The 55,959-nt window shown below is 65.1% G+C and carries 55 protein-coding genes and 1 tRNA gene (2 of these 56 cut by a window edge); 29 read left to right on the top strand and 27 right to left on the bottom strand.

The annotated features are described in order from the left end of the window. Positions 1–1,172, top strand: the 3' portion of a protein-coding gene (locus ACVWYP_RS05570; RefSeq protein ID WP_304498022.1) for a heparinase II/III family protein. The gene continues 580 nt to the left of window position 1, outside the view; only the last 1,172 of its 1,752 coding nucleotides appear in the window; its start codon lies off the left edge, out of view; the stop codon is at positions 1,170–1,172. Between the two features lie 214 nt (positions 1,173–1,386). Beyond that, complete coding sequence (purH, locus tag ACVWYP_RS05565; protein WP_304498021.1) at positions 1,387–2,979, top strand: bifunctional phosphoribosylaminoimidazolecarboxamide formyltransferase/IMP cyclohydrolase; 1,593 nt, start codon at positions 1,387–1,389, stop codon at positions 2,977–2,979. A 136-nt stretch (positions 2,980–3,115) separates the two neighbouring features. Here the strand turns inward: purH and ACVWYP_RS05560 are convergent, their stop codons facing one another. Next, positions 3,116–4,495, bottom strand: a complete 1,380-nt coding sequence (locus ACVWYP_RS05560; protein ID WP_304500444.1) for an MFS transporter — start codon at positions 4,493–4,495, stop codon at positions 3,116–3,118. Positions 4,496–4,621: 126 nt separating this feature from the next. On the opposite strand from ACVWYP_RS05560, the gene ggt reads away from it, so the two are divergent. The 4 genes from ggt (at position 4,622) to ACVWYP_RS05540 (ending at position 10,075) form a co-directional block, all read left to right on the top strand. Beyond that, positions 4,622–6,367 (top strand): gamma-glutamyltransferase, encoded by a 1,746-nt coding sequence (gene ggt / locus ACVWYP_RS05555; protein ID WP_304498020.1) that lies wholly within the window; start codon positions 4,622–4,624, stop codon positions 6,365–6,367. A gap of 325 nt (positions 6,368–6,692) precedes the next feature. Then, a complete protein-coding gene (locus ACVWYP_RS05550) occupies positions 6,693–7,991 on the top strand; it encodes an MFS transporter (protein WP_028342046.1) in 1,299 nt (432 codons plus the stop codon). A gap of 178 nt (positions 7,992–8,169) precedes the next feature. Then, a complete protein-coding gene (locus tag ACVWYP_RS05545) occupies positions 8,170–9,045 on the top strand; it encodes an SDR family oxidoreductase (protein ID WP_304498019.1) in 876 nt (291 codons plus the stop codon). Positions 9,046–9,135: 90 nt separating this feature from the next. Continuing rightward, a protein-coding gene (locus ACVWYP_RS05540; protein WP_370143840.1) for an IS630 family transposase occupies positions 9,136–10,075 on the top strand; the annotation gives its coding sequence in 2 pieces (ribosomal slippage) (positions 9,136–9,471 and positions 9,473–10,075; 939 coding nt in all). A 17-nt stretch (positions 10,076–10,092) separates the two neighbouring features. On the opposite strand, the gene ACVWYP_RS05535 is transcribed toward ACVWYP_RS05540, so the two are convergent. Then, the gene (locus ACVWYP_RS05535; RefSeq protein ID WP_304498018.1) at positions 10,093–10,428 is read right to left on the bottom strand and encodes a GIY-YIG nuclease family protein; all 336 of its coding nucleotides are present in this window, start codon (positions 10,426–10,428) and stop codon (positions 10,093–10,095) included. A 114-nt stretch (positions 10,429–10,542) separates the two neighbouring features. Further along, positions 10,543–11,208, bottom strand: coding sequence for a glutathione S-transferase family protein (locus ACVWYP_RS05530; RefSeq protein WP_304498017.1), 666 nt, complete (start codon positions 11,206–11,208; stop codon positions 10,543–10,545). Between the two features lie 119 nt (positions 11,209–11,327). On the opposite strand from ACVWYP_RS05530, the gene ACVWYP_RS05525 reads away from it, so the two are divergent. The 4 genes from ACVWYP_RS05525 to panE all read left to right on the top strand — a co-directional run bounded on the left by ACVWYP_RS05525 (position 11,328) and on the right by panE (position 15,257). Next, positions 11,328–11,915: a DUF2239 family protein gene (locus ACVWYP_RS05525; RefSeq protein ID WP_304498016.1), complete on the top strand. Its 588-nt coding sequence runs from the start codon at positions 11,328–11,330 to the stop codon at positions 11,913–11,915. A gap of 291 nt (positions 11,916–12,206) precedes the next feature. Further along, the gene (locus tag ACVWYP_RS05520; RefSeq protein WP_304500443.1) at positions 12,207–13,505 is read left to right on the top strand and encodes an MATE family efflux transporter; all 1,299 of its coding nucleotides are present in this window, start codon (positions 12,207–12,209) and stop codon (positions 13,503–13,505) included. A 110-nt stretch (positions 13,506–13,615) separates the two neighbouring features. Then, a complete protein-coding gene (locus ACVWYP_RS05515) occupies positions 13,616–14,221 on the top strand; it encodes a 2-hydroxychromene-2-carboxylate isomerase (RefSeq protein ID WP_038382800.1) in 606 nt (201 codons plus the stop codon). Positions 14,222–14,336: 115 nt separating this feature from the next. Further along, entirely contained in the window at positions 14,337–15,257 is a 921-nt protein-coding gene (gene panE / locus ACVWYP_RS05510; RefSeq protein ID WP_304498015.1) for a 2-dehydropantoate 2-reductase, read from the top strand. Between the two features lie 147 nt (positions 15,258–15,404). On the opposite strand, the gene ACVWYP_RS05505 is transcribed toward panE, so the two are convergent. From ACVWYP_RS05505 to ACVWYP_RS05485, 5 genes are all read right to left on the bottom strand, one after another. Next, the gene (locus tag ACVWYP_RS05505) at positions 15,405–15,986 is read right to left on the bottom strand and encodes a c-type cytochrome (RefSeq protein ID WP_304498014.1); all 582 of its coding nucleotides are present in this window, start codon (positions 15,984–15,986) and stop codon (positions 15,405–15,407) included. A 195-nt stretch (positions 15,987–16,181) separates the two neighbouring features. After that, on the bottom strand, positions 16,182–17,459 hold the full coding sequence (locus tag ACVWYP_RS05500; RefSeq protein ID WP_304498013.1) for a PQQ-dependent sugar dehydrogenase: 1,278 nt from the start codon (positions 17,457–17,459) through the stop codon (positions 16,182–16,184). A gap of 268 nt (positions 17,460–17,727) precedes the next feature. After that, positions 17,728–18,360: a DUF2865 domain-containing protein gene (locus tag ACVWYP_RS05495; RefSeq protein WP_304498012.1), complete on the bottom strand. Its 633-nt coding sequence runs from the start codon at positions 18,358–18,360 to the stop codon at positions 17,728–17,730. Positions 18,361–18,663: 303 nt separating this feature from the next. Next, positions 18,664–18,738 (bottom strand) — tRNA-Gly (locus ACVWYP_RS05490). Between the two features lie 160 nt (positions 18,739–18,898). After that, the gene (locus ACVWYP_RS05485; protein ID WP_304498011.1) at positions 18,899–19,390 is read right to left on the bottom strand and encodes an SRPBCC family protein; all 492 of its coding nucleotides are present in this window, start codon (positions 19,388–19,390) and stop codon (positions 18,899–18,901) included. Between the two features lie 221 nt (positions 19,391–19,611). Between ACVWYP_RS05485 and trxA the strand changes: the two genes are divergently transcribed. Both trxA and ACVWYP_RS05475 read left to right on the top strand, forming a co-directional pair. Then, a complete protein-coding gene (trxA, locus tag ACVWYP_RS05480; protein ID WP_026192069.1) occupies positions 19,612–20,532 on the top strand; it encodes a thioredoxin in 921 nt (306 codons plus the stop codon). 30 nt (positions 20,533–20,562) lie between these two features. Then, on the top strand, positions 20,563–21,237 hold the full coding sequence (locus ACVWYP_RS05475; RefSeq protein WP_304498010.1) for an LON peptidase substrate-binding domain-containing protein: 675 nt from the start codon (positions 20,563–20,565) through the stop codon (positions 21,235–21,237). Positions 21,238–21,306: 69 nt separating this feature from the next. Here ACVWYP_RS05475 and ACVWYP_RS05470 read toward each other — a convergent pair whose 3' ends face one another. The 6 genes from ACVWYP_RS05470 to ACVWYP_RS05445 form a co-directional block, all read right to left on the bottom strand. Then, complete coding sequence (locus tag ACVWYP_RS05470; protein WP_304498009.1) at positions 21,307–21,861, bottom strand: cytochrome b/b6 domain-containing protein; 555 nt, start codon at positions 21,859–21,861, stop codon at positions 21,307–21,309. Positions 21,862–21,871: 10 nt separating this feature from the next. Continuing rightward, positions 21,872–22,162: a PepSY domain-containing protein gene (locus ACVWYP_RS05465; protein ID WP_026192068.1), complete on the bottom strand. Its 291-nt coding sequence runs from the start codon at positions 22,160–22,162 to the stop codon at positions 21,872–21,874. Between the two features lie 228 nt (positions 22,163–22,390). Then, a complete protein-coding gene (locus ACVWYP_RS05460) occupies positions 22,391–24,925 on the bottom strand; it encodes a bifunctional diguanylate cyclase/phosphodiesterase (RefSeq protein WP_304498008.1) in 2,535 nt (844 codons plus the stop codon). Between the two features lie 161 nt (positions 24,926–25,086). After that, a complete protein-coding gene (locus tag ACVWYP_RS05455; protein WP_304498007.1) occupies positions 25,087–25,509 on the bottom strand; it encodes a PaaI family thioesterase in 423 nt (140 codons plus the stop codon). Further along, positions 25,506–26,312: a crotonase/enoyl-CoA hydratase family protein gene (locus ACVWYP_RS05450; RefSeq protein ID WP_304498006.1), complete on the bottom strand. Its 807-nt coding sequence runs from the start codon at positions 26,310–26,312 to the stop codon at positions 25,506–25,508. Before ACVWYP_RS05450 ends, ACVWYP_RS05455 begins: the two co-directional genes overlap by 4 nt. Positions 26,313–26,323: 11 nt before the next feature. Continuing rightward, complete coding sequence (locus ACVWYP_RS05445; RefSeq protein WP_304498005.1) at positions 26,324–26,674, bottom strand: hypothetical protein; 351 nt, start codon at positions 26,672–26,674, stop codon at positions 26,324–26,326. A 94-nt stretch (positions 26,675–26,768) separates the two neighbouring features. On the opposite strand from ACVWYP_RS05445, the gene ACVWYP_RS05440 reads away from it, so the two are divergent. Both ACVWYP_RS05440 and ACVWYP_RS05435 read left to right on the top strand, forming a co-directional pair. Further along, on the top strand, positions 26,769–27,305 hold the full coding sequence (locus ACVWYP_RS05440) for a TetR/AcrR family transcriptional regulator (protein ID WP_304498004.1): 537 nt from the start codon (positions 26,769–26,771) through the stop codon (positions 27,303–27,305). A 46-nt stretch (positions 27,306–27,351) separates the two neighbouring features. Further along, positions 27,352–27,549, top strand: a complete 198-nt coding sequence (locus ACVWYP_RS05435; protein ID WP_029080935.1) for a Trm112 family protein — start codon at positions 27,352–27,354, stop codon at positions 27,547–27,549. A 110-nt stretch (positions 27,550–27,659) separates the two neighbouring features. Here the strand turns inward: ACVWYP_RS05435 and ACVWYP_RS05430 are convergent, their stop codons facing one another. After that, positions 27,660–28,880: a ubiquinone biosynthesis hydroxylase gene (locus ACVWYP_RS05430; protein WP_304498003.1), complete on the bottom strand. Its 1,221-nt coding sequence runs from the start codon at positions 28,878–28,880 to the stop codon at positions 27,660–27,662. 117 nt (positions 28,881–28,997) lie between these two features. On the opposite strand from ACVWYP_RS05430, the gene tesB reads away from it, so the two are divergent. Then, complete coding sequence (gene tesB, locus ACVWYP_RS05425; RefSeq protein ID WP_016841424.1) at positions 28,998–29,861, top strand: acyl-CoA thioesterase II; 864 nt, start codon at positions 28,998–29,000, stop codon at positions 29,859–29,861. A gap of 43 nt (positions 29,862–29,904) precedes the next feature. On the opposite strand, the gene ACVWYP_RS05420 is transcribed toward tesB, so the two are convergent. After that, on the bottom strand, positions 29,905–30,795 hold the full coding sequence (locus ACVWYP_RS05420) for a DUF4339 domain-containing protein (protein ID WP_304498002.1): 891 nt from the start codon (positions 30,793–30,795) through the stop codon (positions 29,905–29,907). A gap of 330 nt (positions 30,796–31,125) precedes the next feature. Here ACVWYP_RS05420 and ACVWYP_RS05415 point away from each other — a divergent pair, with 330 nt between their 5' ends. From ACVWYP_RS05415 to ACVWYP_RS05395, 5 genes are all read left to right on the top strand, one after another. Next, on the top strand, positions 31,126–31,464 hold the full coding sequence (locus ACVWYP_RS05415) for a P-II family nitrogen regulator (protein ID WP_016841426.1): 339 nt from the start codon (positions 31,126–31,128) through the stop codon (positions 31,462–31,464). 110 nt (positions 31,465–31,574) lie between these two features. Beyond that, on the top strand, positions 31,575–32,867 hold the full coding sequence (locus ACVWYP_RS05410) for an ammonium transporter (protein ID WP_439711136.1): 1,293 nt from the start codon (positions 31,575–31,577) through the stop codon (positions 32,865–32,867). A gap of 149 nt (positions 32,868–33,016) precedes the next feature. Next, complete coding sequence (locus ACVWYP_RS05405) at positions 33,017–33,331, top strand: ArsR/SmtB family transcription factor (RefSeq protein ID WP_016841428.1); 315 nt, start codon at positions 33,017–33,019, stop codon at positions 33,329–33,331. Next, entirely contained in the window at positions 33,328–33,681 is a 354-nt protein-coding gene (locus ACVWYP_RS05400; protein ID WP_304498001.1) for an SRPBCC family protein, read from the top strand. The genes ACVWYP_RS05405 and ACVWYP_RS05400 overlap by 4 nt, the downstream gene beginning before the upstream one ends. A 55-nt stretch (positions 33,682–33,736) precedes the next feature. Next, on the top strand, positions 33,737–34,339 hold the full coding sequence (locus tag ACVWYP_RS05395) for an ATP-dependent Clp protease proteolytic subunit (protein ID WP_038382777.1): 603 nt from the start codon (positions 33,737–33,739) through the stop codon (positions 34,337–34,339). A 207-nt stretch (positions 34,340–34,546) separates the two neighbouring features. Here the strand turns inward: ACVWYP_RS05395 and ACVWYP_RS05390 are convergent, their stop codons facing one another. From ACVWYP_RS05390 to ACVWYP_RS05365, 6 genes are read right to left on the bottom strand one after another with little or no spacing between them, the layout of a single operon-like run. Beyond that, on the bottom strand, positions 34,547–36,349 hold the full coding sequence (locus tag ACVWYP_RS05390) for an alpha/beta fold hydrolase (protein ID WP_453945767.1): 1,803 nt from the start codon (positions 36,347–36,349) through the stop codon (positions 34,547–34,549). Next, a complete protein-coding gene (locus ACVWYP_RS05385) occupies positions 36,346–38,856 on the bottom strand; it encodes a glycoside hydrolase family 2 protein (protein WP_304497998.1) in 2,511 nt (836 codons plus the stop codon). Before ACVWYP_RS05385 ends, ACVWYP_RS05390 begins: the two co-directional genes overlap by 4 nt. Positions 38,857–38,902: 46 nt before the next feature. Next, complete coding sequence (locus ACVWYP_RS05380; protein WP_304497997.1) at positions 38,903–39,904, bottom strand: DUF1839 family protein; 1,002 nt, start codon at positions 39,902–39,904, stop codon at positions 38,903–38,905. Between the two features lie 15 nt (positions 39,905–39,919). Beyond that, complete coding sequence (locus tag ACVWYP_RS05375; protein ID WP_304497996.1) at positions 39,920–40,843, bottom strand: amino acid--[acyl-carrier-protein] ligase; 924 nt, start codon at positions 40,841–40,843, stop codon at positions 39,920–39,922. Between the two features lies 1 nt (position 40,844). Next, complete coding sequence (locus tag ACVWYP_RS05370; protein WP_304497995.1) at positions 40,845–42,047, bottom strand: acyl-CoA dehydrogenase family protein; 1,203 nt, start codon at positions 42,045–42,047, stop codon at positions 40,845–40,847. Positions 42,048–42,051: 4 nt separating this feature from the next. Beyond that, positions 42,052–42,297 (bottom strand): acyl carrier protein, encoded by a 246-nt coding sequence (locus tag ACVWYP_RS05365; protein WP_304497994.1) that lies wholly within the window; start codon positions 42,295–42,297, stop codon positions 42,052–42,054. Between the two features lie 684 nt (positions 42,298–42,981). Here ACVWYP_RS05365 and ACVWYP_RS05360 point away from each other — a divergent pair. The 3 genes from ACVWYP_RS05360 to ACVWYP_RS05350 all read left to right on the top strand — a co-directional run bounded on the left by ACVWYP_RS05360 (position 42,982) and on the right by ACVWYP_RS05350 (position 45,444). Further along, complete coding sequence (locus ACVWYP_RS05360; RefSeq protein ID WP_026192063.1) at positions 42,982–43,320, top strand: P-II family nitrogen regulator; 339 nt, start codon at positions 42,982–42,984, stop codon at positions 43,318–43,320. Positions 43,321–43,360: 40 nt separating this feature from the next. Continuing rightward, on the top strand, positions 43,361–44,809 hold the full coding sequence (locus ACVWYP_RS05355; protein ID WP_028342017.1) for an ammonium transporter: 1,449 nt from the start codon (positions 43,361–43,363) through the stop codon (positions 44,807–44,809). A gap of 230 nt (positions 44,810–45,039) precedes the next feature. Continuing rightward, on the top strand, positions 45,040–45,444 hold the full coding sequence (locus tag ACVWYP_RS05350) for a GFA family protein (RefSeq protein ID WP_304497993.1): 405 nt from the start codon (positions 45,040–45,042) through the stop codon (positions 45,442–45,444). Positions 45,445–45,712: 268 nt separating this feature from the next. Here the strand turns inward: ACVWYP_RS05350 and ACVWYP_RS05345 are convergent, their stop codons facing one another. Then, positions 45,713–45,886, bottom strand: a complete 174-nt coding sequence (locus tag ACVWYP_RS05345) for a hypothetical protein (RefSeq protein ID WP_456684318.1) — start codon at positions 45,884–45,886, stop codon at positions 45,713–45,715. After that, positions 45,810–46,127: an NUDIX domain-containing protein gene (locus ACVWYP_RS05340; protein ID WP_456684299.1), complete on the bottom strand. Its 318-nt coding sequence runs from the start codon at positions 46,125–46,127 to the stop codon at positions 45,810–45,812. Before ACVWYP_RS05340 ends, ACVWYP_RS05345 begins: the two co-directional genes overlap by 77 nt. A 240-nt stretch (positions 46,128–46,367) precedes the next feature. Here ACVWYP_RS05340 and ACVWYP_RS05335 point away from each other — a divergent pair, with 240 nt between their 5' ends. The 4 genes from ACVWYP_RS05335 to ACVWYP_RS05320 all read left to right on the top strand — a co-directional run bounded on the left by ACVWYP_RS05335 (position 46,368) and on the right by ACVWYP_RS05320 (position 51,984). Continuing rightward, positions 46,368–47,594: an aminotransferase class I/II-fold pyridoxal phosphate-dependent enzyme gene (locus ACVWYP_RS05335; protein WP_304497991.1), complete on the top strand. Its 1,227-nt coding sequence runs from the start codon at positions 46,368–46,370 to the stop codon at positions 47,592–47,594. 16 nt (positions 47,595–47,610) lie between these two features. Continuing rightward, positions 47,611–50,091, top strand: coding sequence for a DNA translocase FtsK (locus tag ACVWYP_RS05330; protein ID WP_304497990.1), 2,481 nt, complete (start codon positions 47,611–47,613; stop codon positions 50,089–50,091). A 100-nt stretch (positions 50,092–50,191) separates the two neighbouring features. After that, entirely contained in the window at positions 50,192–51,010 is an 819-nt protein-coding gene (locus ACVWYP_RS05325) for an outer membrane lipoprotein carrier protein LolA (protein WP_028342013.1), read from the top strand. 158 nt (positions 51,011–51,168) lie between these two features. After that, positions 51,169–51,984 (top strand): exodeoxyribonuclease III, encoded by an 816-nt coding sequence (locus ACVWYP_RS05320; protein WP_028342012.1) that lies wholly within the window; start codon positions 51,169–51,171, stop codon positions 51,982–51,984. Between the two features lie 157 nt (positions 51,985–52,141). Here the strand turns inward: ACVWYP_RS05320 and ACVWYP_RS05315 are convergent, their stop codons facing one another. Next, positions 52,142–52,582 (bottom strand): cyclic nucleotide-binding domain-containing protein, encoded by a 441-nt coding sequence (locus ACVWYP_RS05315; protein ID WP_304497989.1) that lies wholly within the window; start codon positions 52,580–52,582, stop codon positions 52,142–52,144. 57 nt (positions 52,583–52,639) lie between these two features. Further along, positions 52,640–53,326 (bottom strand): response regulator transcription factor, encoded by a 687-nt coding sequence (locus tag ACVWYP_RS05310; protein ID WP_016841446.1) that lies wholly within the window; start codon positions 53,324–53,326, stop codon positions 52,640–52,642. A 242-nt stretch (positions 53,327–53,568) separates the two neighbouring features. On the opposite strand from ACVWYP_RS05310, the gene ACVWYP_RS05305 reads away from it, so the two are divergent. Continuing rightward, positions 53,569–54,108, top strand: coding sequence for a L,D-transpeptidase family protein (locus tag ACVWYP_RS05305; protein ID WP_304497988.1), 540 nt, complete (start codon positions 53,569–53,571; stop codon positions 54,106–54,108). 103 nt (positions 54,109–54,211) lie between these two features. Continuing rightward, entirely contained in the window at positions 54,212–54,997 is a 786-nt protein-coding gene (locus tag ACVWYP_RS05300; RefSeq protein WP_304497987.1) for a 2-keto-4-pentenoate hydratase, read from the top strand. A 308-nt stretch (positions 54,998–55,305) separates the two neighbouring features. Here ACVWYP_RS05300 and ACVWYP_RS05295 read toward each other — a convergent pair whose 3' ends face one another. Then, positions 55,306–55,959, bottom strand: partial view of a YggS family pyridoxal phosphate-dependent enzyme gene (locus tag ACVWYP_RS05295; RefSeq protein WP_304497986.1) — the 3' portion only. Its footprint extends 63 nt past the window's final position; only the last 654 of its 717 coding nucleotides appear in the window; its start codon lies beyond the right edge, outside the window — the gene reads right to left on this strand; its stop codon occupies positions 55,306–55,308.

Below are 55,959 nucleotides of genomic sequence, written 5' to 3'. Positions count from 1 at the left end.
CGTTGTGCTACGCCTCGCTCTGTCTCGCCAACCAGGCGCGCAACATCAAATCGGCGACGCGCAAACTGTCCGACGAATTGCAGCGCCAGATCCTGCCCGATGGCGGCCACATCTCGCGCAATCCCGGCGCGCTGGTCGAGTTGCTCAGCGATCTCCTGCCGCTGCGGCAGACCTTCGCCGCACGCAACATCGCGCCGCCGCCGGCGCTGCTCAACGCCATCGACCGCATGATGCCGATGCTGCGCTTCTTCCGTCACGGCGACGGCAGCTTCGCGCTGTTCAACGGCATGAGCACCGCGCCGTCCGATCTCGTCGCGACGCTGCTCGCCTATGACGACACCCGCGGCGTGCCGATGGCGAGCATGCCGCATACCGGCTTCCAGCGGCTCGATGCCGGCAACACCGCGTTGATCATCGACACCGGCCCGCCGCCGCCGGCCAGCGTCAGCCAGGACGCGCATGCCGGCTGCCTGTCGTTCGAGCTGTCCTCCGGGGTCAGCCGCATCGTCGTCAATTGCGGCATGCCGAGCACCGGCCGCGACAATTGGCGACCGTTCGCGCGCTCCACCGCGGCGCATTCGACGCTGACCTATCGCGACGCCTCGTCGTGCCAGTTTGTCGAGCTGTCGGCGATGAAGCGGCTGCTGCGCGGCGCGCCGATCACCAGCGGCCCGAGCAATGTCGAGAGCTACCGCGAAGCCGTTCCCGACGGCGACGTGCTCACCGCCTCGCATGACGGCTATCTCTCGCGCTTCGGCGTGATCCACCGCCGCGTGCTGATGGTCGCGCAGGACGGCACGCGGCTCGAGGGCGAGGATTCGCTGTCGCCGGCGCCGGGCGGCCGCATCAAGGGCAGCGAGGCCGATTTCGCGCTGCGCTTCCATTTGCATCCCTCGGTGAAGGCGAGCCGGCTGTCGGATGCCCGCGGCGTGATGCTGGTGCTGCCCAACCGCGACGTCTGGACCTTCGAGGCGATGGACGACAAGGTCGATCTCGAGGACAGCGTGTTCCTGGCCGGCAATGACGGGCCGCGCCGCACCTCCCAGATCGTGATCCGGCAGGACGCGAGGCAGGCCGGCACCATCCGCTGGAGCTTCGTGCGCTCCTCGACCTCGGCCTCCGCCACCACCGCGCGCCGCAACGCCCGCCGCGAGCCGGAACTGCCGCTGTAGGAACGCGACTGACCCTCGCCCCGTCACCCTGAGGAGCCGCGAAGCGGCGTCTCGAAGGGTCGACGGCCACCAGCCGGGCCGTGCATCCTTCGAGACGCGCTGCGCGCTCCTCAGGATGACGGTGATAGATTCCCGGGAATCGGCCTCGGAGACCGGTTTCGTACCGCACAAAACCATGCTACCCGGCTGCCTTAACAGCCAGGGATTTTCCGATATGACCGAGCAGCTTCGCCGCGTGACCCGCGCTCTGTTGTCCGTTTCCGACAAGACCGGACTGATCGATTTCGCCAAGGCGCTGGCCGACCATGGCGTCGAGCTGGTCTCGACCGGCGGCACCGCCAAGGCGATCGCAGCGGCCGGGCTGAAGGTCAGGGACGTCTCCGAACTCACTGGCTTCCCCGAGATGATGGATGGCCGGGTCAAGACGCTGCATCCGAAGGTGCATGGCGGCCTGCTCGCGATCCGCGACAACAAGGAACATGCGGCCGCGATGGCCTCGCACGGCATCGCGCCGATCGATCTTCTGGTCGTCAACCTCTATCCGTTCGAGGCCACGGTCGACAAAGGCGCCGGCTTCGAGGAGTGCATCGAGAACATCGACATCGGCGGTCCCGCGATGATCCGCGCAGCGGCCAAGAACCATGACGACGTCGCCGTGGTGGTCGAGGCGAACGACTATGCTGCTGTGCTCGACGAGCTCGCCGCGCACAAGGGCGCGACCTCGCTTCAGTTGCGCCGCCGGCTCGCCGCCAAGGCCTATGCACGCACCGCGGCCTATGACGCCGCGATCTCGAACTGGTTTGCCGTGCAGCTCGACACCAAGGCGCCGGACTTCCGCGCCTTCGGCGGCCGGCTGATCCAGTCGCTGCGCTATGGCGAGAACCCGCACCAGACCGCGGCGTTCTATGCCACGCCGGAGAAGCGGCCGGGCGTTGCGACCGCACGCCAGCTGCAGGGCAAGGAACTGTCCTACAACAACATCAACGACACCGACGCGGCCTATGAATGCGTCGGCGAATTCGATCCGCAGCGCACCGCGGCCTGCGTGATCGTCAAGCACGCCAATCCCTGCGGCGTTGCCGAGGGCCCCGATCTCGCGACCGCCTATGCCCGTGCGCTGGCCTGCGACTCCACCTCGGCCTATGGCGGCATCATCGCGGTCAACCGCACGCTCGATGCGGACGCGGCGCGCGCCATCATCGGCATCTTCACCGAGGTGATCATCGCGCCCGACGCGACCGAGGAGGCGATCTCGATCATCGCCGGCCGGCGCAATCTGCGCCTGCTGCTCGCCGGCGGCCTGCCGAACGCGCGCGCAGTCGGCCTCACCGCCAAGACCGTCGCCGGCGGCCTCCTGGTGCAGAGCCGCGACAATGCGGTGGTCGAGGACATGAACCTGAAGGTCGCGACCAAGCGCGCGCCGACCGACGCCGAGCTGCGCGATCTCAAATTCGCCTTCCGCGTCGCCAAGCACGTCAAGTCGAACACCATCATCTACGCCAAGGACCTCGCCACCGTCGGCATCGGCGCCGGCCAGATGAGCCGGGTCGATTCCGCGCGCATCGCCGCGCGCAAGGCGCTGGATGCGGCGGCCGAGCTGAAGCTCGCCGAGCCGCTGACCAAGGGTTCGGTGGTCGCCTCCGACGCCTTCTTCCCGTTCGCCGACGGCATGCTGGCCTGCATCGAGGCCGGCGCCACCGCGGTGATCCAGCCCGGCGGCTCGATGCGCGACGACGAGGTGATCAAGGCCGCCGATGAGCACGGCATCGCCATGGTATTCACCGGCGTGCGGCATTTCCGGCATTGATGCTAACCATCGTCGTCCCGGCGAAGGCCGGGACCCATACCGCGTGATCTATCGAAGGCGCGCTGGGGTTAGTTGTCCCTCGCCAACCATGGCCGGTGGTTATGGGTCCCGGCCTTCGCCGGGACGACGGCGGTGATTACTCCCGCACCTTCGCCAATAGCGCCAGTCCCGCCACGAAGAACGCCACCAGCACCGCCATGCCGGCCTTCTGGCTTGCGGTCGCCGCGGTGATCGCGCCGATCAGGAGCGGGCCGATGAACGACGTCACCTTGCCGGTGAGCGCGAACAAGCCAAAATACTGCGCGATGCGATCCTTCGGCGCGAGGCGGATCAGAAGCGAGCGCGAGGCGGCCTGCAGCGGCGCACCGGTGGCGCCGATCAGGCAGCCCAGCACGATGTAGGCGCGCTCGGCGGCGCCCGCGAACAACGGACCGCCAGGCACTGGCGGCGCGACCTGGATGAACAGGACGGAATCCTTGTTCACGGTGAGGATCACGACGATCGCGAACAGCAGGATCACGAGGCTCCCGGTGATCACGCGCTTCGGCCCGAACGCATCATCGAGCTTGCCCCCGATCCAGCCGCCGAACGTGCCGGCGACCGCGAGGATGATGCCGAAGGTGCCGATCCGGATCGTGTCCCAGCCGAACGTGCCGGCGGCATACATGCCGCCGAACGCGAACAGCGAGACCAGCCCGTCGGTGTAGATCATGTTCGCCAGCAGGAAGCGCGCCAGTGACTTCTGCTTCGGCAGGCTCGTCAACGATTCCCTGAGCTCGCGCAGGCCTTCGCCGAGCGCCGCGCGCATCGGGCGCTTCGTCGGATAGTCCGGCGTGAACAGGAACATCGGCGTCACGAAGATGATGAACCAAAGCCCGGTCAGCGGCCCGGTAATGCGGTCGCCTTCATGCATGGCAGGATCGAGACCGAACAGCGGCGTGAAGCCGAACAGCGTCTTGCCGGTCTCGGCATTGGCGGCAAGAAAGCCGAGCACGAGAACAAGACTCAGGATGCCGCCGACATAGCCGGTGGCCCAGCCGGTGCCTGATAGTCGCCCGATCCGGTCCGGCGGCACCAGGGTCGGCATCATCGCATTGTTGAACACGGTCGCGAACTCGACGCCGACGCTCGCGATCGCATAGGCGAGCAGCAGCATGGGGATGATGTCGGGATTGCCGGGCTTGCCGATCCACATCGCGCTGGCCCCGATCACGAGCAGCGCACCGAAGCCCGCGATCCACGGCTTGCGGCGGCCGCTGGCATCGGCGATCGCCCCCAGCACCGGCGACAGCAGCGCGATCGCAAGTCCGGCAGCCGCGGTGGCAAAACCCCACAGCGCCTGGCCGCTCGCGGCATCAGGCGCGACGAAGCTCGCGAAATAAGGCGCGAACACGAAGGTCGTGATCAGCGTGAAATAAGGCTGCGCGGCCCAGTCGAAGAAGATCCAGCTGATGACGGCTGAGCGGCCAGGATAAACCTTGGTGGAGGCCTTCGCGTCACCGGCGCCCGTCTGCATTGTTGCCGTCATCGCGAAAGTTATTCCCCAACTCGAACCACAGGCAGGCTTTTGCCGCTCCAATCCGCTCCCATATAGCATGAGCCGGTTTGACTGATACGGCGATGAACAGGGCAGGACATTTCGATGGCGCTGACGGCAACGATGTCGCGACGGCTGTTCGCCGCTCTCCTGGTGATTGGTATCGCGACGCCGGCCCTCGGCCAGGTCCAGCGCCGCTTCTATGAACCTTCAGCCGCGGACACGATTCGCAGCATTCGCGCAGAAAACGGCATGGTGGTGGCGCAGGAGAAGCTGGCTGCGCAAGTTGGCGCCGACATCCTGCGACAGGGCGGCAATGCGGTCGACGCTGCGGTCGCCACCGGCTTTGCGATGGCGGTGACCTATCCGCGCGCCGGCAATATAGGCGGCGGCGGTTTCATGGTGATCCATCTCGCCGGCCGCAATGAGGATGTCGCGATCGACTATCGCGAGACTGCGCCGCAGGCCGCGACCCGCGACATGTTCCTGAACGCCGACGGCAAGCCCGATCCCGACAAGTCGCGCAACTCCGCGCTCGCGATCGGCGCGCCCGGCACGGTCGCGGGCCTCGCGCTGGCGCTGGAGAAATACGGCTCCGGCAAGTTCACGCTGGCGCAGATCCTCAAGCCCGCGATCGACCTCGCGCGCGACGGCTTCATCGTCACCGACGACACATCCGACACCCTGAACGACATGTATCGCCGCATGTCGCGCTGGCCGAATTCGGCCAAGACGTTCTCGCACGCCGACGGCACGCCGCTGCGCGAGGGCGACCGGCTGATCCAGGGCGATCTCGCCGGCGTATTGACTGATATTGCCGAACAAGGCCCGCGCGGCTTCTACCAAGGCGCCGTCGCCGAGAAGCTTGTCAGCGGCATCAGGAATGCCGGCGGCATCTTCACCCTCGAGGATCTGAAATCCTACCAGCCGGTGATCCGCACGCCGATCCGCGGCAGCTATCGCGGCTACGACATCGTGTCGATGCCGCAACCCTCCTCCGGCGGCGTCGTGCTGCTCGAGATCCTCAACATCCTCGAAGGCTTTCCGATGTCCGACATGAAGCAGGGCTCGGCCGCCTCGCTGCATGTGATGATCGAGGCGATGAAGCGGGCCTATGCCGATCGCGCGCGCTATCTCGGCGATCCCGCTTTCGTCGACGCGCCGACGCAGCTCTTGATCGACAAGGACTATGCCGCCAAACAGCGAGCCACCATCGACATCGCCCGCGCCACGCCCTGGACCGATGTGCGCAACGCGAAGCAACCGCGCGAGGGCGACAACACCACGCATTATTCGGTCGTCGACGCCGGCGGCAACGCCGTCAGCAACACCTATACGCTGAACTTCCCCTACGGCGTCGGCCTCGTCGCCGACGGCACCGGCGTGCTGCTGAACAACGAACTCGACGATTTCACCGCCGCGCCCGGCGCCTCCAATGCTTTCGGCCTGGTCGGCTTCGAGGCCAATCTGCCGGGGCCCGGCAAGCGCCCGCTGTCGTCGATGTCGCCGACCATCGTGCTGAAAGACGGCAAGCCGGTGCTGGTGACGGGCTCGCCCGGCGGCAGCCGCATCATCTCCGCCGTGACGCAGATCATCGTCGACGTGATCGACTACAAGATGGACGTCGCGGCCGCGGTCGCCGCGCCCCGCATGCACCATCAATGGCTGCCCGACGAGGTCCGGATCGAGCGCGGTTTTCCCGACGCGGTGCTGACCGAGCTGAAAGCCAAGGGCCACAAACTGGTCGAGCCGCTCGGCTACTCCTCCGCGAACTCGATCCTCGTTACGACCAACGGTCTGCTCGGCGCGCCCGATCCGCGCACGCGCGGCTCCGAGGCCGCGGGATACTAAAGCATGATGGGATCGGTTGAGCCGGAGTGGCGGTGGAGGCTCACCTCTCCCTTGGGAGAGGTCGGCGCGTAGCGCCGGGTGAGGGGTTCCGCTCTCTCGTTGGAGCCGCAGCCCCTCACCCGATTTGCTGCGCAAATCGACCTCTCCCCGTCGGGGAGAGGTGAGCGTGCTTGGGGCCAATCCGATTCAATCTAACTTCATCCCATTCTAAGGGCCGCGCAAACCCGCCTTTGCCCCACCTGCAACATCGCGATAGATTGGCGGTCCGCGTAATTCCGGCCGCGGATCGCAAAGAGCCGGTGAAAGATTTCTCCGGGGAACGCGCATGAGCACGGCCGAATCCAAACCGATGGAAGTTGCAGAGATCGAGGATACCAGCCTCCTCGCCTTCTATCGCGACATGAACCTGCAGGAGCGGCGCACGTTCTGGGCCTGCGCGTCGGGCTGGACGCTCGACGGCATGGATTTCATGATCTATCCGCTGGTGATCGGCACCATCATCACGCTGTGGAAGGTCGACCCCGGCACCGCAGGCCTTGCGGGCACGGTGACGCTGCTGGCGTCCGCCGTCGGCGGCTGGCTCGGCGGCTATCTGTCCGACCGGATCGGGCGGGTGAAGACGCTGCAGCTCACCATCGTCTGGTTCTCGTTTTTCTCGCTGGTCTGCGCATTGGTGCAGAATTTCGATCAGCTTCTGATCGCCCGCGCGCTGCTCGGCCTCGGCTTCGGCGGCGAATGGGCGGCCGGCGCGGTGCTGATCGGCGAGGCGATCCGGCCGCAATATCGCGGACGCGCGGTCGGCTCGGTGCAGTCGGGCTGGGCGGTCGGCTGGGGCCTCGCGGTGCTGGCGCAGGCGATCCTGTTCTCGGTGCTGCCGGCGGAGAACGCCTGGCGCTGGATGTTCGTGATCGGCGCGCTGCCGGCACTGCTGGTGTTCTATCTGCGCCGCTACGTCACCGAGCCGGAAATCTCCGCCGCGACCATGGCGCAGGCGCAGGCCTCCGGCAGCGGCCCCGCCAAGTTGTGGGAGATCTTCCACGGACCGATCCTGAAGACCACGCTGCTGGCGTCGCTGGTCGGCACCGGCATGCAGGGCGGTTATTACGCCATCACCTTCTGGGTGCCGCGCTTCCTCACCACCGAGCGCAAGCTCTCCGTGGTCGGCTCGACCGGCTATCTCGCGACGCTGATCATCGGCTCGTTCATCGGCTATCTGGTCGGTGCCTGGCTCGCCGACCGGATCGGCCGGCGCAATCTGTTCCTGATCTTCTCGATCGGCGCGATCGCAGTGGTGCTGCTCTACACCCAGCTGCCGCTGTCTAACGAGGTGCTGTGGGTGCTGGGCTTCCCGCTCGGCTTCTTTGCCTCGGGCTATTTCTCCGGCATGGGCGCGTTCCTGACCGAACTGTATCCGACCCGGCTGCGTGGCTCCGGCCAGGGCTTTTGCTACAATTTCGGCCGCGGCATCGGCGCGCTGTTCCCGTTCCTGGTCGGCGCGCTGTCGACCACGACCACGCTCGCCAACGCGATCGCGATCTTCGCGGTGGCGGCCTACGGCGTGTTCTTCCTCGCCGCCTACGCGCTGCCGGAAACGCGCGGGCGTGTGCTGCATGCGGATGGGTAGGCGGTGAGGTAGGGCTGTGGCTGCGCCGCTTGCTCGGTCGTCCCCTCCCCCCTTGCGGGGGAGGGCTAGGGAGAGGGGTAGCCGCGAAGGCAGTGTGTGTGGCTTACCCCTCTCCCCAACCCTCCCCCGCAAGGGGGGAGGGAGCCCTGATAGTGTGCGTCCCTAACAGGAGGCTGCCATGACATCCCTTAAAGGCAAGACGCTGTTCATCTCGGGCGCGAGCCGCGGCATCGGGCTGGCGATCGCGTTGCGCGCCGCGCGTGACGGCGCCAATGTCGCGATCGCGGCGAAGACCGCGGAGCCGCATCCGAAGCTGAAGGGCACGATCTACACCGCCGCCGACGAAGTCCGCGCCGCCGGCGGCAAGGCGCTGCCGGTGCTCTGCGACATCAGGGACGAGGCGCAGGTGATGGCGGCGATCGAGCAAACCGTCGCCGAGTTCGGCGGCATCGACGTCTGCGTCAACAATGCCAGCGCCATCAGCCTGACCAATTCGCAGGCAACCGACATGAAGCGGTTCGACCTGATGATTGGTATCAACACCCGCGGCACCTTCATGGTGTCGAAATACTGCATCCCGCACCTGAAGAAGGCGGAGAATCCGCACATCCTGATGCTGTCGCCGCCGCTCGACATGAAGACGAAATGGTTCGAGCACTCGACCGCCTACACGATGGCGAAGTTCGGCATGAGCATGTGCGTGCTTGGACTGGCGGGCGAATTGAAATCGGCCGGCATTGCCGTCAACGCGCTGTGGCCGCGCACCACGATCGCGACCGCCGCGGTCGGCAACCTGCTCGGCGGCGATGCCATGATGCGCGCGAGCCGCACGCCCGAGATCATGGGCGATGCGGCCTACGCGATCATCACCCGGCCGTCGCGCGAATTCACCGGGCATTTCTGCATCGACGACAAGGTGCTCTACGCCAATGGCATGCGCGACTTCGAGCGCTACCGCGTCGATCCCTCGGTGCCGTTGATGTCGGACTTCTTCGTGCCCGACGACGACGTGCCGCCGCCCGGCGTCACCGTGCAGCCGCTACCGTCACACTAAAGCGGGATGGGTTTAGGTTGAATCGATTTGGGATTCCCAAATCAGTGTGTTTCTGATTCACCATGCTGGCTGGATAGGAGGCCGGCATGGATGGGCAAGCCTTATTCCCTGGATCTCCGTAACCGTGTCGTAGCCGCGATTGAGGGCGGGATGTCCCGCAATCGGGCCGCCAAGCAGTTTGGGGTGGCGATCAGCACTGCCATCGGCTGGATGCAGCGTGTCGATGAGACCGGCAGCGTTGAGCCTGGCCAGATGGGCGGTCACAAGCCGAAGGCGGTTTCGGGAGACCACGCAGTCTGGCTGTCGCAGCGGATCAGGGACGGCGATTTCACCATACGTGGTCTCGTTGCCGAGCTCGCCCGTCGCGGCCTGAAGGTCGATTACCACTCGGTGTGGGACTTCGTCCATGCCGAGAAGCTCAGCTTCAAAAAAAAGCGTGGCGGCTGGCGAACGCGATCGACCCGAGGTCGCGAGGCGACGAGCCCAGTGGACAAAGTATCAAGATCGCGTCGAAGCTGAGCGGCTGGTCTTCATCGACGAGACCTGGACCAGGACCGATATGGCGCCCTTGCGGGGATGGGCGCCGCGCGGACACAGACTTCACGCCAAGGTTCCTCACGGCCGCTGGAAGACCATGACCTTCCTGGCGGCCTTGCGCCATGACCGGATCGATGCGCCATGGTTCATCGAAGGGCCGATCGATGGCGTGAGCTTTCGCACCTATGTCGAGAAGGTTCTGCTGCCCGTCCTTCGACCCGGCGATATCGTCATCTTGGACAACCTCGGCAGCCACAGGAGCAAGGTAGTTCGCCAGCTCATCCGCTCGGTCGGCGCCAAGCTCTTCTTCCTGCCAAAATACTCGCCCGATCTGAACCCGATTGAACAGGTCTTTGCCAAGCTCAAACACCTGCTTCGCAACGCCGCCGCGCGAACCGTCGACGCAGTCTGCGCCGCTATCGGCCACGCGCTCGACGCCTTCACCTCCGAGGAATGTGCCAACTACCTCAAAAATTCAGGCTATCGAACTTAATGCCATCACGCTTTAGGCTACACCGCGAACGCATTCAGCTCTGCGCGCCAATGCTGCACGCGCTCCTTCAGCAGCGTATCGCGCACATAGGCAAGCTCCTCGTCCTCGATCCGCTCCAGCGTTTCGAGCGAGAGATGATCCGCGCCGTGGGCCGTCCAGGCGCGCTGCAGCTCCGCGTTGCGATGGCTGCCCATCCGCAGCGTGAACCAGATGCGGTTCTCGATCTTGTCGAGATCGAGCGCCTGCCCGACCCAGACTTCGCCGGTCGCGCGGCAGCGGATCGCGAACACGCCGGCGACAGCAGCGCGTTTCTTGTAGTCGGCGATGGCTTGCTTGCGGTCCTCGATCTTCACGGCGGCTCCAATGGTCCAGGCACGCTATTTATACCCGGGCATTATTGACAAAGCAATATTACCCGGATAAAAAATAGCAGCATCGAAACCCGAGCCGCTGTTATGACCGCGAATTTACCGGCCGACTTGATACGGACCGCCCTTCTCCAGCGCTCGTGCATAGGCCGGGCGGGCGTGGATGCGCTCGAGGAATGCGACGCACCTGGGATGGCCGTCCTCGAGCCCGCCGCGCGCCGCGGCAGCCTCCAGCGGGAAGCTCATCTGGATGTCGGCGCCGGAAAACTCGCTGCCGGCGAACCATTCGCTCTTGCCGAGCTCGCCTTCCCAATAGGCCATGTGCTGCTTGAGCTGCGGATTGACCAGCGTCGACAGCGCCGTGTTCGACACCTTGCGCACCAGGGGCCGCAGCAGCGCCGGCGCGCGCTTCGGCATCAGCGTGAACAGGAGCTTCAGCAGCAGCGGCGTCATCGCCGAACCCTCGGCGTAGTGCAGCCAATAGGTGTAGCGCAGCCGCTCCGGCGTATCGGCCGGCGGGATCAGGCGCCCGTTGCCGTAGGTCGCGATGATGTATTCGAGGATCGCGCCGGATTCCGCGATCGTGTGGCCGTTGTCGGTGACGACGGGCGACTTGCCGAGCGGATGGATCGCGCGCAGCTCCTTCGGCGCCCGCATGTCGGGCTGCCGCTGATAGCGCACGATCTCGTAGGGCACACCCAATTCCTCGAGCAGCCACAGCACGCGCTGCGAGCGGGAATTGTTGAGGTGATGAACCGTCAGCATGGGCATCCTCTGAAATGGACGGCGTTTGGCGCCAGCCGGCAACACGAAAATCGAGATCCACGCGCCGTGATTGCTAATGATTACCCGGGCAATAGGTCGCGCAATCGGAGAGGTCTACCATGAATCCTGCCTATGTCGCCTTCGAAGGCGAGCACCGCATCGGGGCCGGCGACCTCCCGGAGGTTGCGCGCACCGCCAAGCAACACCTCGACCAGCGCAAGGACGCCGCGATCCTGGTGTTCAACGGCCGCACCTCGGCGCTGGTCGATATCGATTTTCGCGGCTCGGTCGACGACGTGCTGGGCCGCCTGCCGAAGCTCGCGCCTCCGCCCGACGGGGAGCCGGCGGCGCCGACCGCGCCGCGCGGGCCCGGTCGACCGAAGCTTGGCGTCGTCGCGCGCGAGATCACGCTGTTGCCACGGCATTGGGACTGGCTCGCGCAGCAGAAGGGCGGCGCATCGGTTGCGATCCGCAAGCTGATCGACGAGGCGCGGCGCTCAAGCGGCGACAAGGACCGCACGCGCAGCGCGCAGGACGCCGCCTATCGCTTCATGACTGTCATGGCCGGCAACCGGCCGAACTATGAGGATGCGATCCGCGCCCTGTTCGCCCACGACCGGCGCCGCTTTGCGACGCTGATCGCGGACTGGCCAGCCGATATCCGCGATCACGCGATCCGGCTCGCCTATAGCGATCAAGCGGACTGACGCGCTTTGAATAGTCTGGATGAGCAACCTCGAACGGGATGTCGTCCCTGCGAAAGCAGGGACCCATAACCACTGAAGAGCATTGCAGCGCGTCGAACTAGCCGCGTGCCCTTAGCAAGGCCGCGGAGTATGGGTCCCTGCTCCCGTGCGCAATTGCGCACTAGGCAGGGACGACAGCGTACGTGCTGCCTGACCTACTCACCAAACCGCACAAGCTCGGTACCACTTTGGAATTTTAACGTGTCCAACCCTCCCGCCCTGCGCAAAGCCTTCCTCGCCTTCCTCGCGCCGATGCTGCTCAGCAACGTGCTGCAGTCGCTGTTCGGCACCATCAACGGCGTCTATCTCGGCCAGATGATCGGCGTCGACGCGCTCGCCGCCGTCTCGGTGTTCTTTCCGGTGATGTTCTTCTTCATTTCCTTCGTGATTGGCCTCAGCGCCGGTGCCTCGGTTATGATCGGCCAGGCCTGGGGCGCCGGCGAGCCCGACCGGGTGAAAGCGGTCGCCGGCACCACCATGACCGTGACGCTGCTGCTGGCGCTCGCGATCGCAATCCTCGGCGGCCTGTTCGCCCGGCCGCTCTTGATCGCGCTCGCGACGCCATCCGACGTCCTCGACGCCGCGGTGGCTTATGCTCGTATCATGATGATCACGATGCCCATAACGTTCGCATTCCTGCTGCTGACGGCGATGATGCGCGGCGTCGGCGACACCGTGACGCCGCTGGTTGCGCTGACGGTCTCGACCGCCATCGGCCTGGTGGTGACGCCGGCACTGATCCGCGGCTGGCTCGGCCTGCCAATGCTCGGGGTCGCCAGCGCTGCGGTCGCCTCCGCGGTCTCGGGCGTGGTCACGCTGCTGTGGCTGCATGTCCATATGCTGCGGCACCGCCATGCGCTGGCCTTCGACGCTGCGTTCCTGCGCGCGATGCGGCCGAACGGCGCGCTGCTGCGCATCGTGCTGCGGCTCGGCATTCCGACCGCGATCGGCATGGTGGTGGTCTCGCTCGCCGAGCTGGTGCTGCTTGGCCTCGTCAACGGTTTCGGCTCGGACGCCACCGCGGCCTATGGCGCGGTCAACCAGGTAATCGGCTATGTGCAGTTTCCGGCGATCTCGATCGCAATATCGGTGTCGATCTTCGGCGCGCAGGCGATCGGCCGCGGCGATTCCGCCCGGATCGGCGCCATCGTCAGGACCGGAATCGAGATGAACTTGGTATTGACCGGCGGGCTGGTCGCGCTCGGCTATCTCTTCGCGCGGCCGCTGATGGGCTTCTTCATCGTCGACAGTGCCGTGCTCGCGCTGGCGCAGCAGCTGTTGTACATCGTGCTGTGGAGCATGGTGCTGTTCGGCATGGCGACGGTGTTTTCGGGCGCGATGCGCGCCGGCGGCACGGTGTGGATGCCGCTGTTGCTCTCGACCCTGGCGATCGCGGTGGTCGAGGTGCCGGTCGCGATCCTGCTCAGCCGCGCCCTCGGCCTCAGCGGCATCTGGATCACCTATCCCGTCACCTTCGCAACCATGTTCGTGCTGCAGATGGCCTATTACGCCTTGGTATGGCGCAAGCAGACCATCAAGCGGCTGATTTGACATCGCGCGCCGCGGCTCACATGATGATTATCATATTCTACTGATGGCGCCTGCGACAGCAGGTCCATGCTAAACAAGTCCAAACGAGACAAGCCGAGGGAGAGACTGCCGTGAGCCAAAATCCGCAATTCCTGTTCGATTTCGGCAGCCCCAACGCTTTCCTTAGCCATGAAGCGATCCCGGCGATCGAAAAGCGCACCGGCGTCAAGTTCGAATATGTCCCGATCCTGCTCGGCGGCATCTTCAAGGCCACCAACAACAAGTCGCCGGCCGAGACGCTGGCGGGCGTCAAGAACAAGCCGGAGTTTCAGAAGATCGAGACCGAGCGCTTTCTCAAGCGCTTCAACGTCAAGCCCTACACCTGGAACCCGTTTTTCCCGGTCAATACGCTGAACCTGATGCGCGCGGCGGTCGCCGCCCAGTTCGAGGGTGTATTCGAGAAGTATATCGAGGCCGCCTTCCACCACATGTGGGTCGAGCCGAAGAAAATGGACGATCCTGAGGTCGCCGGCAAAGCCATCGCCTCCTCCGGCCTCGACGCCGCAAAACTGTTCGCCCGCGCGCAGGACGCGGATGTGAAGGCCAAGCTAATCGAATATACCTCATCCGCCGTCGAGCGCGGCGCGTTCGGCTCGCCGACCTTCTTCGTCGGCAACGAGATCTTCTTCGGCAAGGAGCAGCTGCGCGAAGTCGAGGAAATGGTATCGGGAAAGTGAGATGAGCGAATGGCCAATAGCGGGTAGCGAATAGTCGAACAGCATCCTTATCTATTCGCCACTCCCATTCGCCATTCGCCCGCGGGCAGCGAACAACAAAGAAGGACAAATTCCCATGCGCGTTCTCGTGGTCGGCGCCGGTGCGATCGGCGGTTATTTCGGTGGCCGGATGCTTCAGGCCGGCCGCGACGTCACCTTCCTGGTGCGCCCGCGCCGCGCTTCCGAACTCGCCTCCGCCGGGCTCGTGATCAAGAGCCCGAACGGCGACGTCACGCTCAACAACCCGCCGACCGTGCAGGCCGACAAGCTGTCGGACAAGTTCGACGTCGTGCTGTTGAGCTGCAAGGCGTTCGATCTCGAAGATGCGATCAAGTCCTTTGCGCCCGCCGTCGGCGACAAGACCGCGATCATCCCGCTGCTCAACGGCATGCTGCATCTCGATGCGCTCGACAAGACGTTCGGCGCTCGGCATGTGCTCGGCGGTCTGTGCGCGATCGCCGCGACGTTGAACGAGAAACGCGAGGTGGTGCAGCTGCAGCCGATGCAGTCGCTCGGCTTCGGCGAGCGCGCCGGCGGCCTGTCGGACCGGGTGCGCGCGATCGCCGAGACCTTCTCCGCGATCAACGGCGCCAACGCCAGCGAGCACGTAATGCAGGACATGTGGGAGAAGTGGGTGTTCCTGGCGTCGCTCGCCGCCTCCACCAGTCTGATGCGGACCTCGGTCGGCAACATCCTGGCCGCGCCCGGCGGCAAGGATTTCCTGCTCGGCATCCTCGACGAATGCAGCGCGATCGCCGCCGACGCCGGCCATGCCCCGGGCGGCCCATTCTTCCAGCGCACCCGCGGGCTCCTGACCACCGAGGGCTCGCCGATGACCGCATCGATGTTCCGCGACATCAAGGCGGGGCTGCCGGTCGAGGCCGATCACGTGATCGGCGACCTGATCCTGCGCGCCGACGCCGCCAAGATCCCGGTGCCGAAGCTGCGCACGGCCTACACGCATCTCAAGGCGTATGAGAAGCAGCGGAGCGCTTAACACACAACCAGTGTCGTCCCTGCGAACGCAGGGACCCATACGCCGCGGCCATTCGATTTGAGGCGGTCGCGGTTGATACCTTCTCTACACAATTGAAGCCGGTGGTTATGGGTCCCTGCTTTCGCAGGGACGACACCTACCTTGTAGCTACAAATGCGCCAGATAATGCGCGAGCGCAGTGATCTCTTCGTCGCTCAGTGGATAGGCGACATCGGCCATCGCGGCCTGTGCCCCACCGGAGCGCAGGCCCGACTTGTAATCGTGCAGCGCCTTGACGAGATATTCCTCGCGCTGGCCGGCGATGCGGGCCACCGCCTTGGTACCGGCAAACGTATCGCCATGGCATGAGGCGCAGCGGCGGCCGGCGGCGGCCTGCTTGCCCTTTTCGGACAAGTCCGGATTGTCGTCCTTGCCGCCCTTGAACGGCGTCAGCGACGCGAAATAGGCGCCGAGATTTCGGATGTCGTCGTTGTTGAGCTGCTCGACGATCGGCTGCATCTGCTCGTTCTTGCGCGCGCCGGCGCGGAAGAACACCAGCTGCCATTGAACGTACTGGTCGAGCTGGCCGGCCAGCGAGGGAATGTTCTCGGTCTGCGAGATGCCGTTGTCGCCGTGGCAGGCGGCGCAGACTTCGGCCTTCGCCTTGCCGGCGGCGACATCGGCGGCATTGGCAAGAGGAGCCATCGCGATCGCCGAGGCGAGCAGAACTCCGAGGGTCACAACGCGCATTACCAGTTTTCTCCGTGTGTCATTGCCGGGCTCGACCCGGAAATCCATCTGGCTTGAAAAAGGGTTTCTTGGTTTGGATGGATGCCCGGATCAAGTCCGGGCATGACGAGTCCGTTCCTTTGCAGGCGTGCCCGAACCACGCGAATGAGGCTGCGGTCACCTCACGGCCACCGCAGCCTCATATTGCTTCAATCGTTACTTCTTGCTGTAGCTGATGCGATAGATCGCACCGGCCCAGTCGTCGGCGACGAGGATCGAGCCATCCTTGTCGAGCAGGATGTCGGCGGGACGGCCGAGATAGCCCTGGTCACCCTCGATCCAGCCGGAAGCGAAGATGTCCTGCTTGGCGTTCTTACCGTCGGGGCTCGCGGTGATCCGCACGATGCGGCCGCCCTGGTACTTGTGCCGGTTCCAGGAGCCGTGCTCGGCGATCAGGATGCTGTTCTTGTACTCGGCCGGGAATTGACTGCCGGTATAGAACTTCATGCCGAGCGGAGCCACATGCGCACCGAGATTGTAGACCGGCGGGGTGAACTCCGAGCACTTGTGACCCATCGCGAACTTGGTGTCCGGCAGGTTGCCCTGGTGGCAATAGGGATAGCCGAAGTGCTCGCCGATCTTCGAGATCATGTTGAGCTTGTCGCTCGGCAGATCGTCGCTGATCCAGTCGCGGGCGTTCTCGGTGAACCAGTATTTGCCGGTGCGCGGATCGACGTCGCCGCCGACCGAGTTGCGCACGCCAAGCGCCCAGATCTCCGCGTTGCCGGTCTTCGGATCGACGCGGCGGATCTGCGACACCGAGGTCGGCGGAATGCCGATGTTGAAGGGCGGTCCGAACGGAATGTAGAACCAGCCGTCCTTGTCGACGGCGATGTATTTCCAGCCATGCGCCGCGTAGGACGGCATGTCGTCATACACCACCTTGCCGCTGCCGAGATTGTCGAGATTGGCCTCGGCGTTGTCGTACTTGATCAGCTTGTCGACCGCGATGACGTAGAGCGCGCCGTCGCGGAAGGCGAGGCCGGTCGGCATGTTGAGGCCCTTGAGGATGGTCTTGACCTCTTTCTTGCCGTTGTTGTCCTTGATCGCGTAGACGTTGCCGAGCCCGAACGAGCCGACGAACAGCGTGCCCTTGTCGCCCCAGGCCATCTGCCGCGCGGCGAGCACGTTCGAGGCATAGACCTCGATCTTGAAGCCCGGCGGCAGCTTGATCTTCTTCATCATCGCCGCGAGCTCGGAATCGGACGCGCCGGTCGGCGGACCGGACGGCGGGGCAAGGCCCTTCTGCGCCTCGGTCTCGTCGCCGAGGAACCAGTCATCCGGCGGATGGGTCCAGAATTCCTTGGTGCCGGACTCGTACTTCTTCAGCGCACGATTCTTGTCTGTCTGTTGCTGCGCATTGGCGAAGGTCGTCCCCGCCAGCAGCGCAATCGCCGCGAACGCAAGTATTGATCGATTGAAAGCGGATTTCATCGCGTCACTCCCCTACGCAAGCCGTTGCAGCTTGCCTGTTATTGATTTTGAACGCCCTGAGAGATGATGGTGGCGGTCTGTGAGGTAGGTCAGACGGCAAAATGGTAGCACATCCATCGACGCTGAAAAGCGCGTGGAGCGGTGTGCGCTGCGTCAAAACTAGTTGAGACGAGATTTGAGACGAAATTTTCCTGAGCAGCCTGCCTGATAACAAGGCATTCTGCACCGCAGCGTGATATTCGAATGAAGCTAACGCTCGCGATCGCCGCTATCGCGACGACAGCCGCGCCAGACCGAGCGCCTGCGCCCTGGCCTTCGACAGCGGCCTGAACAACACGCTGCGTCGCTGCCCGTTCGTGATCGCCGCGATCTTGAAGCCGTCATCGGCGGCGATGATGTCGCCGGTCCGAAGCGTCATGTCGTCCTCGATCGCGATCGGCGACAGGCCGGTCGACGCGCCGGCGCTGCACGAGCATTGCGGCACCATCTCGCGCTGGAAGCGGAATGCATTTGCAAGCGTCTTGTAGGTCTCGCCCGCTTCGGTTCTGGCGCTGTCGATATCGGAGCCGGAGTACAGCTTCACCTCGGCGGCGGGACAGGCCGCCTCGCATGCCTTGACGTCCGCCGTCTCGCTCACGCGCGGCAGCGGAAAGAAGCGGCCATCGCAGGTCCTGACGCAGAAGTTTTGCCGGCCGCCCGACCGCGTCGTGATGTAGACCCGCGCTCGGGGCCGTTCGGCCGCCTCGAAGTCAGGCGCCGACCCAAAGCCAAAGCCAGGCGTAGGAGAGAAGCTGGGCGCCGGGGCATACGCCGAGTCGCTCGGCAATTGCTGCGCCGATGCGCCCGAACATGTCCAGGCGCCGACGAGCACGACCAGCGCAGCAACGTTTGCGCGAGCCAAGCGGCGCTTCAACCCAGGAGCTGGCTTCCAACTGATCGACATCGTTCACGCGCTTGCCGCGCCGGCAAAACCGGCCGCAACCATTCCAACGCCAACACAACCACAGATTTCTATCAGTTTTGAGAATGCATCGTTTGTCGGTAAACAAAAGCCGGAAACCGCCGCGGCGGGCCGCGGCATCTTGACCTCGCAATCGCGGCTTGGAGATGCGGCCTGTAGCCGGACAGCAAAAAGCCCGCGCCAACGGCGCGGGCCTCATCAGCGGGCCTTCATCAGACTGTCAGCTCGGTCAGCGAGATATTTTGGAGCGGGCGAAGGGGCTCGAACCCTCGACCCCGACCTTGGCAAGGTCGTGCTCTACCACTGAGCTACACCCGCATCCGAAATGGCGGCGATCACTCGCCGGCAACGGCAGACCTATGCCAAAAGCTGTCTGTGAATGCAACACAAGAGCGCGATCCGAGCCCCACGAAATCGCCCGGTTTCCCTAAAAATTGACCCCGAATCGGTCGAAACCGGCCGTGCCGCCGATTTCTTTTTAGATTTCCGCCGGAACCTGCCTCAGGGCCATCTCATCCCGGAGCGATTCGAGCCAGGTCTCGAACCAGCCGGTCAGCGTCTGGGTCAGCTCGACGCGGCGGGTCGGGTCGCAATCGAACACGGCGGACCATTCGATAAAGGCCCGGTCGCCGTCGATCACCGGGGTTACCCGCAGGGTCGCGCTGAAATCCGTCACCGGCAGGGTCGGGGTGTCGACAAATTCATAGGTCTGGAAGCGCTCGACGTCGGACTGCGCAAGCAGCCGCTGCCGGATCCGCCGCTCCCGGTACAGCACATTGCGCACGGCCCCGACGCTATCGCCGGATTTGCCGTCCTCGATCTCGCTCGTCCCCGCGCCATGGACCCAGACCGGGTAATTGTTGAAATCGCGGATGATTTTCCAGACCTCGCGGGCCGGCTGCTCGAACACCGTGCTGTAATAGGCCTTTGCCACGGGCGCTCCCCTGCTGCCATGAAGGATCGCCATCATCGGCCGTTCCGCGGCACCAACCCACCCGATCTCCGATGGAACGGGACAGGCGGCCAAGCGATTGAATTTTGCTGGCTGACTGCCATTTACGGAGCATGATCCCGGAAACCGGTTCCCCCTTTTCCGGGATCATGCTCTAGCTGACAGAACGGCTGAACGTGCCGTTCCGGGCGTGCTAGAACGCCCCCGGATTTCCGACCTCAGAAGCAGGCGAGGACAACGTGACGATAATGGAGCAGGGCGGCCCCACGCCCGAGGCAGCGCCCGATCTGATCAAGGAGACGACGACCCAGACCTTCGTCAAGGACGTCATCGAGGAATCGCGCCGTCAGCCGGTCATGATCGACTTCTGGGCGCCGTGGTGCGGTCCCTGCCGCCAGCTCACGCCGATCCTGGAGAAGGCGGTTCGTAACGCCAAGGGCCGGGTCAAGCTGGTCAAGATGAACATCGACGAGCATCCGCAGATTCCCGGCCAGATGGGCATCCAGTCGATCCCGGCCGTGATCGCCTTCGTGGGCGGCCAGCCCGCCGACGGCTTCATGGGCGCGGTGCCGGAGAGCCAGGTCAACGCCTTCATCGAGAAGATCACCAAGGGCGTGCCGGCCGCCGGCGAGCCCAATCTCACCGAGATCCTGGCCGAGGCCGACGCCGTGCTTGCCGAGGGCGACGCCGCCCAGGCCGCACAGATCTATGCCGAGGTGCTGGCGCACGACGCCACCAACATCGCGGCCCTCGCCGGCCTCGCCAAGTGCTACGTCACGTCGGGTGCGATGGAGCAAGCCAAGCAGACGCTGGCGATGGTTCCGGAATCCAAGCGCAACGACGCCGCGGTGAAGGCGGTGCAGGCGGCGATCGATCTCGCCGAACAGGCTGAAGCGGTCGGCCCGGTCGCGGAGCTGGAACAGAAAGTCGCCGCAAACCCGCTCGATCATCAGGCCCGATTCGATCTCGCCACCGCGCTCAACGCGATGGGCAAGCGCACGGAAGCGACCGAGCAATTGCTCGCCATCGTCAGGCGTGACCGCAAGTGGAACGACGACGGCGCGCGCAAGCAGCTGGTGCAGTTCTTCGAGGCGTGGGGCGGCACCGATGAGGCAACCGTCGAGGGGCGCAAGCGGTTGTCGACCATCCTGTTCTCGTAAAGCACGCCCGTCACAGCAGCGGGACCGCAGATGCCGATCAATGCCGAATATCGCGGGCCCGGCGAACTCCCGGAGGTGATCCCGGTGTTCCCGCTGCCCGGCGCGTTGCTGCTGCCGCGCGGCCAGATGCCGCTCAACATCTTCGAGCCGCGATATCTCGCGATGATCGACGACGCGCTGCGCGACGGCCACCGCCTGATCGGCATGATCCAGCCCGACGTGGCGCATTCGCAGAAAGAGGCGCAGCCGGCCCTGTTCCGGATCGGCTGCGTCGGCCGCATCACCCAGCTCGCCGAATCCGGCGACGGCCGCTACATTCTCGAACTGACCGGCGTCGCGCGCTTCAAGGTGGTCGAGGAGTTGACCGTGCAGACGCCGTACCGGCAGTGCAAGGTCGACTTCTTCTCCTTCGTCGGCGACTTCACGGCGCGCAAGGGCGAGGAGGCCGTCGACCGCAAGGCGCTGCTCGAAGTGCTGGCCGATTTCCTGGAAGCCAACAATCTGAAGGTCGACTGGGAAGGTATCGAGTCCGCGCCCAACGAGGCGCTGGTCAATGCGCTGGCGATGATGTCGCCCTATGGTCCGGCCGAGAAGCAGGCGATGCTCGAGGCGCCGGACCTGAAGACCCGCGCCGAGATCCTGATCGCGGTCACCGAGATGGACCTCGCCAAGAAGCGCACCTCTGGCGACCCGCCGGTGCAGTAAGGCGCTTTCGAGCGAAGCGGCCGCCGGCTCGCGTGAAGAAAAGCGTCAAACCAAAAAGTTTCCCGCCCATCAGCGATTGCGCAGTTGCTTGCGGCCGGTGAACATTGCGCGCACCAGATTCTGACGCTGCAGCAAGCCGACCACGATGACGCCGAGCACGTGCAGGGCGACCAGGATGATGACCGCATCCGAGGCATAGGCGTGGGTGTCCTCGACCCACCAGACACCGAAGAAGGTCACGGTGACCTCCATCGCGCCCGTGATCGTCGAGATTGCAAGCAGGAACAGCAGCGCCACCAGCATCACGGTGCCCGCGGGGTTGAGCCCGATATAGCGCCCGGTGATGCCGCGGCGGAGATTCCAGATGTAGCGCGGCGCCGCGCGCAGGCGGATGCCGAGCCTGCCGAAACGCGCGTAGCGCGTGCCGGCAAAGCCCCAGATCAGCCGGAACGCCAGCAGCCCGATCACCGAATAACCCGCCAGCCGGTGCAGCCGGTCATAGGTGCTGGGCGTCACCCAGGCGACCAGGACGAGGATGGCGAGCGCCCAGTGCCACAGCCGTAGCGGCAGGTCCCAGACCTGCACGCTGGTCGCACCGCGGGCGCCCGGCGCCGCCTTCGTCATCGCGCCTGCTTCACTTCGCGATGGTGTGCTTCAGGCTGAGATCTTCCGGGCTGTAGAACAGCTCGTAGAGCTTGCCTTCCTTGACGCCGTACACCTCGTAGCAGGAGCCCTCGACCTTCGACCGGCGCACCTCGTAGCCGAGCGCCTTGGCCTTGGCTTCGGCTTCGCTTGCCGGCTTCCACGACGCCTTGTCGAGCTTGGTGCAATTCTTGTAGCCGTCGGCGAACGCCGCCGATCCGGTCAGCCCAAGAACGCTCCCAAGGACGCATGCTGCAAGTGCAGCGCTCAAAATCACTCTCACGCGTATCTCCCCTCCGTTGACAATCATGCCCACAACGCCTTCGCGCAGGGCACATGCGTGAAGAATGCTGAGGCGATTGCCAAGTCAAGGAAGCGCCGCGGAGGCTGGCTTTAGAGGAATTCTAACGGTCGCGAAAACCGCTTTGCGCTCCACGCGCAGTTTGGTTTTGACGGCGTGCTGCGGCCTTACGCCTCATGCGTATCGGGGCCGCCCGGCGCAGCCCGTCGATCAGGACGCGGCACCCGCCATTGCGAGACGAACCGTAGGCCGTTCGGCCGCTGCCGGGGTTCGCCCGCCGATCATCTGTGCGACCTTCTCGCTCTGCACCGGCGGGCTGAAATGGAAGCCCTGCACTTCCACGCAGGCGTCGGCGCGGAGGATGTCGAGCTGCTCCCTGGTTTCGACGCCTTCGGCCGTCGTGGTCTTGCCGAGGCTGACGGCAAAGCGAACGATCGCGCGCGCGATCCGGCGCGACTCGTCGGATGCGCCGGAGAGCTCGGAGACGAAGCTGCGGTCGATCTTGACCTTGTCGAACGGAAACTTCTGCAAGAAGCTCAGCGACGAGTAGCCGGTGCCGAAATCGTCGAGCGCGATCCGCACCCCGAGATCGTGCAGTTGGCTGAGCGCGGTAAACACCGCTTCGCTATCCTGAATGATGGCCGTTTCGGTGACCTCGAGCTCGAGGCGCTCCGGCGAAATTCCGGCACTCGCCAGCGCGTGCACGATCACCGGGACCAACTCCGGACTCCTGAACTGCACAGGCGACAGGTTGATCGCGATCTTGAGGTCGTCGGGCCATTTGGCGGCTTCCGCACACGCGGTGCGCAGCACCCATTCCCCGAGCGGCACGATCAGGCCGGTCTCCTCCGCCAGCGGAATGAACTGCGCCGGAGATACCATGCCGCGTTGCGGATGGTGCCAGCGGAGCAGCGCCTCGAAGCCGCAGGTCTCCCCGCTCGCGACATGGATGAACGGCTGATAGTGCAGCTCGAACTCGCCATTGGCGAGCGCACTGCGCATGTCGCGCTCGAGGCTGCGCCGGGCCTGCAGCAGCCGATCGAGCTCCGGCTCGAAGAAGCGGAACGAGCCGCGCCCGCCGCTCTTGGCCGAGTAAAGCGCGAGATCGGCGCTGCGCAGCACCTCGTCCGAATCGGTGCCGTCGCGCGGTGCGATCGCAATGCCGATGCTGGTCGTGGTGGTCACCCGGTGATCACCGAGATCTATCGGCTCGCTCAGCGCCTTCCTGATCTTCTCGGCGAGCAGGCCTGCTTCCGTGACCGGATCGCCGACATAGTCGATCACCGCGAACTCGTCGCCGCCGAGCCGCGCAACCAGCGTCGTATCGCTGACGCACCTGCGCAAGCGCGCGGCCACCGACTTCAGCAGCGCATCGCCCGCCGGATGCCCGAGCGTGTCGTTGACGTCCTTGAAGCGGTCGAGATCGAGCATCAGCACCGCAAGGCTCGGTCCGCCGCACCGGGCACCGGACAGCGCGCGCTCCATCCACTCCTTGAGCAGCACGCGATTCGGCAGATCGGTCAGCGCGTCGTGCTGCGCCATATAGGTGATCTTGGCCTCCGAGCGCCGCTGCTCGGTGACGTCGCGATGCGTCGCCACCCAGCCGCCGCCGGGCATCGGCTGCCGCGTCACGCAGATCAGGCGGCCGTCGGCGAGCTCGTCGACCCGGCTGCTGATCTCGCCGGCCGGGAGCGCGTTCAATGTCGCGAGCACCTGCGTCGCGGCGCTGTCGCTGGTCTCGCCCTTGAGAATGCCGTTGGCGATGCGATGCCTGATGATCTCGCGATGGGCCGTGCCGGGCAGCAGCAATTCCGGCGGCAGCCGGTACATCTTGGCGTAGCGATCATTGCAAACGACGAGGCGCTTCTCCGCATCGAACATGCAGAGGCCCTCGCCCATGTGGTTGATCGCGGTATCCAGCCGGAACCTCTGCTCCTCCAGCTCCTTCTGCGACGCCTCGACCTGCTGTCGCGCCGACGAAAGCTGGCTGATGATCTCCTCGAAGCGGCGGGTGCGAAGCGCCAGCCGGCGATCCGCGAGCACGCCGACCAGGCTCATCCCGAGCACCGACAGCGCCACGCCGGCGATCACGATGGCGAGGAAGGCAGGCGAGAGCGACAGGGCCGCCGGAGCCTGCAACGGATCCGGGACGATCTCGACCGCGCCCATCGCGGTGAAATGATGCGACACGATCGCAAGCGTCAGCAGCAGCGCCGCGACGAGCGACATCCAGCGGTCCTGACGGCGGACCGCGATCGCCAGCGCAGCGTAGCCGAACAGCATGCCGAGCACGACGGAGGCCGCCACGAGATCGAGCGACCAGACCACGTGGCCCGGTACTTCCAGCGCCCACATCCCGAGATAGTGCATGCTGGCGATGCCGGCTCCGATCACGGCGCCGCCGACCGGCGCGCGCCAGCGGCTGGAGTCGCTGGCGGCAAGGCCAAGGCCGCCGGATGTCAGCATCATCGCCGCGGCGAGCGACAGCGCGGTGAGGACGATGCCGTATCCGGTCGGGATTCCCGGCTCATAGGCCAGCATGGCGATGAAATGCGTTGCCCAGATGCCGTAACCGATGGCGGCTCCCGCGATCGCAATCCAGATCAGCCGCGTCCTCGCCTGCGATGCAATTGCACGATGAAAAATATTGACGGCCACAATGCTGGCGACGAAGCAGACCAGTCCGGCGAGCAGAACGAGCCGCCAGTCATGCTCACCTGAAAGGCACGTAAAAACACGAAACATGCGTCGGTCCATGGTTGTCCGTACGCACAGGCTAGGCTGATTGAATTGTCTTCTCGATAATATTCTGCAACTTTCAGTGGCATGGTTATCCGCGCGTAAGCCGATTCCGCACCGAAATTGATGGCTCCATAAATTTCACAGTCATGCGCGATCCGCGCGGCTTAGCCTGCCAGCGGAACGAGTACGGTTTCACCTGTTGCAACCAGCGAGGTCTCACCCTGCTCGTTCTCCGCAAAAAGTTCCGCGCGCGCGAAGACCTGCCTGCGTCCGGCACGCAATGTGGTGCCTTTCGCGATGAAGCAGCGGCCCAGCGCGGGCTTCAGGCAATTCATCGAGAAATGCGATGCGGTGACGGAACCCACGATAGACGCCGCGGCAAAGCCGCAGGCGGTGTCAAGCAGCGCCGCGATCACACCGGCGTGCAAGTGTCCCGCATATTGGGTGAGATCGTCGCGCCACGGCATCCGTAGTTCCACCGTGCCGGTTCCGGCGGAGACAACCTCGAAGCCGGCAAGCCGATTGAAGGCGGCCGACGCATTGGTCGCAACGAGACGTTCGAGATCGAAGCCCGGGCCAGTCGTCATGTAAAACTCCATTGCGGAGGCCGCCGCTCGAGATTCGCCCTGACGGCCTCGATGTGATTGGGCGAGCCGAGCAGAAGCGCCTGTTCGGCGGTTTCGGCTGCAAGTCCGGTCGCCGCATCGCGATCGGCTGCACGATTCAGCAACCGCTTGGCGGCGCGGATCGCATCCGGGCTGCGGTCCGCGATCGCGCGCGCCGTCTCCAGCGCGGCCTCGCGCGGCTGTTCGACGATCCGGGTGGCGAAGCCGTGACCAAGCGCGTCCTCCGCGGAGAAGACGCGCGCGGTATAGGTGAGTTCACGGACCACGTCCTCGCGCGCGAGATGACCCATCAGCTGCGTGCCGGCCATGTCGGGCACCAAGCCCCATTTGGCTTCGATGATCGCAAGGCGCGTGCGGTGTGCGAGGTATCTGATGTCGGCGCCGAGCATCAGCTGAAAGCCGCCGCCGAAGGCGATGCCGTGGACGGCGGCGATGACCGGCACCGGCAGCTCGCGCCAGAGCCACACCAGATGCTGCGCAAAGTTGGCAATGCCGTGGGTCCGCTGGCCGAGATCGGCAAAGGGCAGGATGGATTCACCCTCCGTCGTTGCGACCAGACGCTCCATGTCGAGGCCGGCGCAGAAGGCCTGCCCTTCGCCAGAGAGCACCACAGCGCGGAGCTTGCGGTTGTCCGCGAGCCGCGCACCGATTTCGGCGATCGCGGCGAACATCGCCGGATCGAGCGCATTGAGCTTGTCCGGGCGGTTGAGCCTGACGTCCGCGACGCCACCGGCGATGCTGAGGCTGATGCGATCGGTCCTCATGATCGGCCTCGCTAGTAGCCGGCGGCGGCGAGCGCCACCACGGCGCTCATCGCCATCCAGCCGAAGTGGCGGCCGCGGGTCGCCACCGCGTTGGCGAGCGCCGCGACGCCGAACACGACGCCGAGCGTCGCCACGATCCAGTGCCGCGCGGCATCGGAGGCCATCGCGGGCGCGGCGATCAGCAGCACGCCGCCGCCGATCCAGGCGACGGTGCCGGCCTGATAGACCAGGCGAAGCAAGAGCCGCAGCCGCGGCGGCTCGACGGTGGCGCGCGCGAATATCCTGGTCTCGCCGAGCACGCCATGGATCAGGCTGACCAGGATGGCGACGACGCCGGCGCCCTGCAGCAGAAGATCACGCATTGCGATACCTCCATACACTACTGTATGGATATGATACCGGCCGCTGGCGCCTGTCAATACACTTGTGTATGGTGGGCGGCGCGGATGGGGAACCATGACGGAACAGCTCTCGGTCAAGAACTGGCTCGATCAGGGCCTGAAGACGCTGGCGCGACGCGGCTTCACGGCGCTCAAGGCCGAGCCGCTGGCCAAGGCCATGGGCGTCTCGCGGGGCAGCTTCTACTGGCATTTCGCCGACATCGGCGCCTATCGCGCGGCGATCCTGACCCATTGGCGCGAGGTCGCGGCCGAGCAGGTGATCGCCGAGCTTGAGACCATTCCCGAAGGCGGCGACGCGCTGGCGCTGTTGCTGCGCCGCGCCTTCTCGGCGCGGCTGGCGCTGGAACGCGCGGTGCGCAGCTGGGCCACCGCCGATGCCGTGGCGCGCGCCGCCGTGCTCGAGGTCGACCAGCGCCGGATCGGCTATATCGAAACCCTGCTCCGTCAGGCCGGAGTCGACGACGACGTGGCGCGCGGCCGCGCGCAGATCTTCTACTGGGCGTTCATCGGCTACGCGCTGTCCGAGCAGGCGCTGCCGAAGCCGCGTCAGCAGGCCGCGATCGACGAGCTGCTGCGGATGGCCAAGCGCTGACAGCTGACATTTGGATGTGCTAGATCACGGCGAGCCGGAGACTCCCATGAATTCCACGACCGATCATCTCGATAGCACCGCCGACCCAAAACTGCTCGAAATCCTGGTGTGCCCGATCACCAAGGGGCCGCTGGAGTTCGACGCCGCGCGGCAGGAGCTGATCTCGCGCTCGGCCAAGCTCGCCTATCCGATCCGCGACGGCATCCCGATCATGCTGCCGGAAGAGGCGAGGAAGATCGATTGATGTCAGCGTAGCCCGGATGAAGCGCAGCGCAATCCGGGGAAGTCTCACCGCTGAAAGGCCGGTCCCGGATTTCGCTTCGCTTCATCCGGGCTACGGAACCTCCACAACCGCTACAGCGCCTCGCCCTTCAGCAGCCGCGGCACCTCGCCTGACAGTCCCGCCGCCTGGCGGATGAACATCTCCTTCAACGGCGGCGCGCGATCGACGAGCCCGAGGCCAATGTCGCGCACGGTGCGCAGCAGCGTCGATTCGTTGGAGAACAGGAAGTTCAGCGAGTTGGTGGCGACGCCCATCGCCATCGTGTCGAAGCGCCGCCAGCGCTGGTAGCGCTCGAGCACGTCGGCCTGGCCGAGGTCCATGCCGAGCCGCGCCGCATCGACCACGACCTCCGCGAGCGCAGCGACATCCTTCAGGCCCATATTGAGCCCCTGCCCCGCGATCGGATGGATCACATGCGCGGCGTCGCCGATCAACGCCAGCCGTTCGGCGATGAACGAGCGCGCGACGAAATAGCCGAGCGGAAACGCGCGCGGCTTGTCGAGCGGCTTGATCTCGCCGAGATGCAGGCCGAAGCGCTGCTCGAGCTCGGCGTGGAATTGCTCTTCGTTCAAGGCGACGATACGCGCGGCATCCTTGCGCGTCTCGGTCCACACCAGCGACGAGCGATTACCGGTCAGCGGCAGGATCGCGAACGGCCCTGCGGGCAGGAAATGCTCCTCGGCGCGGCCGTGATGTTCGCGCTCGTGTCCGACCGTGACCACGATGCCCGACTGGTTATAGTCCCAACCATGGGTCGCAATCCCGGCGCGCTCGCGCAGCTTCGAGCGGGCGCCGTCGGCGGCAACCAGCAGGCTCGCATCGATCACAGTGCCGTCGGCCAGCGTGACGCTGATGCCGTCGGGGCGCGACGCGAAGCTCGACACCGCGGTGGCGCGCAGCTCGACGCCCTCGGCTTCGGCACGGCTCGCGAGCGCATCGATCAAATAGCGGTTCTCGACCATATGGGCGAACGGCTCGCCGGGCTCGACATTGCCGGCGAAGGTCAGGAATACCGGGCGCATCGCGTCCTCCAGCCTGGAGTCGGTCACGACCATATCCGTGATCGGCTGCGCGGTCGGCGCCACCTGGCCCCAGACGCCGAGGGTCTCGAACAGTCGCCGGCAGGCCGCCACGATCGCGGTCGCACGCGGATCGCGGCTCGGGCGCTGGCTCAGCGCCGGATCGGCCACGATGACCGGGATGTCGGGCCCAAGCCCCTGGCGCAGCGCCACGGCCAGCGCCAACCCTGCAAATGCGCCCCCGCAGATGACAATACTTCGCTGTGCCGGCATGCGATCCTTACTCGATTACGCCATCAAAGGAGACTTGCTACCTGATATTAGCTGGGCGAAACAGAGTTTAGAAACAAGGGCGGCTAACAGCCCCAATCGTCATTCCGGGGCCTATCCATGTCCAAGAGCCTGATCGACCTGCTGTCCATCCTCGATCTCGAGCAGCTCGAGGTGAATTTGTTCCGCGGTAACAGCCCGAAGACGAGCTGGCAGCGCGTGTTCGGCGGCCAGGTGATCGGCCAGGCGATGGTGGCGGCCTGCCGCACCGTCGAGGGCCGGCTGCCGCACTCGATCCATTGCTACTTCATCCTGCCCGGCGATCCGCAGATCCCGATCATCTACCAGGTCGAGCGGCTGCGCGACGGCAAGAGCTACACCACCCGCCGCGTCACCGCGATCCAGCACGGCAACGCGATCTTCTCCATCATGGTGTCGTTCCATGCCGAGGAAGAGAGCAACTTCAATCATCAGGAGAAGATGCCCGACGTACCGCCGCCGGAGAAGCTGACCGCGGAGGAGGTGTCGAAGCAGCCGATGTTCAAGGAGATGCCGGAGTTCATCCGCCGCTATTACGAGAGCGACCGGCCGATCGAGCTGCGCCCGGTCGAGCTTGGCCGCTATTTCGGCCAGAAGATCGACGACGGCCGCATCCATGTCTGGATCCGCACCGCGGCCAAGCTGCCCGACGATCCGGCGCTGCATCTGTGCGCGCTCGCCTATGCGTCGGATTTCTCGCTGCTCGATGCCGTGATGGCGCGCTACGGCCGCACGCTGTTCGACAAGCGCATGATGCCGGCGAGCCTCGATCACGCGATGTGGTTTCATCGCCCGTTCCGCGCCGACGAATGGCTGCTCTACGCGCAGGATTCGCCGAGCGCGCAGTCAGGCCGCGGCCTGACACGCGGCCTGATCTTCAAGCCCGACGGCACACTGGTGGCGTCCGTCGCGCAAGAAGGTTCGGTGCGCGAGCGAAAGGCGTAGAGCTCACGCTCGACCAGAGCCGGTCGGCACGATGAGATCGCGCTTACTGGCCGGCGTAGGCTCCGCGCTCGGTCAGCGCGAATTGCGAGACGAACCAGTTGCCGTACCAGCGCAGCACCCACGGAATCGGGATCAGGAAGCCGCAGGCGATCGTGAACACGATGGTTCGCCACAGCACCTCGATGCCGGACGCGTTGAAGCTGACCTCGCGGCGTGTGCCGTCGATGTTGCGGCAGATCCAGCGCATCCAGGCGGTCAGCACCCAGGCCCAGCCGATGATGGTGATGGCCGAGACCACCATTGCCACGTACCAGCCGACATAGGCGACCGGGCTGCCCTTGAACGAGATCGGCAGGTCCTGGCCGCTCGAGCTGAGATGGCCGATGATCCAGCGCACGATCATCCAGCTCAGGAAGCCCTGCAACAGCAGCGAGAGCAGCGTCACGATGTTGCTGTTGGCCGCGCCGGCATAGGTCAGAAGGCCGAGCACGATGAAGACCCACCAGATGTCGAGCGGCTGCCCGGTGAAGGCGAAATGCGGGCGGCCCGGCACGCGGATATAGGGGATCGCAAAGCGGTACAGGCCGGTCGCGGTCCACGGCGCCGGGATGACGAGAATCTGGCCGATGAACATCAGGAGGCTGCGTCCGAACAGACCCCAGATCGGGAAGTCGGCCGACAGCGTGCCTCCGCTGTAGCTTCCGGACGCCACCACCGGCGGCGGTCCGCCGGCCTGCGGAAATGCCGGCGGAGCCTCGGCGCTCGGGACGAGGCCCGGAATCTCCCCGGCCTTCTGCCAGCCGGCCATGCCCTCGGTCCACACCAGGGTGTCGGCCCCGACCATGCCCCGGGTGATCAGGTCGCGGAGCTGGGTTTCAGGCAGGGGGCCCTTTTGCTGGCCTTCAGATGCATAAAACCAGTTTCGGTTCGACATTTCTTGTTTCCTCGGGGCGCGCGCAGGGACGCGCGATAGGCGAAACGAACCAGCAAGAGCGCTGGCCGGGGCGGGAAAGCCACATTGTGGCGGAGCGTTTCCAATCCGTACAGTGAGGGAGCTCACGCGCTGCGCATGTTTTCCGCTTCAACCTGCAACTTTTTTATGCCATTTGCCCAGAAAGCTGCCAGATTTAGCGGACGCGAAACGCCGGCTCGGGGATGGCAAATTGCCGCTCCGGGAGGCAGCAGGTGCCGGCTCGCGGGACGGCAAATGCCGCTCCGGGGACGGGCGCACACGGAAAACCTCAAGGGAATGAAGGCCTGAACCATGAAACTCGTCGTCGCGATCATCAAACCGTTCAAGCTCGATGAGGTGCGCCAGGCGCTGACTGCGATCGGCGTCCACGGCATGACTGTGACCGAGGTGAAGGGCTATGGCCGCCAGAAGGGTCATACCGAGATCTATCGCGGCGCCGAATATGTCGTGAACTTCCTGCCCAAGCTTCGGATCGAGATCGCCGTCGATACCGAGCTCGCCGACAAGGCGGTCAGCGTCATCACCCAGCACGCCCGCACCGGCCAGATCGGCGACGGCAAGATCTTCGTGACGCCGATCGACCACGCGCTGCGCATCCGCACCGGCGAGACCGACAACGACGCGCTCTGAGAGTTATCGACATCGCCGCCGGCAACGACGCCGGCGTACGCAAACAATCCGCACCACGAAACGACCACCGCCGGGGAATGATGATGGGGGCACGAGCTCTTCGTGCAGCGATGTCAGCTGCGCCGATCACTGCTGCAATCCTGTTCGCACAGGCCACGCCGGCCTTCGCGCAAGACTCGGCATCCAGCTCCGGCATCAACGCCGCCGACACCGCCTGGATGATCGTCGCCACCGCGCTGGTGCTGATGATGACGATCCCGGGACTGGCGCTGTTCTACTCCGGCATGGTGCGCAAGAAAAACGTGCTGGCGACGATGGCGCAGAGCCTCACCGCCGTTGCGCTCGTCTCGATCCTCTGGGTCACCTTCGGCTATTCGCTGAGCTTCGTCGGCGACGGTCCATGGCTCGGCTCGCTCGATCGCTGGTTCCTGGCCGGCATCACCATGGACAGCATCAATCCGGCGGCGAAGACCATCCCCGAAGCGCTGTTCATGCTGTACCAGATGACGTTCGCGATCATCACGGTGGCGCTGGTCGCAGGCTCGGTCGCCGACCGCATGCGGTTCTCTGCCTATGTGCTGTTCTCGATCGGCTGGTTCATCTTCGCCTATGTGCCGCTGGCGCATTGGGTGTGGGGCGGCGGCTTCCTCGCATCGGCGGGCGTGCTGGATTTCGCCGGCGGTCTTGTCGTGCATCTCTCCGCCGGCATCAGCGGCCTGGTCGCGGCCAAGGTGATGGGCAACCGCCACGGCTATGGCCATGACAATCTTTCGCCGTTCGATCTGTCGCTCGCCGTGGTCGGCACCGGCCTGCTCTGGGTCGGCTGGTTCGGCTTCAACGGCGGTTCGGCGCTCGCGGCCAATTCGCGCGCGGTGATGGCGATCACCGCCACCCATCTTGCGGCCTGCGCCGGCGCGCTGACCTGGGGCGCGATCGAATGGGCGACGCGCCGCAAGCCGTCGGTGCTCGGCATGATCTCGGGCGCGGTCGCGGGGCTCGGCACCATCACCCCGGCATCCGGCTTCGTCGCGCCGTGGCACGGCGTCATCATCGGCATCATTGCCGGCCTGGTCTGCTTCTGGGCCTGCACCTGGCTGAAGCATCGCTTCAAATATGACGACTCGCTTGACGTGTTCGGCGTGCACGGCATCGGCGGCCTGACCGGCACGCTGCTTGCCGGCGTGTTCGCGGCCTCCGCGATCGGCGGCACGTCCGGCCTGCTCGAGGGCAATCCGAAGCAGCTGCTGATCCAGCTCTACGGCGTCGCGGCCACCTTTGTCTGGTGCGGCGGCGTCACCTTCGTGCTGCTCAAGCTGGTCAGCGCCTTCGTCCCGCTGCGCGTCTCGATGCAGCAGGAGCTGGAGGGCCTCGACATCTCGCAGCACGGCGAAGCGCTGCAGTAGCAGCCGAGCTCGTATCGGCGGGACGAGATGGGCGCTGCGCGGGCGAATTCGTAAAACAACCCCATGCAAAGTACCCGCGCGCCGCGACGTCACGCTGCACGGGACAGTTCAGGCTTGCACGACACATAAGTATGTGCTTATGTGTCGGCATGGTCGATACCGATATTTTCAAGGCGCTGGCCGATCCGACCCGCCGCAAGGTCTTTGAGAAGCTGGCCGGCGGCAGCCTGAATGCCAGCGCCTTGCGCGACGGGCTCGAGATCAGCCAGCCGGCGATGTCGCAGCATCTGGCGGTGCTGCGCGCGGCAGGACTGGTGCGCGAGCAGCGACAGGGCCGCTTCGTGAACTATGAGGTCGACCCGGACGGCATCGCCAGCATCGGGACCTGGCTCGCCCGCTACCGCGCCTATTGGCCGAAGCGCATCGAAGCGCTCTCCGACCTCTTGAAGGACATGGATCAATGAGCGACACGGTTGAGCCTGACGCCGACGCGGCCCTGGTGATCGAATACGAGCTCGACGCACCGCCTGAGAAAGTATGGCGCGCCGTCACCATTCCAGCCCTGCGCGAACGCTGGCTGCCGGATTGCGATCTCGCTCGCGCTGAACCTGAATCGTCGATCACAGGCGAAGAGGTGCGTTACCGGCTGCGCGAGTCCGAGCCGCCGTTTCGCGAAAGCCATGTCACCTTCCGGATCGAGCCGAACGAGGCCGGCGGCACCCGCTTTCGCATCATCCAGCAAGCCTGCGACAACAGAGCAAAGCAACCGCAAGCGGCCAACAGCAACAACCGCTGCCTGATGCGCGCGGCTTAATCCCAAACTTCAACACCTGTTGAGACTTCATCACCTGCAGCAATGGAGGTCACCGATGCGCGACATGATGCAACTCGTCCCTATGGTCGTCGAACAGTCGACCCGCGGCGAACGTTCCTTCGACATCTATTCCAGGCTCCTGCGCGAGCGCATCATCTTCCTGAACGGCGAGGTCAATGATGCGATGTCCGGACTGGTCTGCGCGCAGCTGCTATTCCTCGAGGCCGAGAATCCGCACAAGCCGATCAACCTCTACATCAACTCCTATGGCGGCGTGATCACCAGCGGGCTTGCGATGTACGACACCATGCAGTTCATCAAGGCGCCGGTGCACACGCTGTGCATGGGCACGGCGCGCTCGATGGGATCGTTCCTGCTGATGGCCGGCGAGCCCGGTCACCGCGCCGCGCTTCCGAATGCGAGTCTTCACGTGCATCAGCCGCTCGGCGGCTTCCAAGGCCAGGCATCCGACATCCTGATTCATGCCACCGAAATGCAGGAGACCAAACGGCGCATCATCCGGCTCTATGCGCAGCACTGCGGGCGCACCGAAGCCGACGTGGAACGGACCCTGGATCGCGATCACTTCATGTCCGCGCAGCAGGCGCTCGAATGGGGATTGATCGACAAGGTCTTCGCCGAACGCGACGCCGCCTGAAAGTATGATCCGGTGCCGCGTCGGTCGCTAGTGTGCTGAATGCGAAGTTCGTGCGATTTCGCGGCAACCACCTTCGCGAACTTCGCATTCATAAAGCACACTAGAATCATAAGTTTGCTAGTGTCCTTATCGAATCCGAAGTTCGTCCCGAAGGTGCGGCGAATGATGCGAACTTCGGATTCGGGACACTAGAGCGGCCGCACCGTTTCATGACAGCGCCATCGATTTACGCTTCAGCTCGGTGTGCGGCGCGATGGCCCGCGCGGCATCGGGACCGATCGATCCTCCACGCTTGCCGCCGCGGCGATCGATCAGGCTCGCGACGACAGTGCGCCGCGCATGACGAGGCGTGAGCGAATGGTCGGCGTTCGGCAGCGTCAGCCGCGTCACGCCAGGGATGCTTGTGAGCCGTTTGCCGTCCTGGCCGAAATGGCGTGCGATCTCCTGCAGGCTGAGATCGCCGTCCGAGGTGACCATGAGGACGCGTACGTCGCGACTGCAAAGCTCGCGCATCCAGCGCTCGACGCGGTTACGACCAAGCAGGGCTGACGGATGCGTCGCCGACAACGTCGACTTGACGGCTTCCAATCCGCGCCGCACCAGCCGCCTGGCGCTATCTGACACTGACAGCTTCCAGGCGGACTTGGTCGTCATCGCAGGCCCCTCCGCCGGACCGATCTGCTGCTGGCTTCCGCGATTCGCCTTGGAGGTTTCGTATGCTTTCCAGGCCGTAAGCTCCAGCGCGTAGGAACTGTTCCAGGCAAAGCAGAGCGGGTTGATCATGGTCAGGGCGCGGACGCGGCGGTCCGCGCGCGCAGTGTGAAGGGCCTGGAAGGCGCCCGAGCATGTGCCCACAAGCTCGACCTTGGCAAAGCCCGCCCGCTGCATCCAGTCGATCGCCGCGCTGACGTCGAGGCGGGTGCTGGAATCATAGAGGAACAGACGATCGCTCGCAGCATCGTCGCTCAGACCGATGCCCGGCAGGTCGATGCGCAGCGACGCCACGCCGGCAGCCGCCAGCTCGCGCGCCGCCTCGACCGTGCCACGCGCCCAGCCGACATGCGGCACGCCGCCGGAGTTGAGGAAGATGACCGGATCGGCCGCAGCATGGCTGACACGCGGCCGGGTCAGCACGCCACAGATCGATGACGCCTGCCCGATCACAACCGGCTCTTCCGTGTAGTGCGACCCCTCCAGTATCTCGCGGCCGCGCAAGGATTCGACGCGCTGAACCGCGCCGGCGACGGCCCGATCGGACAGCCAGTCCGTCCAGCAACCGACAACGTCGGCCGGAACCCGGTTCGCGGTCGGGTCGCACATGAGCAGATGATAGTCCTTGAACTCCGCGATTGTCGCGCCTTCGAAAGAAGTTCGACCGTCGCGGATTTCAGAGCCTGCCAACGGCTGTCCGTTCGCGATCAAAAGCATCGGCAGGTGCGGAAGGGCCGCGACGGCCCGCCGCCAATCCAGTCTCGACAGATCGGCGAGCGTCTCATGCGAAAGCCGGAAGCCGACGGCTTCGCGTCCCTCGGCGAACGTCGCGTCGCTTGCGCCGCTCTTGGCGAGTGCCCCATCGATCACGCGCGACATCGCGGTGATTTCGCGCACATAGGTTTTGCCGGAACCCGGTGGCGCGAGCAGCGCAAGGCCTGCCACGTCGTCCCGCCCCGCCGCAGCGAGCGGGGCCAGCAGCGCGCCGAGACGGAAGCCGGCGAGGATGACATCCTCGACGCCGCAATCCCGCTTCAACCGGTCGATCGCCGCGCCGATGCTCGCAGTCCAGGCCATCACCTGGCCCGGCGCCGCGTGGTCGCCGACCGCGTTGCCGCAGCCGGGATAGTCAAACAACAGGGTAGGCAGGCCCGCCGCGGCCGCCTTGTCGGACAACAGCTTCAGGAATCGGCGACTGCACAGATCCTCATGACCGTGCGCGCCGGCAATAACGACACCCCGCCTTCCCTTCGCTTCGTTCAGCCAGCCGATGGTATCGGCAAAGACAACTGGTTTCATGTCACGCTCCCGGCGGACTCATTTGTCCGCCCGACTTCCAATTCTTCTACTCTGGGCGCCTCGTAGCTCATGTCGCGATCGGCATTGAGCGCCGTCACCGTGCCGCCAGGCGTCGCCACATGCGGACCGTCAAGGCCGACCTCCCGCTCGGTGCCCGGCATCAGATGAAAATTGTTCTCCCCTGGAACGAACAGATCGTCCTGGATGGAGACGTGATAGGCCGCGCGTTTGCAGGCGAGCCGCAGCCGCCACGCGTCCTTCCGGCGCACCAAACTCACAGTCAGGCCCACGTCGCGCCGCGCGGTCATGACATCCGGCAGCACATGGAAGGCCTCGGCAAGGACCTTCCCGTCATCGTCTTCCAGCCTTGCCACGGTGACTTCATGTCCGGGCGGCCCGAAGCGATAGGCGTAGGAGATATCGAAAAACGCGCCGAGCACCGAGAAGGCCGAAAGCGACAGGCCACCGTGCGCCGGCACGCTGATCGGCCGGCGCGCCGACACCACCGCCGTGACGCCGTCCCGCAGACAGGTCAGCGACAATGTCGCCTGGACGGTCTTCGCAGTATCGTTGACGGCATGGACGGTCAGCCCGTTGACGCCCTCATCGCTCAGGATCAGCCGCAACGGGGCAAATGCCCGCCTGAGCCCGTGCCAGACGGGTTTCGGCCGGCCGGTCGAATCGACCACGCCCCAACCCGCACCCGGCCGCAAATCCTTCCAGAAGAACAGCAGCGCTCCGGCCGTCAGCGAACAGGGTCTGCGCCATTCGTCGATGGTGCGCTCCACCACCTCGGTCGTCACCGCACGGGAAAGCTCGAGATAGCGACTGGTATTCTCGATGCGCAGCCGGCGTGCGTCGACGGAAAAAAGCGTTTCCAGATAATGCTCGCGCACATCCTCGAAGTCCCAGGAGGCGCCGACGTCGCGCGGTACACCCGCCTTCCAGCGCGGATCGTGCACCGGCGGCACCGGCAGTTGCGCATCCAGCGTTGCCTTGTCAGGCACATTGGCAAAGGCAAGGCATTCGCTCGCGAAGCGCACCTCGGCCCGGCGCGCGTCATCCAGCGGACGGCAATAGGCACCGACCCCGTAATAATGCGTCGGCCCGCCATCGGCCGTGAACGGCAGGTTGCCGCCGGATGGCGATGACGTCACAAGCACCACGTCGGGACGCTGCGCTTCGGCGATGGGGCGCACCACCTTGTCGAACCAGGGCGTCGGGTCCATCGACGTCGGCAAGCCCATCATCGCCGCCTGCTGCGCCACCTCGCTGCCGCCGCACAGAACGGCGAGTGACGGCGAATGCCTGAGCCGCCCGAGCAGATTCCCGACCTCGCGCGAGAGCGACGCCTGCCAGGCTTCGTCCTTCGCCGGATAGTCGAAATTGGCGAGCATCAGGTCCTGCCAGACCAGGATGCCCATCTCGTCGCAAAGCTCGTGAAATGCGTCGCTCTCATAGACGAACGTGCCGCCGACCCTGAGCATGTTAACCCCGGCCTGCCGTGCAAGATCGAGGTCACGCGCGACTTCCGCGCGCGAGGACGGCAGCCGCACCGGATCGGACGGCGTCCACACCGCGCCGCGGCAAAAGACGGATACGCCATTGACAACCAGCCGAAAGCCGCGGCCGTCGGCACCACGATCGATCTCGATATGCCGGAAGCCGACGCGGCCGAGTGCAATTCGCATCGGGCCGAGCGTCAGGACGACCTCGTGCAACGCCGGTTCACCATGGCTGTTCGGCCACCATGGCGCAACGTTCGCGATATCCAGTCTTGCCGTCAGCCGCGTGGCCGTCTCGGCCGTCAACGCGGCGACAGCGCCCGCGCAGGCGATCATGGCCGGCGTGCCGTCCAACGGCTCGACCAGCGTGACCGTGACCGAAAGATGCCCTGTCGTGCCGGCGAGGTCGGCCCGCATCTGCACATCGCGCACGGCTTGACGATCAGTATCGCGGATCAGCTTGATCGGCCGCCACGGTCCGACGATGTCGAAGCCCGGGGACCAACCCGGCATATGGCCGATCAGCGTGGTCCGCACGAGCCTCAGCCGCTGATCGTCGATCATGCGCGGCCTCCAGCGCGCACGCGGACCGGTCAAGGTTTCCAGATGGCGCTTGAGGCTGCGGAACGCGATGACCAGTTGCTCGCCGCCGGCAAGCGTCACAGCCACATCATGGCGCTCGAACATCGAGGTCGAGGACAGCACGAGGCGATCGTCGAGCCAGACCTCCGCGACCGTCGCCAAGCCGTCAAATACAAGACGGACGGGTCCTGCGGCATCGAGCCGGCGACGATACCAGACGTCCTGGTCGTGCAGCGGAGCGGGATGGTTGCGGTCCCAGCGGCCAAGCCCTTCCAGCGCAGCTGCGGCCGTGCCGGGGCACGCCGCCTCCAGCCATTCGGCACTGCCGTCGATCGCCGCCGGAGACGCCCACGCGCCGGCCGGCGAGACGACCATGCGCCAGCCGCTGTCCAGGAGCTCGGCCGTCTCGGTCGTCGACACAAAAGTGTCCGTGCACACACGCATTCTCATGACCGGCAAGCCAGTCCTATGCTGCTGCCTTACTGGCGAGATCCGTCATACGACCGTCCAGCGCGTCCATCACCGTTTGCCAGGCCTTGGCCATCGGCCCGATGCCGTCCGCGAGCCCATCGAACCGATGCCGGGCCATGGCGCGGGCGAGCTTGAATTGCATGACCTTGGCGCCCTCGGCGATCGCCGCGGCGGCTTCGATCGCCTCAGCGAGACTGGTCTCGCCGTGCCGTCCCAGCCATTCCAGATGACTGGAGAGGAGTTCGAAATTGGCGCCCACCTGCCGCAACGTGTTGAAGGCGTAGACGTGAAAATACTCCGGTGACCGGCCGGCCAGCACCTCGGCATGGCCGCCGAACACGGCCGCGTAAGCGTCGAGCGGATTGCGCTTCGGCCTCCGCCGCAGATGCTGCGCGAGGATCTCGGTAGCCGCACCGACCGGATCGCGCGAAGGGCGCGTGGCGTCGAATTTGACGAACTCGGCGTAAGGAAACAGCGGCAGGCCGCCGGCCGGCGCGCCGTCGCGCTGTCCGAAAATGCCGTCGTAGTCCTCGCCGTCCAGCGCAAAGTAGCCGTCGTTGTGGAAGTACGCCATGTGGCGGCGCCCGGGAACGAGCACGTTGATGCCGACCGTCGTCTTGGAATGGCCGGTGCGATAGGTGATGCCCTTGGTGTCGGGCAGATGGAAGGCATCGACCTCGACCAGCGGTAGCCGCCCGCGCTCGATCTGATTGAGAACATGCGTCTCCAGGCGATCGAACACGGACAGTTCCTGGATATCCAGGCCGGCCAATCGCTGCAGGTCGGCCGTCGGGAATTTGAAGAACGTGAACTGGTCGCCTTCGAAATCCTGCGCGACGGTGAAGCCGAGCGCCGCGACCGGGTCATTCCCGGTCGCATGCATCACCTCGATCAGCAGATCGACATAGCAGTTGGTCTGCGGCCATCGCCGCTCCGGATCGTGCAACCCGTGCGGCTTGTGGGCGGCCGGATCGAGCCCGGCGATGGCGCTCTTCATTTCAGTTGCCCCAAATCAGTTGCTCCAAAGCGTCTCGCGCACGGAAGCCGGCCAGGCCTCGACGTCAGGGCCGTGATGGCGGAACAGCGCGAGCGCCACGCGCTCCAGCCCGAAGCCGACGCAGGCCGAGTGGCACAGGCTGCCATCCGCGAACTTCAGGCCCCAGGTCTGGCCGAAATGGTCGCGATGGTAGTTGAAGGACAAGCAGGCCGTCGGTTTCTCGATACTGGTCACCGGGATCAGCAGCTCGAACTTGAGTCCTTCGTCGCGCTGGTTGTTGGCCATCATCTTGCCGCCGCGGCCGAAGAACGGATCGTTGGCGAGGTCAACTTCGCACGGCAGGTCGAGGGATTCGATCATCGCCTTGCCGCGCTCCAGCCAGCTTTCGCGGAAGGCGCACACCTGCTCGGCCGTCCCGATGCGGACGAATTCGCGCATGCGGAACAGCTGCATGCGCGCCGGATCCTTGGAAGGCTCGTGGCGGAAGCAATAGGAGGAAAGCTCGAACAGGACACCATCGTCGGGCACCGGACCGCGCGCGGCAACGGTCGGATAGAGCGGGTAGCAGGCGGCCGGCGTCAGCACCACGTTCGTCGCCTGCTGCAGTTCGGTCCAGTCCTCTCCCGCGGCCATCATGCCGAGAAGCTGCGCATGCTCGCGCTCGCCGCCCATGAAGGAATGCACGCAGCCTGCAAGCTGCGGGAAGCTTTTCATATAGCCACTGCCTTCAAGCGTGGCGCGACTCATGCCCGGCGGGAAGTGGATGCGGGTTGCCTTGTCCGGCGCTCCGATGCGCGTCACGAGCCGCTCAAAGCGCTCGATCACCTCTTCGAAAACGCCGGAGCGGCCATAAAGCCCGTCCACTCCGGTCTTGAACAGGATGCTCTTGTCGAACAGGGTGTCGAGCAGGCTCGTGGCATCGAACGTCTTGGCGTCCATCTCAACCTCTCAGGCTGGTGTCAAAGCGGCTCATCAGCAGGAGCGTCGCGGTGTTGGAAAGAATACGGTCGTTCGAAATCATCAGCGGCGCTGAGCTCACATCGCGCAGGTGTCTGCCGACGCTGAACGGCGTGCCGTTCTTGTAGCCGACGATGCCGTTGACCAGCATGGCGAGCCGCACGATCGCCCCAGCCTTCTCGCTCGCAGCGACCTTCAGCGCGTTGATCTCGGCGGTGAAGCCGATCGAGGAGAGCGCGTCGTCATTGCCCTTGGCCGCATCGAAGCGGTGAATGGCCGCCGTGAGATGACCCTTCATCTCCTGAAGCAGGGCGGCCGCTTCGGCGAGCCGTAGCGCGCCCGGCGGGAGACTTCCATCCGCCTGCTTGCGCGCCGCAGCCTTGACGAACGCTTGCGCGCGATTGAAGGCGTCGGTGGCGATACCGAACCAGGTCGCGCCCCAGAAGATATGCGAGCTCGCCAGCATCGACTGCGCCGCGATCTCCGAGAACGGCTTGGGGAAGATCTGCGCCGCGTCACCGTGCGCGACAAGATGGAAACCGTCCGAACAGGTGCCGCGCATTCCGAGCGTGTCCCATACGGAGGTGCGCTCCAGCGTACGGTTCAGGTCTGCGGGAATGACAACCATCACCTGATCAGAGCTTGCGGCGTCCGGAGCGCGCCGCGCCGTGGCGAGAATTGCGTCGGCATGGCGGCCGTAGGAAATGACGGTCGCTTCCTTGGTCAGCGAGAAACGGCCGTCTGCCATTTCAACCGCACAGATCGAATTGCGCAAATTGCCGCCGATGCCGGCTTCCGTGGTCGCGGAGGCCATCAGCAACTGCTCAGCCGCAATGCGACGCATATAGGCCAGATGCCAGTCGCTGGCGCCGCCGTGGCTGACGAAGCTCGACGTCTTGATCTGATGCATGGCGTAGATCATGGCGCTCGAGCCGCACGCCTGGGCGAGCTGGACGATGAGATCCGCGATCTCCATCGTGCCCAATCCCTCCCCGCCATGCTCGACGGGGATCGCGACGCCGAGCAGGCGCTCGCGCTTCAATGCTTCGATGGTGTCGGCCGGAAAACGGCCCTCGCGGTCGACCGCGTCGACCTGCTGCGCGGCGATCTTGGCGACCCGACGCATGCGCTCGGCCGGCGTGTCGGCAGAGGCCGGCACCGGCTCTATCATTCTCACCACGCTCATGGTGTTACGCCGCCTGCTGTGTCAGCCGTGAAACGGCGTCCGCGACGTTGGAGAGCGACGAGAAGGTCCGTCGCGTGAGCATCGCTTCGGGAAATTCGATGTTGAACTCTTCCTCAAGCGCCAGCATCACCTGCACCGTGGCGAAGGATGTCAGCCCTGCGTCATAGAGATTCGTGTCGTCGGTGATCGTGTTGAAATCCAGCGAAATCATCGGCTGCTGCTCGAGCAGCGCGCGGATACGATCAATCATTGGTTGCCCCACCTGTCATTGAAGTTCTTATGCGGCGGCAATAGCGCAACGACGGCAACGGCGGCGTTAACGCCGGAACTACAATGCTACAGACAGCTAACGATCCGTAACGAACACTGCCGAAAGTGCGGGACTTGTACCGTCTTGGTGCGCTTGCCGCATACGGCCCTGGTCCGCGTCGCGCAGAACGGCGCGGCGATGATGCCCGCCACTGGCTTCGCTTGCCTTCGGGATCTCGGCGCAGGTCACGTCCCGGGGGCGGGAATTCAGGCAAGCCGATGAAGCCCAACGGCAAATTCTCTCGGCGCAATCCGTCCGGCAGGCTCGCGAATCGGCGGCCCGATCGAGAGGGTGGTCGCAGGCTGCGGGACAGCCTGGCAGCTGTGTCTGGATACCGTCTCCTGCACCGCGGCTGAGCAGAATTGTGTCCGGAGTTGGCCGTGCCTGCGTTCTAGACAGGCCTGACCATATTTTAGGCGCGGCGGAATAGCGCAGGGGCAACTCCCTCCCGCAAAGCGGGAAAAGGTCCGGATTCATAATCCATTAGCGAACTCCGGCCGTTTGGCACGGCATTTGATTCTAAGGGTCCAGGCTGTGCCCGCGTAGTGGATGTCCTCCGCGTGGTGAACCTCAGTCGAAACTCCCGGTGTTCATTCGCACCGGGCCCAAGCGGGGATAGGACTCATGAAAATTGTTATGGCGATCATTAAGCCATTCAAGCTCGAAGAGGTCCGTGACGCCCTGACCGCCATTGGCGTTCATGGTCTCACGGTGACGGAAGTCAAAGGCTACGGCCGCCAGAAAGGCCACACGGAAATCTATCGCGGTGCCGAATATGCCGTGAGCTTCCTGCCCAAGATCAAGATCGAGGTCGCGGTCAATTCCGATCAGGTCGACAAGACCATCGACGCCATCACCTCCGCCGCCAAGACCGGTCAGATCGGCGACGGCAAGATCTTCGTCATCAGCCTCGATCACGCCGTGCGCATCCGCACCGGCGAGGCCGATGCCGCGGCCCTCTGACTTTCGCGCTCAAACCTTAAGACCTCAGGAGTGAAATAACATGACGTTCAAGCGTCCCTACGGCGCGGGACTGGCGGCCCTTGCAGTCGGCCTGTTCGCCGCGACCGCCGCCTACGCCGAGCCGACCGTCAACAAGGGCGACAACGCCTGGATGCTGACCTCGACGGTGCTGGTGCTGCTGATGACCATCCCGGGCCTCGCGCTGTTCTATGGCGGCCTGGTCCGCTCCAAGAACATGCTCTCGGTGCTGGCGCAGGTGTTCTACACGGTCTGCCTCGTCACCGTGCTCTGGGCCCTCTACGGCTACAGCCTCGCCTTCACCGGCGGTTCCGACTTCATCGGCGGCTTCTCCAAGGCCTTCCTGATGGGCGTCACGCCAGACTCGAAGGCGGCGACCTTCTCGGTCGACGCCAACATCTCGGAGCTCATCTATATGTGCTTCCAGATGACCTTCGCGGCGATCACGCCGGCCCTCATCGTCGGCGCCTTCGCCGAACGCATGAAGTTCGCGGCGATCGCACTGTTCATCCCGCTCTGGGTCACCCTGATCTATTTCCCGATCGCGCACATGGTCTGGTACTGGCCGGGTCCGGACGCGATCCAGGATGCCGCCAAGGCGCTCGCCGCCGCGGCTGACGGCGCGGCCAAGACCGCGGCGCAGGCCAAGCTCGACGAGATCAACGCCGATGCCGGCTGGATCTTCAAGAAGGGTGCGATCGACTTCGCGGGCGGCACCGTCGTGCACATCAACGCGGGTATCGCCGGCCTGGTCGGCGCGCTGCTGATCGGCAAGCGGACCGGTTATGGCAAGGAGCTGATGGCTCCGCACTCGCTGACCATGACCATGATCGGCGCCTCGCTGCTCTGGGTCGGCTGGTTCGGCTTCAACGCCGGCTCCAACCTCGAAGCCAATGGCGGCGCTGCGCTCGCCATGACCAACTCCTTCGTGGCGACCGCCGCGGCGGCGCTGTCCTGGATGTTCGCGGAATGGATCATCAAGGGCCATCCCTCGCTGCTCGGCGCGCTGTCGGGCGCGGTCGCGGGCCTCGTCGCGGTGACCCCGGCGGCCGGCTATGCCGGTCCGATGGGCGCCATCGTACTCGGCCTCGTGGTCGGCGTGGTCTGCCTGTTCTTCTGCACGGTCGTGAAGAACGCGCTCGGGTATGACGACTCGCTCGACGTGTTCGGCGTTCACTGCGTCGGCGGCATCGTCGGCGCGCTCGGCACCGGCATCCTGGTCAACCCGGCGCTCGGCGGTGCAGGCATCATCGACTACACCGCGATCCCGCCGAAGGTCGCCGACTACGACTTCGCGGCGCAGATGATCTCGCAGGTTTGGGGTGTCGGCACCACGCTGGTGTGGTCGGGCATCGGTTCGGCGATCCTCTACAAGATCGTCGACGTGATCGTCGGCCTGCGCGCCAACGTCGAGACCGAGCGTGAAGGCCTCGACATCACCGAGCACACGGAGCGCGCCTACAACATGTAAAATTAACGGCCCTTGAGGGTCGTTAATTTGGGTTCTCCCGGGGCGCGGCCTCCCCAAGCGGTCGTTCCCAGAACTACGGTCCGGACACATACCCGGCAATGTCCGGGCCGTTGAGGGGCTCCAGCGCAAGCTGGGGCCCCTTTCTTTTTTCTGCGGCTTGAGAAAATATTGTCGGAATTGCCTGCCATTGTGGAATGGCAGGCTACAAACAACGAAAACGGGAGGACGTCATGAAGGTGCAGGGCAGATGCTATTGCGGCAAGGTGCGCTATGAGGCCGAGGGCGAGCCGATGATGGCGGCGCAATGCCTGTGCCGGGAATGCCAGTACATCACGGGCGGCGGACCGAACATGTTCATGGCGATGCCGACCACCGGCTTCAAATACACCGCCAGCGAGCCCAAGCAGTTCACCCGCAAGGATCTCGACCGCGCCGTGACGCGCGAGTTCTGCCCGGAATGCGGCACGCATCTCGTGACCAAGGTGCCGGGCCTGCCCGCCACCATCCTGAAGGTCGGCACCTTCGACGACCCCTCGGTGTTCACCCCGCAGATGACGATCTACACCTGCGACAAGCAGACCTTCCACCATCTGCCCGAAGGCAAGCCGTCGTTCGAGAAGCTGCCGGCGCGGTAGTCGCCCCGCATCGGGTCGTAGTCCGGATGGAGCGGCAAGTTGGAATCGTCATGGCCGGGCTTGACCCGGCCATCCATCCCGCTTCGCAAGACTCTGGCCTAGCGTGCGTAGCCCGGATGGAGCGCAGCGCAATCCGGGTCTGGCCTATCCACGGACGAAGCGGCCCCGGATTTCGCTTCGCTTCATCCGGGCTACGATGCTGCTGGATTGATGGATGCCCGGGTCAAGCCCGGGCATGACGAGTTGTGGGTCATGCCATCGCGCCTCGTCAGTCGATCAAAACTTCCTCGTCCGGCAGCTCGCTCAGTGCGCCGTCGCGCAAATAGCGATCGAGGATGTCGGCGAGCGACAGCGGCGTCAGGCGCTCACTCGCGCTGGACAGATCGGCGATCGGCCACCAGCGGAAGCAATCGAGCACCTTTGCCTCGGCCTCGTCGGCCATCACGGGCGCGAAGCGATCGGCGCGCACGATCCGGTACTCTTCCTTTTGAGAGATCCGCCGGCCGCCCCAGTTGAAGGTGTGATGACGCCGCCAGACGGCGGGGGCCGTGGGCGAAATCGACCAGCCCCAATTCCTCCGCCAGTTCCCGCTGCAGGGTCGCTTCCGCCGTCTCGTCACCCTCGACGCCGCCGCCCGGCGCGATCCAGAAGCAGTCGCCGCCGTGCGGCGGGCGAATCCGCATCAGCAGGACTTCGCGCTCGCCGGTGATGATGAGCGCCCGGACGGCGCGGCGGTGGATCATGTCTCGGAGCAATTTCGATACGGCTTTCTGGCGTGAGCGCTGATATCACGCGCCGGCCGATCGTGCCGCGCCGCCGATGGTTAATCGCGTCTTAACCTCGCCCTATCTATGGTGACTTGATCGGTTTACGGTCGGCGCCCCCTACCCTCCGACCGCAGTGAAAGTGCTGGCATTTCAATCATGGCAATGACCGCCTCATCCGGCTTGGCGCAGGGCGCCGGCGATGTCGCATCCGCCGGCCAGGCCGAGCGTTCCCCTTTCTTGCGCACGACCGAGCTGCTGGCGCCCTATCAGCCTGCCAAGCCCTTGATTACGCTGTCATTAGGCGAGCCGCAGCACCCGGTGCCCGATTTCGTCGGGCCAGTGCTGGCAAAACATACCGCCGAATTCGGCCGGTACCCGATCGCGAAGGGGATCGAGCCGTTCCGCCGCGCCGTCGCGACCTGGCTGTCGAGCCGGTTCCAATTGCCGCGGCCGGTCGATCCGGAGAGCGAGGTGATGGTGCTGAACGGCAGCCGCGAAGGGCTGTTCTTTGCCGCGATCTCAGCCTCGCGCTATGTCGCGCCACGCAAGGGCCGGCCGGCGATCCTGATGCCGAACCCGTTCTATCCGGCCTATGGCGCCGGCGCCCGCGCGGCCGGCTGCGAGCAGATCTACCTGCCGACCACGCTCGGCAACGGCTTCCTGCCCGACCTTGATTCGATCGACGAAGCGACGCTGGCGCGTACCGTCGCGTTCTTCATCGCCTCGCCCGCCAATCCGCAGGGCTCGGTCGCCTCGCGCGCTTATTTCACGCGGCTGAAAGAGCTCGCCGATCGCTTCGGCTTCATCATCCTGAGCGACGAGTGCTACTCGGAGATCTACACCCGCGAGGCGCCGGGCAGCATTCTCGAATGCGCCGGTCCCGACTTCAGCAATGTGGTGGCGTTCCAGTCGCTGTCGAAGCGCTCGAACCTGCCGGGCATGCGCGTCGGCTTCGCCGCGGGCGACAGGAAGTTTCTGGCCGCATTCCACGAGCTGCGCAATGTCGCCGCGCCGCAGGTGCCGGTGCCGCTGCAGCATGTCGCGGTCGCCGCCTATAGCGACGAGGCGCATGTCGAGGAGAACCGCAGGCTCTATCGCATCAAGTTCGATTTCGCCGACCAGATCCTCGGCAACCGCTACGGCTACAAGCGTCCCGCCGGCGGCTTCTGCGTCTGGCTCGACGTCTCCGGGCGCGGCGGCGACGAGGCGGCGGCGGTCAGGCTCTATCGCGACGCCGGCGTGCGCGTGATTCCCGGCAGCTATCTGGCGCGCCAGCAGAACGACGGTTCCAATCCGGGCGCGGGCTATATCCGCCTTGCGCTCGTCTCCGACAGTGAATCGACGGCCGAGGCGATGCATCGCCTGGTCGAAACCCTGGGTTAATCGCGAAGCGCGAAGATTGAGTATGCCAGCGATCGAACGTGTCATCCCCCTGGTCGGCCATCTGCCGCTCTCGCTCCGCGAGGCGCTGGCGCGACGGCTGCGCGAACTCACCGGGCTCGGCCTGATCGCGCTGTCCGGCGCCATCACGGCGGCGCTGATGACCTGGTCGGTGCAGGATCCGTCGCTGAGCCACGCCACCTCGCGCGCGATCCGCAACGTGCTCGGCTATCCCGGCGCGATCGGCGCCGACCTGTTGATGCAGATCCTCGGCCTCGGCGCCATCATGCTGGTGCTGCCGGTCGCGGTGTGGGGCTGGCGGATGCTGACGCATCGCCCGTTCGACCGCGAGGCGCTGCGGCTCGGCTGCTGGATCCTGTGCACGGTGATCGCGGCGGGCTTCGCCAGCTGCTGGCCGCACAACACCGCATGGCCGCTGCCGACCGGGCTCGGCGGCGTGGTCGGCGACGCGCTGCTGCGTGCGCCGGCCGTCGTGTTCGGCCCGCCCGGCTTCATCTATCGCGTCGTGCTCGGCTCGATCCTGGTCGTCGCAATGACGGCAAGCTTCCTGTTCGCCTGCGGCTGGGGCGCCAAGGAGCAGGACGACGAGCTGACGCCGATATCTGACGATGACGAGCCGTTCGTCGAGGAAGAAGACAACGACCGCAGCTCGGTTTCGCTGGGCTGGCTGTTCCATGCGCTGATGAGCGCGAAAGCGCGGCTCGGCTGGCTGCTGACCACCGCCTACAGATCGCTGGTCTCAAGCGGAGCCCAGGGCCGCAGCGCTGCGTTCGAGCGCCAGGAGCCGAATATCGGCGGCGGCCGCTCGGCGCCCTCGATCGCGCCCGCGCATGAAGACCATGATGAGGACGAAGCTGAAGCTTTCGACGACGATGAGGAAGAGGAGGACGAGGAGGACGAAGCTCCCGCCGCCCGCGCCCCGCGCAAGAAGGCCGAGCCGAAGCCGAAGAAGAAGAATTCCGACAAGTTCGAGCTGCCCTCGGTCTCCGTGCTCAGTGCGCCGAAAGCCAGCGATCGCCAGCCGCTGAGCAAGGCCGAGCTCGAAACCAATTCGCGCGCGCTCGAAGGCGTGCTGCAGGACTTCGGCGTGCGCGGCGAGATCGTCAAGGCCAATCCCGGCCCGGTGGTCACACTGTACGAGCTCGAGCCGGCGCCCGGCATCAAGTCGTCGCGCGTGATCGGGTTGTCCGACGACATCGCGCGCTCGATGAGCGCGCTGTCGGCCCGCGTCGCCGTGGTTGCCGGCCGCAACGCGATCGGCATCGAGCTGCCGAACGCGCATCGCGAGAAGGTCTATCTGCGCGAGCTTCTGGTCGCCAAGGAAAGCATCGATTCGGTTGCGAAGCTGCCGCTGTGCCTCGGCAAGACGATCGGCGGCGATCCCGTCATCATCGATCTGGCGCGCACGCCGCATATGCTGATCGCCGGCACCACCGGCTCCGGCAAATCGGTCGCGATCAACACCATGATCCTGAGCCTGGTCTACCGGCTGCGGCCGGATCAGTGCCGCCTGATCATGGTGGATCCGAAGATGCTCGAACTCTCCGTCTATGACGGTATCCCGCATTTGCTGACGCCCGTCGTCACCGATCCGAAGAAGGCGGTGGTGGCGCTGAAATGGGCCGTGCGCGAGATGGAAGAGCGCTACAAGCGGATGGCCAAGCTCGGCGTGCGCAACATCGACGGCTACAATGCGCGCCTGGTCGAAGCCAAGGCCAAGGGCGAAGAGCTGACGCGCACCGTGCACACCGGCTTCGACAAAGAGAGCGGCAAGGCGATCTACGAGGAAGAGAAGCTCGACCTCGAGCCGCTGCCCTACATCGTCATCATCGTCGACGAGATGGCCGACCTGATGATGGTCGCCGGCAAGGATATCGAAGGCGCGGTGCAGCGCCTCGCACAGATGGCACGCGCCGCCGGCCTGCATGTCATCCTCGCCACGCAGCGTCCGTCGGTCGACGTCATCACCGGCACTATCAAGGCGAACTTCCCGACCCGGATCGCCTTCCAGGTGACGTCGAAGATCGACAGCCGCACCATCCTTGGCGAGATGGGCGCCGAGCAGCTGCTCGGCCAGGGCGACATGCTCTACATGGCGGGCGGCGGCCGCATCAGCCGCGTGCACGGGCCGTTCGCCTCCGACGAGGAAGTCGAGAAGGTCGTGCGTCACCTCAAGACGCAAGGCGCACCGGAATATCTCGAAGCCGTCACCGCGGAAGAGCCGACCGACGAGGACGGCGCCGTGTTCGATGCCACCGGCATGGGCGGCGACGGCGGCGGCGATCTGTTCACGCAGGCGGTTGCGATCGTCAAGCGCGACCGCAAGGCGTCGACCTCCTACATTCAGCGCCGGCTGCAGATCGGCTATAACCGCGCCGCCTCGCTGATGGAGCGGATGGAACTTGAGGGCATCGTCGGTCCGGCGAATCACGCCGGAAAGCGCGAAATCCTGGTCGGGGAGGAAGAAGGCCAGTTCTGATCGGGGGCGATCATCACGGAAAAACCATATCTCCCTCGGAAGAGGCGGGATAAAATCCGGCGCAGCGGGACGAGCGTCGAACAGAGACCTGACATATCTGATGGCAAAACACCTCATTGACCGCGGCACGCGCACCGCGCTGGCTCTTCTCGTCACCGCCGCGATCGCCGGCGCTGCGACTGCGCAGAATGCGCCGCCGCCGAAGCCCGCACCCAGCGCTGGAGCCAAGGCTGCGCCAAAGAAGGACGCCGGCGCGCAGACCAATGCGGACAAGGGCCCGACGACGACCGGCGCCACCCAGGCACCGCCGAACCCGGTGATTCCCGATCCGCGCCGCAACGTGCCCGCCAACATCTTCCAGACCTTCGACGCCAACCAGAAGGCGCAGGCCGCCAAGGTCTCGGCCTACCTCTCGTCGCTGCAAACACTGGTCGGAAATTTCGTCCAGGTCGGCCCCGACGGCACCAAGACCAAGGGCGATTTCTACATCCAGAAGCCCGGCAAGCTGCGCTTCGAATATGACGATCCGAGCCCGATCGAGGTGATCGCGGACGGTTCCTCGGTCGCGGTGCGCGACCGCAGGCTCGCCACCCAGGACGTCTATCCGCTGTCGCAGACCCCGCTGCGCTATCTGCTGTCGGATCGCATCGACCTGATGAAGGACACCAACGTCATCAGCGTCACCGCCGACGACGTGTTCGTCAGCATCACGATCGAGGAGAAGCAGGCGCTGGTCGGCACCAGCCGCTTCCTGCTGATGATCGGCGCCAAGGACGGCAAGCTCAAGCAGTGGACCGTCACCGACCCGCAGGGCTACGACACGACCGTTGCGGTCTACAATCTCGACGCGACGCAGAAGCCCGATCCGGCGCTGTTCAAGATCGACTTCACGACCTATCCCGGCACCTCGCCGGGCTGATCGCGATGCCGTAGGATGGATAGAGCGCAGCGAAACCCATCGCGGTCAGGGCGCGCTGCGTCAATGATGGGTTTCGCTTCGCTCTACCCATCCTACAAGCGCTTGCTTGTGGACAAAGCGCCAACCCGCACTGAGAACCGTGCTAAGACGCAGCTCTCATGCGGTTCTCCGTCACCACCTGGAACATCAATTCGGTGCGCCTGCGCATCGACACCGTCGCCAAGTTCATCAAGAGCGCGCGGCCGGATGTGCTGTGCCTGCAGGAGACCAAATGCATCGACGATGCGTTTCCGCTGAAACGCTTCAAGCGGCTCGGCTATGAGCACGTCGCGCTGAACGGACAGAAGGGCTATCACGGCGTCGCCATCGTCTCGCGCCTACCGTTCGAGACGACCGACATCAGGACGTTCTGCGACAAGATCGATTCACGGCACATCTCGGTGTCGTTCGGCGAGAAGGCGCAGCTGTCAAAGCCGCTGGTGCTGCATAATTTCTACGTACCGGCCGGCGGCGACATTCCCGATCCCGCGCTCAATCCGAAATTCGAGCACAAGCTGCAATTCCTCGACGAGATGAAAGCTTGCGAGCCGCTGCATCCGCGCGGCGACGACCGCCACATCCTGGTCGGCGACCTCAACGTCGCGCCGCATGAGAACGACGTCTGGTCGCACAAGCAGCTGCTCAAGGTGGTCTCGCACACGCCGGTCGAAACCGAGAAGCTGCTCGCCGCGCAGGCGCATGGCGAATGGTTCGACATCGCGCGCGAGCGGATCCCGATGTCGGAAAAGGTCTACACCTGGTGGAGCTACCGCGCGGCAGACTGGACCGTCGGCGACCGCGGCCGCCGGCTCGATCACATCTGGGTCTCGCGCGCGCTGAAGGATCAGGTCAGCGATTTCAGGATCGCCCGCGACGCCCGCGGCTGGGAGCGCCCGTCGGACCACGTGCCGGTGACGGCGGTGATGGAGGTTTAGGGGCGCCGCCGACCCCCGATCCGTCATCCTGAGGAGCGCGGAACGCGCGTCTCGAAGGGTGCACGGCCCGGCTGGTGGCCGTCGACCCTTCGAGGCTCGCTGCGCTCGCACCTCAGGGTGACGGTTCAATGACCTTGCGGAATGACGCGCCGAAAGTTCACGTACTCAACTTCCCGCCCGCCATCAGGATATCGCTTGCGAGCTGGCTGGTACGCAATGCGAGTTCGTCGCGCAGCCGAACGGCCGCGGCGGGATCGCTTTCCAGCACGCGCTGGAACAGGCTGCGCGCGACGCGGATCACCGAGCCGCGCTCCAGCGCGGTGGCGGTCGACGGCCGCTTCATCGCGACGATCAATGCGAGCTCGCCGATCAGCGCGCCGGGACCGGCAATGATCTCGGCGCCGCCTTCCTCGACGCGGAAGGTGCCGCGCTGCACGACATAGCCGGCGTCCGCAGCGTCGCCGGCCTTGAACAGCACGTCGCCTGCGTTGAAATCACGTTGCTCGGAGCCGATCGCCAGCATGCGCAAGGAGCTCTCGCCCAACAGACGCATCGTCGGGACCCGCTCGAGCAGGGCTACGTCATCATCGATCGACATTCAGGTCCGGTAACCGCGGCGCGCCTCGATTTCACGAATCGTTGAGCGCAAAGCGTATCACGGCACCAGCTTGTAGCCACCGGCTTCCGTCACCAGGATTTCCGGGTTGGCGGCATCCTTCTCGATCTTCTGGCGGAGGCGGTAGATGTGGGTTTCCAGCGTGTGGGTGGTGACACCGGAATTGTAGCCCCAGACTTCTTGGAGCAGGGTCTCGCGCGAAACTGGCATCTGGCCGGCGCGGTAGAGGAAGCGGAGGATTGCGGTTTCCTTCTCGGTCAGCCGCACCTTCCTGGCATTGGCGCCGGTCAGCATCTTCGAGCCGGGCCGGAACGAGTAGGGGCCGACCGAGAACACCGCGTCCTCGCTGGCCTCGTGCTGGCGGAGCTGCGCCCGGATCCGGGCCAGCAGCACCGCGAAGCGGAACGGCTTGGCCACATAGTCGTTGGCGCCGGATTCGAGCCCCAGGATCGTATCGGAATCGGTGTCGTGGCCGGTCAGCATGATGATCGGAGCCTTGAAGCCGCCCTTGCGGAGCGAGCGGACCACTTCGCGGCCGTCGGTATCGGGCAGGCCGACGTCCATCAGGACCAGATCGGGGGAATTGGCTTTGGCGGCAGTGGCGCCCTTGGCGCCGGTGTCGACTGCGGAGGCTTCGAATTCCTCGTGCAGCGACAGCTGCTCGACCAGCGTATCGCGCAGATCGGTATCGTCATCCACGATCAAGATCTTGCGGGCATTGGCCATAGGTACAATCCTTCGGGGGCGGGGCGGTCAGAAGCGGAGGGCGCCTATGGCCGTAACATCGGCTAGATATGTTCTCAGGTAGGCGATTGTTACCGATTCACAAGGCAACGCAGTCTACCTCAAATCCGGCGGGGCAGGACGTGAATGTCCTGTAATGCCGGGAGATAGAATGTTCTGAACCTCCAAGGCAAGCTCAGTTTGGAACGATTCTTAAGGGAAGATCAGCTATTTCAATCACTTATATGACAGTTAAACGTGATCGCCAGCTCTCCATCATCGAGGTCCGAGCAGCCGCCGGCGACCCGCGCCGGGGCTGGCTGTCGGCCGATGGCTGGACCGTGCCGGTGGCGCTCGGGCGCGGCGGAATCCTCGCCAACAAGCGCGAGGGCGACGGCGGCACGCCGCGCGGCGTCTTCCATCCGCGCCAGCTCTGGTGGCGCGCCGACCGGCACCAGCGTCCCACGACTTTCCTGCCGACCCGGCCGATCCGTCGCGAGGATGCCTGGTGCGAGGACCCCGCCGACCGTCACTACAACCAGCCGATCCGGCTCGATCGCGAGCAGGGCGGCGACCGCCTGACTCGCGAGGATCATCTCTACGACTTCATTATCGAGATCGATCACAACGCCGCGCCGCGCATCGCCGGGCGCGGCAGCGCCGTATTCCTGCATCTGGCGCGGCCGAATTTCTCGCCGACCGCGGGCTGCGTGTCGATGACGAAGGCCTCGATGCTGCGGCTGTTGCGGCGGATGTCGCCGCAGACCCGGATCGTTATTGGGTAGGGTGGTGGAATAGCTCAGCATCGGTTTTCCCACGCGACAGGCGCGACGCGTTTGTGCTGAGATCGCGCGCAACCAAGAATAATTCCCGCGGGAGTGAAAAAGCATGCTCGACAACAACCAGATCGCCGCTGCCTCGAACGTCCTGAGCGAGCACTGGCACGCGGGAACAAAACTCGGCGCACTCGATGGCGCAATTCGGCCGCGCGATCGCGCCGAGGGCTATGCGGTGCAAGCTGCGCTGGAGAAAACGTCGCGCGAAAAACTGTTCGGCTGGAAGATCGCGGCGACCAGCACGGCCGGCCAGAAGCACATCAATGTCGCCGGACCGCTCGCGGGGCGCATCCTTGCCGAGACGGTGATACCGGATGGCGGCACCGCGTCGATGCAGGGCAACGAGATGCGCGTCGGCGAGCCGGAATACGCCTTCCGCATGGCGCGCGACCTCGCGCCGCGCACAACGCCCTACAGCGTGCAGGAGGTGCTGGATGCCGTCGGCACGCTGCATCCGGCGATCGAGATTCCGGATTCGCGTTTCGCCGATTTCGTCGCCGCAGGCGAAGCGCAGCTGATCGCCGACAATGCCTGCGCGCATCTATTCGTGCTCGGACCCGCAACGACAGCGGACTGGCGCGCGATCGATCTGGTCGAGGACCGCCCGACCATCACACTGCGCGGCGAACGCTATATCGGCCACGGCAAGAACGTGCTCGGCGATCCCCGGATAGCGCTCGCCTGGTGCGCCAACGAGCTGCGTGCGCTCGGGCTGACCTTGCGGGCAGGGGAAGTCGTCACCACAGGCACCTGCCATCCCCCGCTGCCGATCGCCGCCGGCGATGAATTCGCCGCCGATTTCGGCGCGATCGGAAAAGTGTCGGTGAAGTTCGCGTAGGCTGCGCGCTCACCGCACACGCCAACGTCGTCCTGGCGAAGGCCAGGACCCATACGCCGCGGCCTTAGAAAAGGGCGCGCGGCGAGACACGCATCCAAACACCGTCATCCTCACGCAAGGGCTTTGCCTTTGTCGCTGGAGGTGCGAGCGTAGCGAGCCTCGAAGGATGCACGGCCCGACTGGTGGCCGTCGATCCTTCGAGACGCCGCTTCGCGGCTCCTCCAGCGACAAAGGCGAAGCCTTTGCGCGGGGATGACGGTTCTGATGACGGCAAGCCTCAGTGTGATCCTGGCGGACACCAAGCGACACTAGTTATGCGGCACCGTCCGCGTCCCAAAGATCGCCGAGCCCACGCGCACATGGGTGGCGCCCATCTGGATCGCCACGGCGAAATCCGCGCTCATGCCCATCGAGAGATTTTTGAGGCCGTTACGCGCGGCGATCTTGGCGCAGAGCGCGAAGTGCGGCGCCGGCGCCTGGTCGACCGGCGGGATGCACATCAGCCCCGAGACCGGAAGGCCGTAGGTGTCGCGGCAGGCCGCGATGAAGGTATCCGCGTCCTGCGGCGCGACGCCGGCCTTCTGCGGCTCCTCGCCGGTATTGATCTGGACGAACAGTTCCGGGTGCTTCCCTTGATTTTTGATTTCCTTGGCTAACGCTTCGCAAATGCTGGTGCGGTCGACCGAATGGATCGCATCGAACAGCGCGACCGCCTCCTTGGCCTTGTTCGACTGCAACGGCCCGATCAGATGCAGCTGCAATCCCGGGTGAGCCTGGATTAGCGCCGGCCACTTGCCCTTGGCCTCCTGCACGCGGTTTTCGCCAAATACGCGCTGTCCTGCGCCGATAATCGGCAAAATTGCGTCAGCCGCGAACGTCTTCGACACCGCGATCAAGGTCACCGACGCACGGTCGCGCCGCGCTTCCTTGCAGGCATGGGCGATCTCGCGTTCGACGGCGGC

Source organism: Bradyrhizobium sp. USDA 3262 (assembly GCF_054060035.1).
Note: the sequence above shows the minus strand (reverse complement) of the source record. Positions and strands in the feature narration are given on the sequence as shown.

Bases quoted from the DNA above. Each gene is read 5' to 3' on its own strand.
- purH (WP_304498021.1), top strand. From the start codon at position 1,387: ATGACCGAGCAGCTTCGCCGCGTGACCCGCGCTCTGTTGTCCGTTTCC.
- ACVWYP_RS05560 (WP_304500444.1), bottom strand. From the start codon at position 4,495: ATGCAGACGGGCGCCGGTGACGCGAAGGCCTCCACCAAGGTTTATCCT.
- ggt (WP_304498020.1), top strand. From the start codon at position 4,622: ATGGCGCTGACGGCAACGATGTCGCGACGGCTGTTCGCCGCTCTCCTG.
- ACVWYP_RS05550 (WP_028342046.1), top strand. From the start codon at position 6,693: ATGAGCACGGCCGAATCCAAACCGATGGAAGTTGCAGAGATCGAGGAT.
- ACVWYP_RS05545 (WP_304498019.1), top strand. From the start codon at position 8,170: ATGACATCCCTTAAAGGCAAGACGCTGTTCATCTCGGGCGCGAGCCGC.
- ACVWYP_RS05530 (WP_304498017.1), bottom strand. From the start codon at position 11,208: ATGCTGACGGTTCATCACCTCAACAATTCCCGCTCGCAGCGCGTGCTG.
- ACVWYP_RS05525 (WP_304498016.1), top strand. From the start codon at position 11,328: ATGAATCCTGCCTATGTCGCCTTCGAAGGCGAGCACCGCATCGGGGCC.
- ACVWYP_RS05520 (WP_304500443.1), top strand. From the start codon at position 12,207: ATGCTGCTCAGCAACGTGCTGCAGTCGCTGTTCGGCACCATCAACGGC.
- panE (WP_304498015.1), top strand. From the start codon at position 14,337: ATGCGCGTTCTCGTGGTCGGCGCCGGTGCGATCGGCGGTTATTTCGGT.
- ACVWYP_RS05505 (WP_304498014.1), bottom strand. From the start codon at position 15,986: ATGCGCGTTGTGACCCTCGGAGTTCTGCTCGCCTCGGCGATCGCGATG.
- ACVWYP_RS05500 (WP_304498013.1), bottom strand. From the start codon at position 17,459: ATGAAATCCGCTTTCAATCGATCAATACTTGCGTTCGCGGCGATTGCG.
- ACVWYP_RS05485 (WP_304498011.1), bottom strand. From the start codon at position 19,390: ATGATGGCGATCCTTCATGGCAGCAGGGGAGCGCCCGTGGCAAAGGCC.
- ACVWYP_RS05475 (WP_304498010.1), top strand. From the start codon at position 20,563: ATGCCGATCAATGCCGAATATCGCGGGCCCGGCGAACTCCCGGAGGTG.
- ACVWYP_RS05470 (WP_304498009.1), bottom strand. From the start codon at position 21,861: ATGACGAAGGCGGCGCCGGGCGCCCGCGGTGCGACCAGCGTGCAGGTC.
- ACVWYP_RS05460 (WP_304498008.1), bottom strand. From the start codon at position 24,925: ATGTTTCGTGTTTTTACGTGCCTTTCAGGTGAGCATGACTGGCGGCTC.
- ACVWYP_RS05455 (WP_304498007.1), bottom strand. From the start codon at position 25,509: ATGACGACTGGCCCGGGCTTCGATCTCGAACGTCTCGTTGCGACCAAT.
- ACVWYP_RS05450 (WP_304498006.1), bottom strand. From the start codon at position 26,312: ATGAGGACCGATCGCATCAGCCTCAGCATCGCCGGTGGCGTCGCGGAC.
- ACVWYP_RS05445 (WP_304498005.1), bottom strand. From the start codon at position 26,674: ATGCGTGATCTTCTGCTGCAGGGCGCCGGCGTCGTCGCCATCCTGGTC.
- ACVWYP_RS05440 (WP_304498004.1), top strand. From the start codon at position 26,769: ATGACGGAACAGCTCTCGGTCAAGAACTGGCTCGATCAGGGCCTGAAG.
- ACVWYP_RS05435 (WP_029080935.1), top strand. From the start codon at position 27,352: ATGAATTCCACGACCGATCATCTCGATAGCACCGCCGACCCAAAACTG.
- ACVWYP_RS05430 (WP_304498003.1), bottom strand. From the start codon at position 28,880: ATGCCGGCACAGCGAAGTATTGTCATCTGCGGGGGCGCATTTGCAGGG.
- tesB (WP_016841424.1), top strand. From the start codon at position 28,998: ATGTCCAAGAGCCTGATCGACCTGCTGTCCATCCTCGATCTCGAGCAG.
- ACVWYP_RS05420 (WP_304498002.1), bottom strand. From the start codon at position 30,795: ATGTCGAACCGAAACTGGTTTTATGCATCTGAAGGCCAGCAAAAGGGC.
- ACVWYP_RS05415 (WP_016841426.1), top strand. From the start codon at position 31,126: ATGAAACTCGTCGTCGCGATCATCAAACCGTTCAAGCTCGATGAGGTG.
- ACVWYP_RS05410 (WP_439711136.1), top strand. From the start codon at position 31,575: ATGTCAGCTGCGCCGATCACTGCTGCAATCCTGTTCGCACAGGCCACG.
- ACVWYP_RS05405 (WP_016841428.1), top strand. From the start codon at position 33,017: ATGGTCGATACCGATATTTTCAAGGCGCTGGCCGATCCGACCCGCCGC.
- ACVWYP_RS05400 (WP_304498001.1), top strand. From the start codon at position 33,328: ATGAGCGACACGGTTGAGCCTGACGCCGACGCGGCCCTGGTGATCGAA.
- ACVWYP_RS05395 (WP_038382777.1), top strand. From the start codon at position 33,737: ATGCGCGACATGATGCAACTCGTCCCTATGGTCGTCGAACAGTCGACC.
- ACVWYP_RS05390 (WP_453945767.1), bottom strand. From the start codon at position 36,349: ATGAAACCAGTTGTCTTTGCCGATACCATCGGCTGGCTGAACGAAGCG.
- ACVWYP_RS05380 (WP_304497997.1), bottom strand. From the start codon at position 39,904: ATGAAGAGCGCCATCGCCGGGCTCGATCCGGCCGCCCACAAGCCGCAC.
- ACVWYP_RS05375 (WP_304497996.1), bottom strand. From the start codon at position 40,843: ATGGACGCCAAGACGTTCGATGCCACGAGCCTGCTCGACACCCTGTTC.
- ACVWYP_RS05370 (WP_304497995.1), bottom strand. From the start codon at position 42,047: ATGAGCGTGGTGAGAATGATAGAGCCGGTGCCGGCCTCTGCCGACACG.
- ACVWYP_RS05365 (WP_304497994.1), bottom strand. From the start codon at position 42,297: ATGATTGATCGTATCCGCGCGCTGCTCGAGCAGCAGCCGATGATTTCG.
- ACVWYP_RS05360 (WP_026192063.1), top strand. From the start codon at position 42,982: ATGAAAATTGTTATGGCGATCATTAAGCCATTCAAGCTCGAAGAGGTC.
- ACVWYP_RS05355 (WP_028342017.1), top strand. From the start codon at position 43,361: ATGACGTTCAAGCGTCCCTACGGCGCGGGACTGGCGGCCCTTGCAGTC.
- ACVWYP_RS05350 (WP_304497993.1), top strand. From the start codon at position 45,040: ATGAAGGTGCAGGGCAGATGCTATTGCGGCAAGGTGCGCTATGAGGCC.
- ACVWYP_RS05345 (WP_456684318.1), bottom strand. From the start codon at position 45,886: ATGGCCGACGAGGCCGAGGCAAAGGTGCTCGATTGCTTCCGCTGGTGG.
- ACVWYP_RS05340 (WP_456684299.1), bottom strand. From the start codon at position 46,127: ATGCGGATTCGCCCGCCGCACGGCGGCGACTGCTTCTGGATCGCGCCG.
- ACVWYP_RS05335 (WP_304497991.1), top strand. From the start codon at position 46,368: ATGGCAATGACCGCCTCATCCGGCTTGGCGCAGGGCGCCGGCGATGTC.
- ACVWYP_RS05325 (WP_028342013.1), top strand. From the start codon at position 50,192: ATGGCAAAACACCTCATTGACCGCGGCACGCGCACCGCGCTGGCTCTT.
- ACVWYP_RS05320 (WP_028342012.1), top strand. From the start codon at position 51,169: ATGCGGTTCTCCGTCACCACCTGGAACATCAATTCGGTGCGCCTGCGC.
- ACVWYP_RS05315 (WP_304497989.1), bottom strand. From the start codon at position 52,582: ATGTCGATCGATGATGACGTAGCCCTGCTCGAGCGGGTCCCGACGATG.
- ACVWYP_RS05310 (WP_016841446.1), bottom strand. From the start codon at position 53,326: ATGGCCAATGCCCGCAAGATCTTGATCGTGGATGACGATACCGATCTG.
- ACVWYP_RS05305 (WP_304497988.1), top strand. From the start codon at position 53,569: ATGACAGTTAAACGTGATCGCCAGCTCTCCATCATCGAGGTCCGAGCA.
- ACVWYP_RS05300 (WP_304497987.1), top strand. From the start codon at position 54,212: ATGCTCGACAACAACCAGATCGCCGCTGCCTCGAACGTCCTGAGCGAG.